The organism is Sphaerimonospora thailandensis, assembly GCF_016863115.1.
Lineage (GTDB): Bacteria > Actinomycetota > Actinomycetes > Streptosporangiales > Streptosporangiaceae > Sphaerimonospora > Sphaerimonospora cavernae.
Window position 1 is genome coordinate 1 of sequence record NZ_BOOG01000039.1, and the last position, 57,671, is coordinate 57,671.

The 57,671-nt window shown below is 68.9% G+C and carries 49 protein-coding genes, 2 tRNA genes, 1 pseudogene and 1 riboswitch (1 of these 53 running past the window's edge); of the genes and pseudogenes, 22 read left to right on the forward strand and 30 right to left on the reverse strand.

Features of this window, described 5'->3' with window-relative positions; genetic code table 11:
• Window positions 1-546: 546 nt before the first annotated feature.
• The 6 genes from Mth01_RS19880 to Mth01_RS19905 all read right to left on the reverse strand — a co-directional run bounded on the left by Mth01_RS19880 (window position 547) and on the right by Mth01_RS19905 (window position 8,783).
• The gene (locus Mth01_RS19880) at window positions 547-3,132 is read right to left on the reverse strand and encodes a valine--tRNA ligase (RefSeq protein ID WP_204017409.1); all 2,586 of its coding nucleotides are present in this window, start codon (window positions 3,130-3,132) and stop codon (window positions 547-549) included.
• Between the two features lie 42 nt (window positions 3,133-3,174).
• Window positions 3,175-4,458, reverse strand: a complete 1,284-nt coding sequence (clpX, locus tag Mth01_RS19885) for an ATP-dependent Clp protease ATP-binding subunit ClpX (RefSeq protein WP_204017410.1) — start codon at window positions 4,456-4,458, stop codon at window positions 3,175-3,177.
• Between the two features lie 191 nt (window positions 4,459-4,649).
• Window positions 4,650-5,297 (reverse strand): ATP-dependent Clp protease proteolytic subunit, encoded by a 648-nt coding sequence (locus tag Mth01_RS19890; protein ID WP_275408989.1) that lies wholly within the window; start codon window positions 5,295-5,297, stop codon window positions 4,650-4,652.
• A gap of 14 nt (window positions 5,298-5,311) precedes the next feature.
• Window positions 5,312-5,956, reverse strand: coding sequence for a ClpP family protease (locus tag Mth01_RS19895; RefSeq protein ID WP_275408990.1), 645 nt, complete (start codon window positions 5,954-5,956; stop codon window positions 5,312-5,314).
• A gap of 361 nt (window positions 5,957-6,317) precedes the next feature.
• Complete coding sequence (gene tig, locus Mth01_RS19900; RefSeq protein ID WP_204017413.1) at window positions 6,318-7,706, reverse strand: trigger factor; 1,389 nt, start codon at window positions 7,704-7,706, stop codon at window positions 6,318-6,320.
• Between the two features lie 210 nt (window positions 7,707-7,916).
• A complete protein-coding gene (locus tag Mth01_RS19905) occupies window positions 7,917-8,783 on the reverse strand; it encodes a helix-turn-helix domain-containing protein (protein WP_308440817.1) in 867 nt (288 codons plus the stop codon).
• 307 nt (window positions 8,784-9,090) lie between these two features.
• On the opposite strand from Mth01_RS19905, the gene Mth01_RS19910 reads away from it, so the two are divergent.
• Complete coding sequence (locus Mth01_RS19910; RefSeq protein ID WP_204017415.1) at window positions 9,091-9,570, forward strand: ATP-binding protein; 480 nt, start codon at window positions 9,091-9,093, stop codon at window positions 9,568-9,570.
• A 185-nt stretch (window positions 9,571-9,755) separates the two neighbouring features.
• On the opposite strand, the gene Mth01_RS19915 is transcribed toward Mth01_RS19910, so the two are convergent.
• Window positions 9,756-9,826, reverse strand: a tRNA-Gly gene (locus tag Mth01_RS19915).
• A gap of 91 nt (window positions 9,827-9,917) precedes the next feature.
• Between Mth01_RS19915 and Mth01_RS19920 the strand changes: the two genes are divergently transcribed.
• Window positions 9,918-9,991: transfer RNA gene (locus Mth01_RS19920), tRNA-Pro, on the forward strand.
• Window positions 9,992-10,088: 97 nt separating this feature from the next.
• Here the strand turns inward: Mth01_RS19920 and Mth01_RS19925 are convergent.
• Window positions 10,089-10,481 carry a VOC family protein gene (locus tag Mth01_RS19925; RefSeq protein WP_204017416.1) on the reverse strand — a complete coding sequence of 131 codons (393 nt, stop codon included), beginning with the start codon at window positions 10,479-10,481 and terminating at the stop codon, window positions 10,089-10,091.
• Window positions 10,482-10,678: 197 nt separating this feature from the next.
• Here Mth01_RS19925 and Mth01_RS19930 point away from each other — a divergent pair, with 197 nt between their 5' ends.
• Together Mth01_RS19930 and Mth01_RS19935 are read left to right on the forward strand one after the other, a co-directional pair.
• The gene (locus Mth01_RS19930) at window positions 10,679-12,040 is read left to right on the forward strand and encodes a TrpB-like pyridoxal phosphate-dependent enzyme (protein WP_204017417.1); all 1,362 of its coding nucleotides are present in this window, start codon (window positions 10,679-10,681) and stop codon (window positions 12,038-12,040) included.
• 109 nt (window positions 12,041-12,149) lie between these two features.
• Window positions 12,150-13,883, forward strand: a complete 1,734-nt coding sequence (locus Mth01_RS19935) for an ATP-binding SpoIIE family protein phosphatase (RefSeq protein WP_239089832.1) — start codon at window positions 12,150-12,152, stop codon at window positions 13,881-13,883.
• A gap of 20 nt (window positions 13,884-13,903) precedes the next feature.
• Here the strand turns inward: Mth01_RS19935 and Mth01_RS30440 are convergent, their stop codons facing one another.
• Window positions 13,904-13,981 (reverse strand): 50S ribosomal protein bL37, encoded by a 78-nt coding sequence (locus Mth01_RS30440; RefSeq protein WP_407695961.1) that lies wholly within the window; start codon window positions 13,979-13,981, stop codon window positions 13,904-13,906.
• Window positions 13,982-14,139: 158 nt separating this feature from the next.
• On the opposite strand from Mth01_RS30440, the gene Mth01_RS19940 reads away from it, so the two are divergent.
• The 4 genes from Mth01_RS19940 (at window position 14,140) to Mth01_RS19955 (ending at window position 17,852) form a co-directional block, all read left to right on the forward strand.
• Window positions 14,140-14,952, forward strand: a complete 813-nt coding sequence (locus tag Mth01_RS19940; protein ID WP_204017418.1) for a DeoR/GlpR family DNA-binding transcription regulator — start codon at window positions 14,140-14,142, stop codon at window positions 14,950-14,952.
• Between the two features lie 117 nt (window positions 14,953-15,069).
• Complete coding sequence (gene galT / locus Mth01_RS19945; RefSeq protein WP_204017459.1) at window positions 15,070-16,182, forward strand: galactose-1-phosphate uridylyltransferase; 1,113 nt, start codon at window positions 15,070-15,072, stop codon at window positions 16,180-16,182.
• A 71-nt stretch (window positions 16,183-16,253) separates the two neighbouring features.
• A riboswitch (cyclic di-AMP (ydaO/yuaA leader) is annotated at window positions 16,254-16,404 on the forward strand.
• A gap of 13 nt (window positions 16,405-16,417) precedes the next feature.
• Entirely contained in the window at window positions 16,418-17,350 is a 933-nt protein-coding gene (locus tag Mth01_RS19950) for a coiled-coil domain-containing protein (protein ID WP_239089833.1), read from the forward strand.
• 40 nt (window positions 17,351-17,390) lie between these two features.
• Window positions 17,391-17,852 (forward strand): hypothetical protein, encoded by a 462-nt coding sequence (locus Mth01_RS19955; protein WP_204017419.1) that lies wholly within the window; start codon window positions 17,391-17,393, stop codon window positions 17,850-17,852.
• Here the strand turns inward: Mth01_RS19955 and Mth01_RS19960 are convergent.
• Window positions 17,785-18,150 carry an MmcQ/YjbR family DNA-binding protein gene (locus Mth01_RS19960; RefSeq protein ID WP_204017420.1) on the reverse strand — a complete coding sequence of 122 codons (366 nt, stop codon included), beginning with the start codon at window positions 18,148-18,150 and terminating at the stop codon, window positions 17,785-17,787. The two genes, Mth01_RS19955 and Mth01_RS19960, sit on opposite strands and share 68 nt — an antisense overlap.
• A gap of 6 nt (window positions 18,151-18,156) precedes the next feature.
• Window positions 18,157-19,461 (reverse strand): M50 family metallopeptidase, encoded by a 1,305-nt coding sequence (locus Mth01_RS19965; protein WP_204017421.1) that lies wholly within the window; start codon window positions 19,459-19,461, stop codon window positions 18,157-18,159.
• A gap of 201 nt (window positions 19,462-19,662) precedes the next feature.
• Here Mth01_RS19965 and Mth01_RS19970 point away from each other — a divergent pair, with 201 nt between their 5' ends.
• Window positions 19,663-20,268: a response regulator transcription factor gene (locus Mth01_RS19970; RefSeq protein ID WP_204017422.1), complete on the forward strand. Its 606-nt coding sequence runs from the start codon at window positions 19,663-19,665 to the stop codon at window positions 20,266-20,268.
• Between the two features lie 9 nt (window positions 20,269-20,277).
• On the opposite strand, the gene Mth01_RS19975 is transcribed toward Mth01_RS19970, so the two are convergent.
• Together Mth01_RS19975 and Mth01_RS19980 are read right to left on the reverse strand one after the other, a co-directional pair.
• On the reverse strand, window positions 20,278-22,155 hold the full coding sequence (locus Mth01_RS19975; protein ID WP_204017423.1) for a protein kinase/lanthionine synthetase C family protein: 1,878 nt from the start codon (window positions 22,153-22,155) through the stop codon (window positions 20,278-20,280).
• A gap of 323 nt (window positions 22,156-22,478) precedes the next feature.
• Window positions 22,479-23,591 (reverse strand): PP2C family protein-serine/threonine phosphatase, encoded by a 1,113-nt coding sequence (locus tag Mth01_RS19980; protein ID WP_204017424.1) that lies wholly within the window; start codon window positions 23,589-23,591, stop codon window positions 22,479-22,481.
• 130 nt (window positions 23,592-23,721) lie between these two features.
• Between Mth01_RS19980 and Mth01_RS19985 the strand changes: the two genes are divergently transcribed.
• Together Mth01_RS19985 and Mth01_RS19990 are read left to right on the forward strand one after the other, a co-directional pair.
• A complete protein-coding gene (locus Mth01_RS19985) occupies window positions 23,722-24,951 on the forward strand; it encodes a GNAT family N-acetyltransferase (protein ID WP_204017425.1) in 1,230 nt (409 codons plus the stop codon).
• A 30-nt stretch (window positions 24,952-24,981) separates the two neighbouring features.
• Window positions 24,982-25,173, forward strand: coding sequence for a hypothetical protein (locus Mth01_RS19990; RefSeq protein WP_204017426.1), 192 nt, complete (start codon window positions 24,982-24,984; stop codon window positions 25,171-25,173).
• Here the strand turns inward: Mth01_RS19990 and Mth01_RS19995 are convergent.
• On the reverse strand, window positions 25,137-25,604 hold the full coding sequence (locus Mth01_RS19995) for a ribose-5-phosphate isomerase (protein WP_204017427.1): 468 nt from the start codon (window positions 25,602-25,604) through the stop codon (window positions 25,137-25,139). The two genes, Mth01_RS19990 and Mth01_RS19995, sit on opposite strands and share 37 nt — an antisense overlap.
• Window positions 25,605-25,773: 169 nt before the next feature.
• Here Mth01_RS19995 and def point away from each other — a divergent pair, with 169 nt between their 5' ends.
• Window positions 25,774-26,262: a peptide deformylase gene (def, locus tag Mth01_RS20000; protein ID WP_204017428.1), complete on the forward strand. Its 489-nt coding sequence runs from the start codon at window positions 25,774-25,776 to the stop codon at window positions 26,260-26,262.
• 6 nt (window positions 26,263-26,268) lie between these two features.
• Here the strand turns inward: def and Mth01_RS20005 are convergent, their stop codons facing one another.
• A complete protein-coding gene (locus tag Mth01_RS20005) occupies window positions 26,269-27,675 on the reverse strand; it encodes an aldehyde dehydrogenase family protein (protein WP_204017461.1) in 1,407 nt (468 codons plus the stop codon).
• A gap of 316 nt (window positions 27,676-27,991) precedes the next feature.
• Between Mth01_RS20005 and pepN the strand changes: the two genes are divergently transcribed.
• Both pepN and Mth01_RS29825 read left to right on the forward strand, forming a co-directional pair.
• A complete protein-coding gene (gene pepN, locus Mth01_RS20010) occupies window positions 27,992-30,556 on the forward strand; it encodes an aminopeptidase N (RefSeq protein ID WP_204017429.1) in 2,565 nt (854 codons plus the stop codon).
• A gap of 180 nt (window positions 30,557-30,736) precedes the next feature.
• Window positions 30,737-31,291, forward strand: a complete 555-nt coding sequence (locus tag Mth01_RS29825; RefSeq protein ID WP_239089834.1) for a hypothetical protein — start codon at window positions 30,737-30,739, stop codon at window positions 31,289-31,291.
• A 31-nt stretch (window positions 31,292-31,322) separates the two neighbouring features.
• On the opposite strand, the pseudogene Mth01_RS30300 reads toward Mth01_RS29825, so the two are convergent.
• Window positions 31,323-31,379, reverse strand: a pseudogene (locus tag Mth01_RS30300) (hypothetical protein); the annotation flags it as partial.
• Window positions 31,380-31,884: 505 nt separating this feature from the next.
• On the opposite strand from Mth01_RS30300, the gene Mth01_RS20020 reads away from it, so the two are divergent.
• From Mth01_RS20020 to Mth01_RS20030, 3 genes are all read left to right on the forward strand, one after another.
• Window positions 31,885-32,556 (forward strand): nuclease-related domain-containing protein, encoded by a 672-nt coding sequence (locus Mth01_RS20020; protein ID WP_204017430.1) that lies wholly within the window; start codon window positions 31,885-31,887, stop codon window positions 32,554-32,556.
• A 129-nt stretch (window positions 32,557-32,685) separates the two neighbouring features.
• Window positions 32,686-34,524, forward strand: a complete 1,839-nt coding sequence (ilvD, locus tag Mth01_RS20025; protein WP_204017431.1) for a dihydroxy-acid dehydratase — start codon at window positions 32,686-32,688, stop codon at window positions 34,522-34,524.
• 138 nt (window positions 34,525-34,662) lie between these two features.
• Window positions 34,663-35,154, forward strand: a complete 492-nt coding sequence (locus Mth01_RS20030) for a helix-turn-helix transcriptional regulator (protein ID WP_204017432.1) — start codon at window positions 34,663-34,665, stop codon at window positions 35,152-35,154.
• Window positions 35,155-35,169: 15 nt separating this feature from the next.
• Here the strand turns inward: Mth01_RS20030 and Mth01_RS20035 are convergent, their stop codons facing one another.
• Genes Mth01_RS20035 through Mth01_RS20045 form a run of 3 tightly spaced genes read right to left on the reverse strand, consistent with a single transcriptional unit; the run spans window position 35,170 to window position 36,768 of the window.
• On the reverse strand, window positions 35,170-35,397 hold the full coding sequence (locus Mth01_RS20035; RefSeq protein WP_204017433.1) for an FmdB family zinc ribbon protein: 228 nt from the start codon (window positions 35,395-35,397) through the stop codon (window positions 35,170-35,172).
• 29 nt (window positions 35,398-35,426) lie between these two features.
• Complete coding sequence (locus Mth01_RS20040) at window positions 35,427-36,245, reverse strand: GNAT family N-acetyltransferase (RefSeq protein WP_204017434.1); 819 nt, start codon at window positions 36,243-36,245, stop codon at window positions 35,427-35,429.
• A 13-nt stretch (window positions 36,246-36,258) separates the two neighbouring features.
• Complete coding sequence (locus Mth01_RS20045; protein WP_204017435.1) at window positions 36,259-36,768, reverse strand: HNH endonuclease; 510 nt, start codon at window positions 36,766-36,768, stop codon at window positions 36,259-36,261.
• A 316-nt stretch (window positions 36,769-37,084) separates the two neighbouring features.
• Between Mth01_RS20045 and Mth01_RS20050 the strand changes: the two genes are divergently transcribed.
• On the forward strand, window positions 37,085-39,163 hold the full coding sequence (locus Mth01_RS20050) for a prolyl oligopeptidase family serine peptidase (RefSeq protein ID WP_204017436.1): 2,079 nt from the start codon (window positions 37,085-37,087) through the stop codon (window positions 39,161-39,163).
• Window positions 39,164-39,182: 19 nt separating this feature from the next.
• Here Mth01_RS20050 and purU read toward each other — a convergent pair whose 3' ends face one another.
• The 4 genes from purU to Mth01_RS20070 form a co-directional block, all read right to left on the reverse strand.
• Window positions 39,183-40,046, reverse strand: coding sequence for a formyltetrahydrofolate deformylase (gene purU / locus Mth01_RS20055; RefSeq protein ID WP_204017437.1), 864 nt, complete (start codon window positions 40,044-40,046; stop codon window positions 39,183-39,185).
• Window positions 40,047-40,156: 110 nt separating this feature from the next.
• Window positions 40,157-42,235 carry a tetratricopeptide repeat protein gene (locus tag Mth01_RS20060; protein ID WP_239089835.1) on the reverse strand — a complete coding sequence of 693 codons (2,079 nt, stop codon included), beginning with the start codon at window positions 42,233-42,235 and terminating at the stop codon, window positions 40,157-40,159.
• 202 nt (window positions 42,236-42,437) lie between these two features.
• Window positions 42,438-42,944 carry a GNAT family N-acetyltransferase gene (locus Mth01_RS20065; RefSeq protein ID WP_204017438.1) on the reverse strand — a complete coding sequence of 169 codons (507 nt, stop codon included), beginning with the start codon at window positions 42,942-42,944 and terminating at the stop codon, window positions 42,438-42,440.
• Window positions 42,941-44,563, reverse strand: a complete 1,623-nt coding sequence (locus Mth01_RS20070; RefSeq protein WP_204017439.1) for a helix-turn-helix transcriptional regulator — start codon at window positions 44,561-44,563, stop codon at window positions 42,941-42,943. The genes Mth01_RS20065 and Mth01_RS20070 overlap by 4 nt, the downstream gene beginning before the upstream one ends.
• Window positions 44,564-44,892: 329 nt before the next feature.
• Between Mth01_RS20070 and Mth01_RS20075 the strand changes: the two genes are divergently transcribed.
• The 4 genes from Mth01_RS20075 to Mth01_RS20090 all read left to right on the forward strand — a co-directional run bounded on the left by Mth01_RS20075 (window position 44,893) and on the right by Mth01_RS20090 (window position 48,657).
• Entirely contained in the window at window positions 44,893-45,153 is a 261-nt protein-coding gene (locus tag Mth01_RS20075; RefSeq protein WP_204017440.1) for a hypothetical protein, read from the forward strand.
• Between the two features lie 483 nt (window positions 45,154-45,636).
• Entirely contained in the window at window positions 45,637-46,680 is a 1,044-nt protein-coding gene (locus Mth01_RS20080) for a mechanosensitive ion channel family protein (protein ID WP_239089836.1), read from the forward strand.
• A gap of 45 nt (window positions 46,681-46,725) precedes the next feature.
• Entirely contained in the window at window positions 46,726-47,109 is a 384-nt protein-coding gene (locus tag Mth01_RS20085; RefSeq protein ID WP_204017441.1) for a globin, read from the forward strand.
• A 30-nt stretch (window positions 47,110-47,139) separates the two neighbouring features.
• Window positions 47,140-48,657, forward strand: a complete 1,518-nt coding sequence (locus tag Mth01_RS20090) for a glycoside hydrolase family 13 protein (RefSeq protein ID WP_204017442.1) — start codon at window positions 47,140-47,142, stop codon at window positions 48,655-48,657.
• A 3-nt stretch (window positions 48,658-48,660) separates the two neighbouring features.
• On the opposite strand, the gene Mth01_RS20095 is transcribed toward Mth01_RS20090, so the two are convergent.
• The 7 genes from Mth01_RS20095 to cobA form a co-directional block, all read right to left on the reverse strand.
• Window positions 48,661-49,137 (reverse strand): acyl-CoA thioesterase, encoded by a 477-nt coding sequence (locus Mth01_RS20095; RefSeq protein ID WP_308440821.1) that lies wholly within the window; start codon window positions 49,135-49,137, stop codon window positions 48,661-48,663.
• Between the two features lie 82 nt (window positions 49,138-49,219).
• Entirely contained in the window at window positions 49,220-50,884 is a 1,665-nt protein-coding gene (gene ettA / locus Mth01_RS20100) for an energy-dependent translational throttle protein EttA (RefSeq protein ID WP_204017443.1), read from the reverse strand.
• A gap of 74 nt (window positions 50,885-50,958) precedes the next feature.
• On the reverse strand, window positions 50,959-52,347 hold the full coding sequence (locus Mth01_RS20105) for a GGDEF domain-containing protein (protein ID WP_204017444.1): 1,389 nt from the start codon (window positions 52,345-52,347) through the stop codon (window positions 50,959-50,961).
• Between the two features lie 141 nt (window positions 52,348-52,488).
• Window positions 52,489-53,157 carry a single-stranded DNA-binding protein gene (locus Mth01_RS20110; protein ID WP_204017445.1) on the reverse strand — a complete coding sequence of 223 codons (669 nt, stop codon included), beginning with the start codon at window positions 53,155-53,157 and terminating at the stop codon, window positions 52,489-52,491.
• A gap of 171 nt (window positions 53,158-53,328) precedes the next feature.
• Window positions 53,329-54,960 carry a GTPase gene (locus Mth01_RS20115; protein ID WP_204017446.1) on the reverse strand — a complete coding sequence of 544 codons (1,632 nt, stop codon included), beginning with the start codon at window positions 54,958-54,960 and terminating at the stop codon, window positions 53,329-53,331.
• 37 nt (window positions 54,961-54,997) lie between these two features.
• Window positions 54,998-57,121 carry a dynamin family protein gene (locus tag Mth01_RS20120; protein WP_239089837.1) on the reverse strand — a complete coding sequence of 708 codons (2,124 nt, stop codon included), beginning with the start codon at window positions 57,119-57,121 and terminating at the stop codon, window positions 54,998-55,000.
• Window positions 57,118-57,671: the final stretch of a uroporphyrinogen-III C-methyltransferase gene (gene cobA, locus Mth01_RS20125; RefSeq protein ID WP_204017447.1), read on the reverse strand. The gene runs 679 nt beyond the window's last position; 554 of the gene's 1,233 nt are visible here — the last part of the coding sequence; the start codon falls outside the window, past its right edge — the gene reads right to left on this strand; it ends in the stop codon at window positions 57,118-57,120. The genes Mth01_RS20120 and cobA overlap by 4 nt, the downstream gene beginning before the upstream one ends.

Consider the following 57,671-nt stretch of genomic DNA (forward strand, 5'->3'; position numbering starts at 1 on the left):
TACCCCTTCCGGGGCAACCCCTCCAACCTACCTGAACTTCGCCGTTCCGTCGAACCGGGCGGAATCTGCCGAAATTCGGTTAAGAAAGAGGGAGACGCGGAGAGCCTAGCAGCCGTTTCCCCCTGAGGGGATCGTGGCGCACCGGGCTACCGCGCTCCAGAAGACTAGCATCCCCGGGCGGGTGCCGTAGCCGACTTTTGTTTCTCCCCCGTGGGGAGGCTCTCCAAACCTAGCTGAGTCGAGAACCTACTCGACCCGCACGAGGCGATCGGCTCCATCAACGCTCGTGGTCGTGAGGTGCGGGGGCGGGCGACTGCTCTGGCCGACATAGGACCGCGCCCGAGACCCCCGCGCCCGAAGAGTCCGGAGGCTCATCGACCCGGCCGCAACTATCACGGTCGGCCGGAGCGGCCGCCCGTTCCCGCGCCGGCCACACCCACCCGACCGCAGCCGTCCACAACGGACCGCCCTGTCCGACAGGTTCACCGTCGCTCAGGTCACCCGCGCTTCCGGACACCTCCGGTGTACCCAGCCCCGATGTTCCCGCTATGAGGGCAGTGCGGCGAGCTGCGCCTCGAGGCGAGAGATGTCCTCCTCCGCCTGAGCTGCACGTTGTCGTACCTTGGCGACGACGTTCTCCGGTGCCTTGGCCATGAACTGCTCGTTGGCCAGTTTGCCGGTGACCTGGGCATGCTCCTTGCGAGCCGCGGCGAGATCTTTCTCCAGTCTCCGCCGCTCGGCGGCAACATCGATGGCACCTGCGGTGTCGATCTCGACCAGGACCGCGCCGACGGTGAGCCGGGCTGTCGCGGTGAAGGCGTCCGAGGGAGTTTCCAGCCGCAGTAGCGAGCGGATGGCCGTCTCGTGCGGGGCTAGCGCCGTACTGGACAGGGACAGCCGCGCGGCCACGCGCTGTCCGGGCTTGAGCCCCTGGTCGGAACGGAACCTGCGCACCTCCGTGACCAGTTCCTGGACCGACGCGATCTCCTGCTCGGCGACCGCGTCGCCGGCCAGCCCGGCAGCGGCGGCAGGCCAGGGCGCGACCACGATCGACTCACCACCGGTCAGAGCCCGCCACAGTTCCTCAGTCACAAACGGGATCAGCGGGTGCAGAAGCCGCAGCAAGGCGTCGAAAACGTGGCCCAGGACGCGCTTGGTGTTCTCGGCGAGCTCGCCCCCGGCGGAGATCTGGACCTTCGCCAGTTCGACGTACCAGTCGCAGACCTCGTCCCAGGCGAAGTGGTAGAGAACGTCAGAGATCTTGGCGAATTCGAAGTCCTCGAAAGCCGTGTCGATCGACGTGATGACAGCCTGCAGGCGGGAGAGGATCCACCGGTCGGCTGCGGTGAGCTGCTGCGAGGGGATGCCGTCCGAGACGGCGCCGTTCATCAGCGCGAACCGCGTCGCATTCCAGATCTTGTTACAGAAGTTACGCGATCCGCCCGCCCAGTCTTCGCTGATCGCCACGTCAGAGCCCGGGTTGGCCCCGCGTAGCAGCGTGAACCGGGTGGCGTCGGCGCCGTAGCGCGCGATCCAGTCGAGCGGGTCGACGACGTTGCCGAACGACTTCGACATCTTCTTGCCGAACTGGTCGCGGACCATGCCATGCAACGCCACGGTGCGGAACGGCGGCTGCCCGTCCATCGCATACAGCCCGAACATCATCATCCGGGCGACCCAGAAGAACAGGATGTCGTATCCGGTGACCAGCACCGTGGTCGGGTAGAAGCGGGCGAGTTCCGGAGTGGCGTCGGGCCAGCCGAGCGTGGAGAACGGCCACAGACCCGAGGAGAACCATGTGTCGAGCACGTCCTGGTCCTGCTCGTACCCAGCCGGCGGCTCCTCGTCCGGGCCCACGCACACCATTTCGCCGTCGGGGCCGTACCACACCGGAATGCGGTGTCCCCACCACAGCTGCCGGGAGATGCACCAGTCGTGCATGTCGTCGACCCAGTCGAAGTAGCGCTTTGCCATCTCCGGCGGGTGGATGCTGGTACGTCCGTCCCGGACGGCGTCGCCCGCCGCCTTGGCCAGCGGCGACACGTTGACGAACCACTGCAGCGACAGCCGCGGCTCCACCACGGTCTTGCATCGGGAGCAGTGACCGACCGAGTGCACGTACGGCCGCTTCTCGGCGACGATCCGGCCCTGCTCGCGCAGCGCGGCGACCACCGCCGGTCGCGCCTCGAACCGGTCGAGCCCCTCGAACGGCCCGTGCGCCGTGATGACCCCCCGCTCATCCATGATCTGGATGGATTCCAGCGCGTGGCGACGCCCGATCTCGAAGTCGTTGGGGTCGTGGGCCGGGGTCACCTTCACCGCGCCGGTGCCGAACGCCGGATCCACATGTTCATCGGCCACGATAGGGATGAGTCGACCGGTCAGCGGCAACTCCACCTGCTTGCCCACCAGATGGGCGTACCGCTCGTCGTTCGGATGGACGGCCACGGCGGAGTCACCCAGCATGGTCTCCGCACGTGTCGTGGCGACCACGATCTCCGTGTCGCCCGAGCCGTACCGGATCGAGACGAGTTCCCCGTCGTCCTCGGTGTGCTCAACCTCAATGTCGGACAGGGCGGTGAGGCAGCGCGGACACCAGTTGATGATCCGCTCAGCGCGGTAGATCAGTCCGTCATCGAAGAGCCGCTTGAAGATCGTTTGAACGGCCCGGGACAGTCCCTCGTCCATGGTGAACCGCTCGCGATTCCAGTCCACGCCGTCGCCGAGCTTCTTCATCTGGCCGAGGATCCGGCCGCCGGACTCCTCCTTCCACTGCCAGACGCGCTCGACGAACGCCTCACGGCCGAGGTCATGGCGGGACAAACCGTCCTTGGCGATCTCGCGCTCGACGACGTTCTGCGTCGCGATACCGGCGTGGTCCATGCCGGGGAGCCACAGGGCCTCGAAGCCCCGCATCCGGGCCCGGCGGGTCAGCGCGTCCTGGATCGAGTGGTCGAGCGCATGCCCGACGTGCAGGGATCCGGTCACGTTCGGCGGAGGAAGCACGATGCTGTACGGCTCACGCCCGCTGCCCGCGTGAGCGGTGAAATACCCCTCGGATACCCAGCGCTCGTAGCTACGGGTCTCGACATCGGCGGGCGCGTACTGGGTAGGCAGCTCAGGCGTTGTCATGATGCCCAATTCTAGGGATGTCAGGCCACCACCCGGGCCAGGCTAGGCGGACTTCTCTCTTGGAGTGCGCTGCTGCTTGGCCTGGAGCTGGTCACGCGGCACCAGGGTCGGGTTCACATGCTCCAGCACGGCTTCGCGGGTGATGACGACCCGGGCCACGTCCTGCCGGGACGGCACCTCGTACATCACGGAGAGGAGGACCTCCTCCATGATGGCGCGCAGTCCGCGGGCTCCGGTGCCGCGCAGGATGGCCTGGTCCGCGATCGCCTCAAGGGCGTCGTCGGTGAACTCCAACTCGACGTTGTCCAGTTCGAACAGGCGGCGGTACTGCTTCACGAGCGCGTTGCGCGGCTCGGTGAGGATCAGGATCAGCGCTTCCCTGTCCAGGTTGTGCACCGACGTGATCACCGGCAGCCGGCCGACGAATTCGGGGATCATGCCGAACTTCAGCAGGTCCTCAGGCATCACCTCCGAGAAGATGTCCGAGGCGTCGATCTCCTCCTTGGACCGGATGATCGCGTTGAAGCCGATGCCCTTCTTGCCGATCCTCGACTCGATGATCTTTTCCAGGCCGGCGAAGGCTCCGCCGCAGATGAACAACACGTTCGTGGTGTCGATCTGGATGAACTCCTGGTGCGGATGCTTGCGGCCGCCCTGGGGCGGAACGCTCGCGGTCGTCCCCTCCAGGATCTTCAGCAGGGCCTGTTGCACGCCCTCGCCGGACACATCCCGGGTGATCGACGGGTTCTCGCTCTTGCGGGCGATCTTGTCGACCTCGTCGATGTAGATGATGCCGGTCTCGGCCTTCTTGACGTCGTAGTCGGCGGCCTGGATCAGCTTGAGGAGGATGTTCTCCACGTCCTCCCCGACGTACCCCGCCTCAGTCAGCGCGGTCGCGTCCGCGATGGCGAACGGCACATTGAGCATCTTGGCGAGGGTCTGCGCGAGCAGGGTCTTGCCGGAGCCGGTCGGGCCGAGCAGCAGGATGTTGGACTTCGCCAACTCCAGGCCGTCGTCACGGCCGCGTTCACCGGACTGGACACGCTTGTAGTGGTTGTACACGGCCACCGACAGCGCCTTCTTCGCCTTGTCCTGGCCGATGACGTACGCGTCGAGGAACTCGAAGATCTCACGCGGCTTGGGAAGGTTGTCCCACTTGAGTTCAGAGGACTCGGAGAGCTCCTCCTCAATGATCTCGTTGCAGAGATCGATGCACTCATCGCAGATGTAGACGCCAGGTCCGGCGATGAGCTTCTTGACCTGCTTCTGGCTCTTGCCGCAGAACGAGCACTTGAGCAGGTCTCCCCCGTCGCCGATGCGTGCCACCCCAGATACTCCTTTGCGTGGGACCGCCCTGCCGCCGCGGTCGCTTCCGTCCGCACTCGGTCTACTCCGGTGCGAAAACGTCATCCCGCTCAGGTTTCGACGTTACCGTCTCCTGGACCCTCAGTGAGCCCCCTGGCGGCGAGTCGCACCGGAACGTGCCCAATTGGGACCCGCTCCGGTGCGGCAACTCCTCAGGAAGCAGCGATCGCCGCCGCGCGCTTCTTCCGCGACGGGATGATGTCGTCAACCAGCCCGTACGCCTTCGCCTCCTCGGCGCTGAGGATCTTGTCGCGCTCGATGTCCCTGCGGACGTCGTCGGGCGCCTTGCCCGAGTGCCGCGCGATGATCTCCTCGAGCAGCGACCTCATACGCAGGATCTCACGAGCCTGGATCTCGATGTCACTCCCCTGGCCACCGCCTTCGGTATAGGGCTGGTGGATCAGGACGCGGGCGTTCGGGAGCGCGAAGCGCTTGCCAGGCGTGCCGCCGGCCAGCAGCACGGCCGCCGCCGAGGCCGCCTGGCCCAGGCAGACCGTCTGGATCTCCGGGCGGACGAACTGCATGGTGTCGTAGATCGCCGTCATGGCCGTGAACGACCCGCCAGGCGAGTTGATGTACATGCTGATGTCGCGGTCCGGGTCCAGCGATTCCAGCGTCAGAAGCTGCGCCATCACGTCGTTCGCCGAGGCGTCGTCGATCTGGACACCGAGGAAGATGATGCGGTCCTCGAACAGCTTGTTGTACGGGTTCATCTCCTTCACGCCGTACGACGTGCGCTCGACGAAGGAGGGAAGGACATAGCGGCCGTTGATATCTCCCGGCCGGATCAGCTCGCTCACTTGGAAAGCTCCAGTCATGAGACGGCGCCCTCGGAGGGCACCTGGCGCGCGCTGCGCACGACATGGTCGATGAAGCCGTAGTCCCTGGCCTCCTCGGCCGTGAACCAGCGGTCGCGGTCGGAGTCACGCTCGATCTGGTCGAGCGACTGCCCCGTGTGGAAGGCGATGCGCTCAGCGAGTGTCTTCTTCACGTACAGCATCTGCTCGGCCTGAATCGCGACGTCCGCCGCGGTTCCGCCGATGCCGCCCGACGGCTGGTGCATCATGATGCGGGCGTGCGGCAGCGCGTACCGCTTCCCGGGCGCGCCCGCGCAGAGCAGGAACTGCCCCATCGAGGCGGCCAGTCCCATCGCGACCGTGCAGACGTCGTTCGGCACATACTCCATCATGTCGTAAATCGCCATGCCGGCCGTCACCGAGCCGCCAGGGGAGTTGATGTACAGCCAGATGTCGCGATCCGGGTCATCGGCGGCGAGGAGCAGGAGTTCGGCACAGAGCCGGTTGGCCACCTCGTCGCCCACCTGGGTGCCGAGCACCACGATGCGCTCACGCAGCAGCCGCTGGTAGAGCTGGTCTTCGAGGCGGGTCGGGCCCTCCTCACGGCCCCGGGCCTCGAAACCGGAGTCTGCGGACGGGAAGAAGGTCGGCGGGCTGGTCACAGCGTCACCTTCCAATGCGTCGTAATCGGTTGGCTTTGCTTGTGACCTTAACGCGCGCCGCCGACAGGTCATGCCTCCTCACCGTGCTGTTCGCTGTCGGCGCAGGTTCACCCTCGCGTCGGCACGGCTCGGTGCTCCCGGCCGCCTTTCCCGTCGCCACGCGGCCACGACACGCCGTACGAAGCCCCAGCTCATCTCGGTACGGCCGAAGAGCCGTGCGACGAGAAATTTACGGGGATTTACCCGGTAATAACCGAGAAACCCCCGGCGCACCGAAGTGCGGCGGGGGTTTTCCCGATCAGCACGGTCGATTGACTTTCCCGAGCCCACGACCATCGAAAAACCGGCGAGAACCGGAAACTCAGCTTTCCGCGGGCTGCTCCGGCTCGCCCTCGGCCTGCTCCGCCCCGACCTGCTCCTGCTCGGGGTTGAGCTCGGCGTAGATGGCCTTGAGGTCGACGGCGTTGCCCGCCTCGTCCTTCACGCTGGCGGCGTCGCCCACGATGGTCTTGGCCTTCTCCCGGACGATCTCCACCATGGCGAGCGGGAGTTGATTGTTGTCGGCGAGGTGCTGGGCCAGCGTGTTCGGGGCGACGCCGACCTGCATGGCCCGGCGCACCACGAAGTCGGTGAGCTCCTGCTCACTGACCCCGATCTCCTCGGCCTTCACAATCTTGTCGAGGACGAAGCCCACCTTCAGCGCCTTAGCCGCGTTCTGCTCGTACTCGGCGAAGCGATCCTCCTCGGTCGTCTGGTGAAGACGGAAGTACGCCTCGCGGCTGAGGCCGCTCTCCGCGATCTCGTGCTCGAGGTTGTGCTTGCGCGCGTCGATCTCGGCGGTGAGCGCGCTCTCCGGGAGCGGAATGTCGATCTTCTCGAGCAGTGCGTCCAGGGCCTTCTCCCGGCTCTCCATGACCTGCTCGATCAGCTTGTTGCGGCGAATCTGGCCGCGCAGCCCGTCCTTGAGCTCGTCAAGCGTGTCGAACTCGCTGGCGAGCTGAGCGAACTCGTCATCCAGTTCGGGCAGCACCTTCTCCTTGACCGACTTGACGTTGATGATCACGTCGGCCTCCTCGCCGGCGTTCTCGCCGCCGACAAGCGTGGTGCGGAAGGTCTTCTCTTCGTCCGCGGCCATGCCCTGGAGCGCGTCATCCAGCCCCTGGAGCACCGAGCCGGCGCCGACCTCGTAGGAGACGTCGGCGGCCTGCTGCTCGTCGAGGTTCCTGCCGTCGATCTCGGCACGCAGGTCCATCACGACGTAATCGCCGTTCTGGGCCTGGCGCTCGACGCCGGTCAGTGTGGCGAAGCGCTGGCGCAGCGCGTTGAGCTGGGTGTCGATGTCCTCGTCGGACACCTCGGACGCGCCGACGACGACCTCGAGACCCGCGTAGTCGGGCACGTCGAAAGCCGGGCGGACGTCCACCTCGGCGGTGAACTCGACCTGCTCACCGTCCTCGAGCTTGGTGACCTCGATCTCCGGCTGGCTGACCGGGAAGACGTCGGTCTCGTCGACGGCCTGGCCGTAGAGCTTGGGCAGAGCGTCGTTCAGGGTCTCCTCAAGAACCACCGCGCGGCCGAAGCGCTGCTCGATGATCCGGGCCGGCACCTTGCCGGGGCGGAACCCGGGCACGCGCACCTGCTGCGCGACCTTCTTGTACGCGGCCTGCAGGCTCGGCTCGAGCTCCTTGAACGGCACCTCGACGGTGAGCTTGACCCGGGTAGGGCTGAGCTCCTCGACAGCGGTCTTCACGGGGTGGTCTCCTTGATCCAGCATCTGGTGATTGCAGGCGCGTAGTGCACGACAACCGCGGCACAGTAAACGCGCGCCGCGCCCACGTGAGAGGCACAGAGACCACCGCCGCCTGGGCGCAACCGCTTAGGCATGCTCGAATGTGGCGGGTGTCCAGCGCCAAGGGCAGTCTAGAACAGACCGACGGCTCGCAGCGACAGCCACGGCCTGTTACAGGTCGGCGATGATTCGCTGGAGCAGGTCAACGGTCTCCGCCGGGGTAGTGCTCACAGCGCACAAACGCTCCATGACCTCGATGTAGCGATCGAGTTCTTCGCGTTTGTCCAGGTAGAGGGCGCTCGCGAGCTGCTCCACGTAAACGATGTCGGGAAGCTCCGGGTCGGCGAACCGCAGGATGCTGAAGGCCCCACCCTCCGCCGCGTGCCCCCCGTAACTGAACGGAATGACCTGGATCGTGACGTTGGGCTGGTTCATCAGATCGATCAGGTGCTGGATCTGGCCGCGCATCACGTCCACGCCACCGATCGGCCGCCGCAGCGCCGCCTCGTCGATCACCGCCCAGAACAACGGGCTGTCCTCGCCGTCAAGAATGCGCTGCCGTTCGAGGCGCAGGTCGACCCGCCTGGCGATCTCCTCGGGCACCGCGCCGACCGCACCCGCCGTGATGACGGCGCGGGCGTACTCCTTGGTCTGCAACAGGCCCGGGACGAACTGCACCTCGTAGGTGCGGATGCGGGTCGCCGCCTCCTCCAACCCGACGTAGGTCTGGAACCAAGCCGGGAGTACGTCACTGAACCGGTGCCACCAGCCGGGTTCGTTGGCCCGCTCGACCAGCCCCATCACCACGGCCCGGGTCTTCTCGTCCTTCACACCGTAAAGGGTGAGCAGGTCGGCGACGTCACGTTCCTTGAAGCTGACCCGGCCCAACTCCATCCGGCTGATCTTGGATTCGGATCCGCGGATGAACCGCCCGGCCTCGTCGCGGCTGACGCCCTTGTCTTCTCTGAGCCTGCGGAGCTGGGCTCCCAGGAGAATGCGGAGAGCCGTCGGGCCCGATCCAGGTTGGATCTGCATCACGACTCCTCCCTCTCGGCTCCGCCCTCTTCATGCCACCCATGCCGCCACGGGTCTCGCACGATCCCAGCCGCTCCAATGGCGCCTATCCCAGCCCACACAGTGTCACCAGTTCCGGCCCGGTTGACAAGGTCTCATCCACGTAACCCCTGCCGCACCCCGAAAGCCGACTCTGTGCATTTGCACACACCGTGTGCACGTGCATTTGGGGCTTGCATGGGGGCGCTGAGTGTTCCATCATGTCTTGGTGCATATTGGGTTACATGTGCACCAAGACATGGAGAACGGGCCAGCGGGAGGTACGGGCAGCATGTCGGAGAAGCCCGGGTCCGCCGGTTCGTTGACCCGTGACGCGGGATTCGGTTGGTTCCTCCGCACCGCCAGCGAGTCCGATACCCGCACGTGTCCTCTGCGGCCCCAGGCCGACTCCGTCGGTCGGGCACGTGAGGTCACCCGCACCACCCTGCGGCAATGGGGCCTTCCCGAACTGAGCGAGGACGCGTCTCTGGTCGTCTCCGAACTGGTGACGAACGCCGTCCGTTACGCTCGGTATCCGGTCGGCGAATGGAGCGATCACCCGATCACACTGGTGCTGCTCCGCATCGCACCACATGTCCTGCTGGCGGTCTCCGACCCCAGCGACCGCATCCCCGCGCCGAAGGAACCCGACTTCATCTCCGAACACGGCCGCGGTCTCTACATCGTCGAGACCTACAGCCAGGCCTGGGGATGGGATCCCCTCGACCACGGCGGCAAGGCCGTGTGGGCACTTCTGCGCAGCTCCGCCTGACACCACTCCAGCCTCGGGCCCTTCACCGATCGCCGACTTCATGACGTTCGAGAACAAGGGGCAGGACATCGCCGCAGCCGACATAAGCCTGGTCCAGGTAAACAATCGGCACCGATCTCGGCGGTTTTCGGGCGATCACGAAGGCCAGGCCTCCCGTGCGGGATGACCTGGCCTTTTGTGTTCGGAGCGGACGACGGGAATCGAACCCGCGTAGCCAGTTTGGAAGACTGGGGCTCTACCATTGAGCTACGTCCGCGCGCGACCGGCTGTCCATCTGGTTTAGACTTCATCCGGTCGTCAGGGCGTAAGCGTACCGGAGTCCCGGAGCGTTCGCGTACCCGGCGAGACGGGGCGTGGCGCAGCTTGGTAGCGCGCTTGCTTTGGGAGCAAGAAGTCGCAGGTTCAAATCCTGTCGCCCCGACTGCTCTGACCAGTCAGAAGGCCGCCGGAGATCGGGAGCGGCCTTCCGCATGACTGATCGGGTGACCATCATCTCCACTGGCCTCAGGTGACAGGCCTCACTCGTCCACGACGTACGGGTGCGTGAGGAACTCGAGGGCGTGACCGTCGGGATCGTCCACGTAGACCCCGCGTCCATGATGCCGGTGGTTGATCTCCTGCGGCTCCTGGTGGTGCGGGCCGCCCCAGTACGGCAGGCCGCGCTCGACGATCCGCCCGTGGATCTGGTCGAACTCCTCCTCCGAGACCAGGAACGCCAGGTGCTGCATGATGATGTGGTCGGAATCGACGATGGAGTCCGCGTAGTCGACGGTCACGCCGTTGGCGAGCGGGACGGTCGCGAACGGTCCGAACTCCTCGGGCTCGGGCGCTCCCAGCAGGGCGGTGAGGAACCGGGCCGAGGCGAACCGGTCGGTGCTGTGCATGATCGTGTGATCCAGTTGTGCGGGCACGGGACCTCCAGGCGGTCGGATCCGGTGTGACCCTTTCCTTCCGAGGCTACAAACCGTGTTCTCGGCCCTGCCAGGCACGGGTTCGCACCGATCTGGCCCGCGTCCTTCCGCGGAGCCGTGCGTACTCGCAGACTGGTGTTCACGCCAGATCGGTCGCCCGGCAGCGCCGGGAGTCATACGGGAGAGGAGTGGATGACGTGGCGAACGAGCCGACAAAGGTGCTACTCGAGGAGTCACAAATCCCACGGAACTGGTACAACATTCTTCCTGACCTTCCGAAGCCTCCCCCACCGCCGCTCCACCCGGCGACCCTGCAGCCCATCGGCCCGGACGATCTGCTGCCGTTGTTCCCCGCGGACCTGATCGCGCAGGAGGTGACCCGGGACCGTCACGTCCCCATCCCGGAGGACGTCCTCGACGTCTACCGCCTCTGGCGTCCCACCCCTCTGATCCGCGCCCGCCGACTCGAAAAGAGCCTGAGCACCCCGGCCAGGATCTACTACAAGTACGAGGGCGGCAGCCCCTCGGGATCCCACAAGCCCAACACCGCGGTCCCGCAGGCCTACTACAACGCGCGACAGGGCGTGCGCAGGCTGACCACGGAGACCGGCGCCGGCCAGTGGGGCTCGGCGCTCGCGTTCGCCTGTGCCCAGTACGGCCTGGCCTGTGAGATCTGGATGGTACGGGCCTCCTATGACCAGAAGCCCTACCGCAGGTCGCTGATGCGGGCATATGGCGGCACCGTTCATCCGAGCCCCTCAGCGGTGACGACGACGGGCAGCAGGATCCTCGCCGAAGACCCCGGCTGTCCCGGCTCTCTCGGCATCGCGATCAGCGAGGCCGTGGAGGTCGCCGGCGGCCACGACGACACCCGGTACGCACTCGGCTCCGTGCTCAACCACGTGCTCATGCATCAGACCGTCATCGGGGAGGAGGCACTGGAGCAACTCGCCATGCTGGGTGAGACACCCGACCTGATCATCGGCTGCGCCGGTGGCGGCTCCAACTTCGCCGGCCTGGTCTTCCCGTTCCTGCGGGAGAAGCTGGCCGGGCGGATGGCCCCCGTGCTGCGCGCGGTCGAACCGGCCGCCTGCCCCTCACTGACGAGGGGCGTCTACGCGTACGACTACGGAGACAGCGCGGGGTTCACTCCGCTGCTGAAGATGCACACGCTCGGGCACACGTTCGTGCCGGACCCGATCCACGCGGGCGGCCTGCGCTATCACGGCATGGCCCCGCTGCTGTCGCACATCTACGAGCTCGGCATGGTGGAGGCGGTGGCCAAGAACCAGTCCGAGTGCTTCAAGGCCGGCCTGCGGTTCGCCCGGACCGAGGGCATCGTGCCCGCCCCCGAGCCCACGCACGCTCTCGCCGAGACGATCGCGGAGGCGCTGCGCTGCGCCGAGACGGGCGAGCCAAAGGTGATCGTGACCGCGGTGTGCGGACACGGCCATTTCGACCTGCCCGCCTACGAGGGCCACCTGGCCGGCCATCTGGAGGACGTGCCGCTCCCCCAGGAACGGATCGACACGGCGCTCGCGCAGCTACCCGCGGCGTGACCATACCGAGATGAACCGATTTGGATCATTCATCGCAAGTAGCTGAAATGCACGGTAGTGATTCATACGATTCTCAGGCATCCCACCGTCCCTCTCCGGAGTAGCCGATTTGGACCGGAACTGCGTCATCAAGGACCCCGTCCCCCGAGACCGGGCGGAGTGGCGCCGCGGCAGCGCCGCGGCCGCGCACGAGCGGCTGGCCTTTCTCAACGAGGCGAGCCATCGGATCGGCACCACCCTGGACCTGGCGGAGACGAGCAGGGAGCTCGCCGACGTGGCGGTCCCGCGCTTCGCCGACACGGCGGCCGTCCTGGTCCAGGATCGGTTGTTGATCGACGGGGAGCTTCCCTCCCGCCAGATCGACGGCAGCTCACTCGTCCGCCGGGTCGCGGTGGCCGTGGCGATGGAGGACCCGCAGCCGTGGCTCAACGCCTTCCCCGTCGGCGAGGTGACGGTCTTCTCCGCGATGCTGCCGCACACGCAGAGCATGGTCAGCGGCAAGCCGCTGATGTACCCCGTCCTCGACAAGGAGAGCGCCCGGGTGATCGGCGCCGGCGTAGACCGTGAGGACGCGATCGTGGAGCTCCTCACCGACTCCTCCTTCCTCACCGTGCCCCTGCGCGCGCGAGGGCGGGTGCTCGGCTGCGCGGTCTTCAGCAGGCGGCCGGGCGGCCGGCCGTTCGAGGAGACGGATGTCGCCGTGGCCGAGGAGCTCGCGGCGCGGACCGCCGTGTGCATCGACAATGCCCGGCTCTACACCCGCGAGCACCGGACCGCCCTGACCCTGCAGAGCAGCCTGCTTCCCGCCGAGCTGCCGCAACCGCTGGGCATGGACATCGCCTCGCGCTATCTGCCGGCCAGTGATCTCATGGGCGTCGGCGGCGACTGGTACGACGTGATCCCCCTGCCGGGATGCCGGTCCGCGCTGGTTGTGGGCGATGTGATGGGCCACGGCACCCGGGCCGCCGCGACCATGGGGCAGCTCCGTACGGCCGCGCGCACGCTGGCGAGCCTGGACCTGCCGCCTGACGAGGTGCTCTTCCGACTCAACCTGATGAGCCAGGACCTCGATCCCACACAGATCGCCACGTGCATCTACGCCGTCTACGACCCGGTGACCCGCGGGTGCGCGCTGTCCAGAGCGGGTCACGTACCGCCCGTGCTGCTGCACCCGGATCGCTCGACCGAGATCATCGATCTGCCCCCGGGGCTCCCGCTCGGCATCGGCACCGACCCGCTCGAGACGCGGGAGCTGACCCTTCCGGCGGGCAGTGTGCTGGCCCTCTACACCGACGGCCTGGTGGAGAGCCGTGAGCGGGACATCGACGCGGGCATCATGACGCTGCGCCGTCTGCTCGCCGGCGCCGTCGACGATCTAGAGGACATGTGCGACGTGACGATCAGCGGCCAGCGGTCCGGCCACGATCGCGACGACATCGCGCTGCTGGTGGCCCGGGTGCGAGACCTCGACCCGGACGAGATCGCCTCCTGCCCGCTGCCCGCCGACCCGAGGTTCGTGGCGCACGCCCGCCGGTTCGTCCGCGACACCCTGGCCGCCTGGGGGCTCGGCGGGATGGCGGACAGCACTCAGTTGATCGTGAGCGAGTTGGTCACCAACGCGCTCAAGCACGGCTGGCCGCCGATCGAGCTGCGGCTGCTCCGCGGCCGGACGCTGGTATGCGAGGTCGTCGACGGCTCGGCGACCACCCCTGCCCCGCGTATGCCCGCGCCCGATGAGGACACCGGCCGGGGCCTCCAGCTCATCAAGCGGTTCGCCTACCGCTGGGGCACCCGGCCGACGCCGTACGGAAAAATCGTCTGGGTGGAGCAGAACCTCCCCTGACGACCCTGAGTCCCCGTGCTCTAGCGGCCGGTCGGGCGCTTACCGTGGTTGGCCTTCTTCTTCTTGCGTGCCTTGGACTTGCGTGCGCGCTTTGCCATGTGCCCACCTTTCTCGTCCGGCTTTTCCTCACTGTCCCCCGCCTGGCGGTGCCGTACAAGGGGGAAGAGCCGATCCATGCATCCTCGTCACCATGAATCAACATTCCTGCTGCTGCTATCTGGCATAGTTTGTTGAAACGCGTTGATAGGAGCGATGGATGCTGGCCCAGCAACGGCGGCAGGCGATCCTGGAGCGAGTCCGGAGGACGGGCGGTGCGCGCGTCGCGGAACTCGTACGCGACCTCGGGGTCTCGGACATGACCATCCGACGCGACCTGGAGGTCCTGGCGAACCGCGGACTGATCGAGAAGGTTCACGGCGGGGCCACCGCCACCGGAGCCGGATCCACCGAGGAGCCCGGTTTCGCCGCCAAGTCGATGCGCCAGCAGACGGAGAAGGACGCGATCGCCCGGCACGCGGCCCGGCTCGTCCAGCCCGGCGGCGCCGTGGCACTGTCGGCCGGCACCACGACATGGGCCCTCGCTCACCATCTGGTCGAGGTGCCCGAGCTGACCGTCATCACGAACTCCGTGCAGGTGGCTGACGTTTTCCACCGGGCGGGACGGAGCGATCAGACCGTGGTGCTGGTCGGCGGCGTACGCACGCCGTCGGACGCGCTCGTCGGGCCGGTGGCGGTCGCCGCCATCCGGTCCCTGAACGTCGACACGCTCATGCTCGGCATCCACGGGATGAGCCCCCGAGCCGGCTTCACGACCCCGAACCTCCTCGAAGCCGAGACAGACCGGGAGTTGGTCGCCGCCGCGCGGCAGCTCGTCGTGCTGGCCGATCACACCAAGTGGGGCATTGTCGGCATCAGCACCATCGCCCGCCTCGATCAGGCTCATGTCGTCGTCAGCGACACGGGACTGCCCGATGAAGCACGGGCCGAGCTGTCCGAGCACATCGGCGAGTTGATCCTCGCCGATCCGGCCAGGGACCGCGAGCCCGGGCGCCGGATACCGGCGCCGTGAACGGCGACACAGGCGACACAGGCGACACAGGCGACACCCGGCATCGCGCGTGACCCGACAGGAGACAGCACGAGCGACGACGTGACCGACGACATGAACGGCAGTGTGAACGACAACGTGAAGCGCACGATCACCCATCTCACCGACGGCCGTGAGCTCATCTACTACGATCGGCGGGACGACGTGGACCACAGCGCCGCCGACGCCCGCGACCTGCCGCCGCGCTCCCCGGCTTCGGAGATGCGCTACGACCCGCTGCTGGACGAGTGGGTGGCGATCGCCGGACACCGCCAGACCCGCACCCATCTCCCCTCCGCGAAAGAGTGTCCCCTCTGCCCCGCCCGGCCTGGATCAGAGATCCCCTCCCCCTACGAGGTGGCGGTCTTCGAGAACCGCTTCCCGTCCTTCAGCTTCAACCCGGGCGACCGGGACCTCGACCGCCACGGGCATGTGGGAGGGCACGGGGATGTGGGCGAGCATGGGGATGTGGGAGGGCTCAGCGAAATACGGCCGGGCATCGGGCGCTGCGAGGTCGTCTGCTTCACCGCCGACCACGACGCTTCCTTCGCCTCCCTCACAGACGATCAGGTCGGACTCGTGATGGAGACGTGGGCCGACCGTACGGCGGAGTTGTCCGCCCTGCCGGGCGTGGAGCAGGTCTTCTGCTTCGAGAACCGGGGTGCCGAGATCGGCATCACGCTGCCGCATCCCCACGGGCAGATCTACGCCTACCCCTACGTGACCCCGCGCACCCGGCGGATGTTGGACACGGCCGCCCGCCACGCCGCCGGAAACCTGTTCGCCGACGTCCTGGCCGCCGAGCGGCGGGGTCCCCGGGTGGTCGCCGCCAACGAGCACTGGAGCGCCTTCGTGCCGGCGGCCGCGCGCTACCCGTTCGAAGTGCACGTTTATCCGCACCGTCGGGTGCCCGACATCCCGGCGCTCGCGGCCGAGGAACGCGCGGCCTTCGGGCCGCTCTACACCGAGGTGCTGCGCCGCCTGGACGGTCTGTTCGGGGTCGCCATGCCGTACGTCGCTGCCTGGCACCAGGCCCCGGTCTCCTACCGGCGCGATCTCGCCTATCTGCACCTGCAGCTGTTCAGCATCCGACGAGCCCCGAACAAGCTCAAATACCTCGCGGGCTCTGAGTCCGCGATGGGCGCCTTCGTCAACGACGTGCTGCCCGAGGAGGCGGCCCAGATGCTGCGCCAAGTCGAGATCACGGTCTGATCTCTGAATGATTGCGACTCGGGGTGGCATCCGGCGTTTCCGTACCACTAGTATCCATCGCATCGTCTGACTCAGCCGATGCGCCTAATCCCGGGTGCCTCACTCGGGAGCCGGGGACCCACGGAACGTGGGGTGAAGGCACGACGTTCGTGTTCAACGCAGTGCCCGGGCGCCTCCAGCCCGAACCCGTCAGCTAACTCGGCAGGCATATGGAGAGGAGTGGGCACTGCCCCGCGTGTTACCTCTGGCAGCCGGTGTGCTCGCGGCCACCGCGCTCGTGTTCGGTACGGCCACGGCGGGCCAGGCCGATCCAAAACCCAGCAGGAGCAGTCTCAAGAAGCAGCTCGCCGGCCTGGAGAAGAAGGTCGACCGGCTGATCGCCGACTACAACGCCAAACGGGTCGAGCTCACGAAGGCACGTACGGCGGAGCAGGCCGCGCGCGACCGGCTCACCCGGGCCGAAGCGGACTACGACGCCATGAAGCGATCTGTCGAAGACTTCGCCTCACGGCAGTACCAGATGAGCGGCCCGATGCCGGTCCCCGACCTGACGACCTCGGCGCTCGTCTACCAGATGCAGCAGGAGCAGTCGCTCAGGCTGAGCCGCTTCGACGAGGCGCGCACGGAACGTCAGCGCGCCGCGGAGGCGGCGAAGGATCTGACCGACCGGCTGAAGTCGCAGGCCTCCGTCGTGGACGATCAGCGCGAGCAGGCCGAGAAGCTGATCGACGAGATCAAGGACAAGCTCGACAAGTTGGTCCCGGTCGCCCCCGGCAAACGGCCGGGCGGATCCTGGGCTCCGGAGCTGCCCACCGGCGCCGACAACATCACTCCTCGCACCCTGCTGATGCGCACGGAGGTGGCCGAGAACTTCGACCTGCGTTTCCCGGTCGGCTGTTACCGCTCGGAGTCGAGCGGTGAGCATCCCCTCGGCCGCGCCTGCGACTTCATGATGAGCTCGGGCGGCTCGATGCCGACGCCGGAGATGAAGGCTCTCGGCGACGCCGTCGCCGCCTGGGCGATCAAGAACGGCTCGAAACTGGGGGTGAAATATGTGATCTGGCGGCAGCAGATCTACAACCTCGGCTGGCCGGGCTGGCGCACGATGGCCGACCGCGGCGGGATCACCGCGAACCACTACGACCACGTGCACATATCGATGTACTAAGACCACGAACTGTGGAAACGTTCTGCGCGAAGGAGGACGTGTGACAGTGGCACGAGTACTGGTGGTCGGTCTCGATCCCGTCAAGATCCAGGGCTGGGACCCGGAGCCGGTCCAGGCGGCGATAGCACGTGGTCAGGCGCGATTCGACGATCATGGTATCGAGGCCGACTGGTGTCTGGTGGCACTCGACGAGAGCCCCGAAGGGATGATCGTGGAGGCGCTGACCCGCGAAGACTACGTCTGCGTGGTGATCGGGGGCGGCATCCGCAAGCACGAGCCGTTGCTCGAATTCTTCGAGAAGGTGGTCAACCTGGTCCGGCAGCACGCGCCCGACGCGGCCATCGCCTTCAACAGCAGCCCCGAGGACTGCGCCGACGCGGCTCTGCGGTGGCTGCACCGGCCCGGCAGGGCAGGCGGCCCTGACAGGGCACTGATCACACCTCAGGGGCCGGCACCCGCGTGGCGAGAGTCTTCGGCGCCACATGGCGGAAGGCTTCGGTGACGATCTGCCTGATCTCGTCCCAGTCCACCGGGACGTCCAGGTAGACGCCGAGCCAGCCCCGGTGTCCCACATAGGGGGGCCGAAAGAACCGGTCGGGCTCTGTCTCGACCAGTTCCTCCTGGACTCCCGGTGGGGCGGCGCACCAGAACGCGAGCCGGTCGTCGTGGTGATGGTCGGCGAACATGACGAAGGTCTTCTTGCCCCGCACGAACCAGGTCGGCTCGCCGTGGCTGAGCCGTTCGGTCGTCTCGGGCAGCGCGAGGCACAGCGCCCGCAGCCTCTCCAGTTCTTCGTCCATCGGCGGTCAGCCGGAGATGCGGACGGGGTTGACCAGATCGGCGTAGATCAGCAGGCCGCCCATGACGACGAGCAGCACGGCCATCACGTACGTCAGCGGCAGCGCCTTGGCGACGTCCACGTACGCGGGCATCGGCCGTCGCCGGATCCGCGCGATGCCGCGCTTGAGACCCTCCCACAGACCGCCCGCGATGTGGCCGCCGTCCAGCGGAAGCAGCGGGATCAGGTTGAACATGCCGACCGCGAGGTTGAGCCCGCCGAGCAGGGTGATGAAGATATTGATCTTGCTCTCGACGGGGATGTCCGAAGCGGCGATCTCACCGCCGATGCGGCCCGCGCCGACGATGCCGATCGGCCCGTTGGGATCGCGCTTCTCCCCGGAGAACGCCGCCTGCCAGACGCCGACCATCTTCTTCGGAATGTTGAGCATCGCGACCGCGGTGCGTTCGGTCATGTCCCACATCTGACCCAGCACGTATCCGGGCCCCTGCCGCTCGACCACCAGCGTGGGCGACACGCCGAGGAAGCCCACGTTCTTCTCCACCTTGCCGGGATCGTCGAGCAACGGCATGTCCTGGGAGATCAGGTCGACGGTGAGGGTCATGCCCCTGCCCGCCCGGTCGATGCCGATGGTCGCGGCGCCGGCGCCGTGCGCCCGGATGAAGCGGGTGGCGTCCTCCCACGACGCGACCGGCTTTCCCGCCACCGAGGTGATCCGGTCGCCGGGCAGCAGTCCCGCCTTGGCCGCGGGTGTCGCCGGGTCGGAGTCCCGGCAGTCCCGCTTGGCTGCCTCCGCTGCGGGAATCACGCACTTGGACACCGAGGACACGGTCGGCTTGGTCACCGTCACGCCGAACCCCATCATCACGATGGCGAACAGCACGAAGGCGAGCACGAAGTTCATCGCCGGGCCGCCGAACATGACGATGACCTTCTGCCACCACGGCTTGCGGTAGAAGACACGGTTCTCGTCGCCCGGAACGATCTCCTCGGAGGCGACGGCTCGGGCGTTCTCGATCAGACCCTGCCATGGGCCGGTCGAGACGCTCCGCAGTTTGTTGGGATCGTCCGACGGCCGGGGCGGCAGCATGCCGACCATGCGGATGTAGCCCCCGAGCGGAATCCACTTGATCCCGTACTCGGTCTCACCTCGCCTTCGGGACCACATGGTGGGCCCGAAACCGACCATGTACTGGGTGACCCGGACGTTGAACAGCTTGGCCGGGACGAGATGGCCGATCTCATGCAGCCCGATGGAGAGCAGCAACCCGACGAAGATGACCACGAATCCGGCTACGGAGAGCCAGTACATCAGCGCGTACCCCCGCGTCGGAGAAGCCGCCTTGCCATGCGTCGCACTCTTCGAGGGTAGCCGACGGAGGCGTAAGGGGAGCGTGTGCCGACGTGTTTGGGGTACCCGTCCCTCGACCTCCGCTTGACCAAATGGAGACACTTCGTTGACACTGCGGAGCCGTTCGATCACCCTTTGATAAACCACCCAGAGGGGAGCGTCTTGATCCGGATCCTGGTTGCCGAGCACCTTCCGTTGGTACGGCGCGGCCTGGTGGCCTCGCTCGACGGCGAGAGCGACCTCGCCGTGGTCGCCGACGTCGGTTCGGCGGAGGACATCGTCCCCGCCGCCCTCGACGTCCGACCCGACGCCGCGGTCATCGACGTCGACCTGCCCGGCGTGGGCGGGCTCGACATCGCCGCCCGGCTCGGCGAGAAGGTTCCCGACTGCCGGGTGCTGATCCTTTCGGCCCAGCCCAACCCCGGCCACGTGAAGCGGGCGTTCGCCGCCGGAGTCCTCGGCTACATGAGCATCGAGATCGGGCCGGACCAACTCGCCGACGGCATCCGCCAGATGATCTCCGGGCGCCGGGTGCTCGACACCGATCTCGCCGTCGCCGCGCTCGAGGCGGCGGAGAATCCGCTGACCCCTCGCGAGCTCGACGTGCTCCGGATCGCCGCCGGAGGCGCTCGGTCCAAGGAAATCGCCGAGCAGCTGTGTCTGTCGGTCGGCACGGTGCGCAACCACCTCTCCCGCATCCTCTACAAGACGGGCGCACGCAACCGGGTGGACGCCGTACGCATCGCCGGCGACGCCGGCTGGCTCTGATTCGTCGCCCTACCAGGACCTCTCGGACGCAGCCACGACCCGCAGGCCGGACGGCCGGCTCCTCTCCCGCCGGGCGGGCGGGGCGCCCCCCAGGAACGGCAACCCCACCGGCTCGTCGTGCAGCGCCGCACCGACCGACAGCAGAACGCCCGCCGTACCCGTGGCGAGGTCCATCGAGAGCCGCAGCAGCCGCTCGCCGGGGAACGCGAGGTGTCCTCGGAAACCGACCGCGTGCCAGGAAAGGGCGGCGAGCTGACGGCCGGTCTCCTCATCCTCACGGCCCCAGCCGCCCGCGCGGTCGCGGCACAGGTACGCGATGATCCCGGCCCGGCCGCCGAACAGCCCGGGCTGGAAGTACAGGTGCGCCCTGGCGGCCCGGTCGAGGCGCGCCCGCGCCGCCGCGAGCTCCGGATCCGGCCGGTAGTGCAGGAACTCCCCCAGCACCCAGGCCACGCCCACGCTGCCCCGGTCGAGATGCGGCGTGGCCCTCCGGTCCCCCTCCCGACCTCCCGCATCGACCCGCAACGACCCGTCGGCCTGAGCCACGCAACGACGCAGATCTCGGCGAAGCGCCAGCTCCGCCTGAGTGAGCCACTGGACGTCCCCCGTCCGCTCGAACATCCGGACGAACAGCAGGGCCGGGCCGGTTGTTCCGTACATCAGTCCCGGGCAGCCGTCGGACGCCTCATCGTTCAACCGGTCGGCCACGATGGCGGCGGTGCGCAGCGCCCCGTCGAGATCGCCGAGATACGCCTGGCTGAGCGCGATGCCGGACAGTCCCCCGTACAGATCGACGCCGAGCGGCCGGCGGCGCCCTGTCCCGGCCATGTCGAGCACCTCCTGTGCCTCCTCGTGCCGGCCCAGGTGGGCCAGCGCGTGGGCGACACCGTGCAGCCCGTCGTAGAACCCCGGCCCGAGCCGAGGTCCGCGCCCACGGACCCGGTCGATCAGCCACTGCTCGTGCTCGGGAAACCGGCCGGCTCCGGTGGCGTGCAGGGCGTAGAGCACCCCGGCCGCGCCATGTGCCAGGCCGAGGCCGCCGCCGTCACCGTCGAACTGTGCGACGTCACCGGGGAACAGCCGGTCATCGCGGCCGGGCGTGGCCGACGCCAGGATGGCCCGCCTCATCGAGTCACGCATCCGCCGCCAGCCTGCTGTGGGCGGCTTCGTCGCAAATCTCGTGCCGCATCCGGCGATCCTCACCGCCGGGCGCAGGAAGCTCTCACGGATGGGGAACAGCTCACCGATCACTTCGGCCAGTTCCGCGGGCTTCCCCCGGTCCAAAGCGAACAGTTCGGTGAGCGGAAGGAAGAGTGCGAGCCGCAGGCAGGCCAGCGCGTACCGGTCGGCGTCGAGGCCGCCTGCTCCCGGCGGCACGATCCCCGACGGCGACGCGAACGCGGGATCGTCCTGTCCGCTCCCGGCCGACTCCGTGATGGGCCGGGCCGCCCCGAAGCCGACCAGCGTGACGCCACCGTCCGGCCGGACGATGACGTCCGCCGGGCTCAGCCCGCCGTGCACCAACTCGTGCGCATGAACCTTCCCGACGACGTCCTCGACCTTCGCGCAAACAGCCGTCGCCCACTCCACGTACTCCGCCAGACGGCCCTCTGCGTCCCTCTCAGAGTCGCTCGTCCCCGCGGCGGTCAGTGGATGGCGCGCGGCGAGAGCCGCGCCCAGCGACTCTCCTGGGACGTGTTCCAGCACGAGGAACCGGCGTCCGCCGGCGGACAGGCGCCCCTTCAGCTCTGGGGCCACGCCCAGCCCGGCGAGCCGTGCGAGCGCCTCGCCCTCGCGCTCCCGCCCGACCTCCTTCAACACCATCCGCTCCCCCGTGTCCGGGTGGACGGCCAGGTAGACGCCTCCGCCGTCACTCTCGCGCAGCACCGCGTCGATTCGGTACGGCAGGCCTTCCGGCGGCCTGCTCCCTGACCGCGGACAAGAGGTCAGGCGGGGAGGACATGGCGTAGGAGAGTCGTAGAAGACGGGATCTGTACGGCAGTAGAGCTCGTATCGGTTCTCCACGTTCTCGCCTCCCGGACGCCTGCGAAAGCCTTACTCCGCGAGGATGTCAAGCAGGCGCGCCCGGGACCAGTGACCATTGGACACGGAAAGAACATGACTCGCTACAGTGAGTGTCCATTGAACTCGTCATGGGTCTCCTCCGGACCGGTAGGGGCTCCGGCATACGGGGAGATTCGCCGGAAGAATTACGGGCGCCAGATCAGCACGAGAGCGCAGTCGTCGTTGTGGCCGGAGGTCATCGACTGCACCAGATGCCGCGCGCGGTCGCGGAACCCCGAGGGCAGCAGCCGCTCGGCCTCGCCCAGCAGCCGGTCCAGCCCGGAGTCGATGTCCCGGCCCGGCTGCTCGATGAGCCCGTCGGTGAACAGCATGAGGGCGTCCCCCTTGCGCAACACCCCGCTGTCGGGCTCGCAGTGCAGGTCGGGGACGACGCCGAGCACGACGCCCTTGGCCGTCGACACCCGCCAGGTGCCCGATCCCGAGTCGAACTTCACCACCGGCGGATGGCCCGCCGAGGTGATCGTGTATCCGCCGGTGGACAGGTCCAGCGTGAGGTGGACGGCGGTGACGAATCCCTCATCCCCGAGCTGGCGGTGCAGGTAGGTGTTGCAGGCGCCCAGGAAGTCGTCGACCGAACCGAGCAGGCCGCCGAAGGCGCCGGAGAGCATGAGCGCACGCGTTCCCGCGTCCACACCCTTGCCGGAGACGTCGACGAGCGCCATCTCGACGCGATCGCCGTCACGGGTGGAGACGATGAAGTCTCCGCCGAAGGACGACCCGCCGGCCTGCTTGAGCACCACCTTGCCGTCCCAGTCCTTGGGCAGCGACGGCAGGTCGCTCTGCCGCTTGAGCCGGTCGCGCAGCTCCAGCAGCATGGCGTCGCCACGCAGCCCCTGCACGCCGAGCTTGCCGCGGGTGCGGGCCATCAGCCAGGCCAGCACGGCCGTGAAACCCATCGTGATCAGCAGGCCCGCGCCCACGTTCCCCGGTCCCCGGACCGACCATACGTAGGCCAGGGAGACGACGACGGAGCACAGCAGGATGGCCAGGCTGCGCAGCCGCAGTTGGAGGCCGCCGATGAGCGTGATCAGGATGAGCAGCGACGGGGAGAACCAGTAGGAGGAGACCTCGGCGTCGAGCACGCCGATGACCAGGGTGATCGCGCTCAGGGCGATGAGTAGGTTCCGGTCCTTGGACGAACTCTTCCTGACAAAACGGACCAACGGCACCAAGAGCGGCACTCGTACGAGAAGTGCGCGAAGCCGCGGAGGGATCAGCGGCGCCGGTCGGGAACTCATGATGGCCTCGACTGTATCCCCCCGGCCCAGGTGAGGGCACCCCTTTGACCAACAGCTTGATCGTTGAGTATGGGATGCCGGGATGGATATTGTGTGGCACTCCGCCGCCGACCACTCCTACTGTGCTCTGGTGACTGTCACCGTTCGTCCCATCGGCGAAGCCGAATGGCCCGATTTCACGGCCCTGCACCTCGAGGCGTTCAACGCCTCCTCCCCTCCCGAGGCCGTCGAGCGCTGGCGGGGGCTCTTCGAGTTCGACCGGTCCCTGGCGGCCTTCGACGGCGACCTGATGGTCGGCGGCGCCGCCGCGCTGTCGTTCACGATGACCGTCCCCGGCGGGCCGGTCCCGGTCGCGGGAGTCACCGCCGTCGAAGTGCTCCCCTCACACCGCCGCCGCGGCGTGCTGTCGGCCCTGATGGCCCGGCAGCTCCACGACATCCACGAACAGGGACGCGAGGCCGTCGCGGCGCTGTACGCGAGCGAGGCCGCCATCTACGGCCGCTTCGGGTACGGCAGGGCCGCCGACAGCCTCTTCTTCCGGATCCCCACGCACCGCTCGGCCTTCGTCCCGGACGCTCCGGTCGACCCCGCGCTGCGACTGCGCGTGGCCCGGCCCGCCGACGCCCTCGACGACCTGCGGCGGGTCTTCGAGACCGTACGGCCGGAGCGGCCCGGGCTGTACGAGCGGTCGGAGGCCCGATGGCGGTACGACGTCATCGCCGACGAGGAGTACGACCGCCGCGGGGCAGGCCCGCTGCGCTGCATGATCGCGGAAGACGCGGCAGGGCCGCGCGGCTACGCCCTCTTCCGCGTCGCGGGAAAGTTCACCGACCATGACGTGCCGGACGGCGAGGTACGGCTCGCCGAGCTGTTCGCCACCGACCCGGCGGCGTACGCGCTGGTCTGGCGGAGCGTGCTCGACCGGGACCTGTGCTCCCGGGTCCACGCCTGGAGCCGGCCGGCGGACGACCCGATCGTTCACCTCCTGGCCGAGCCGCGGCACCTCAACGCGGGATGGCTGGACGATCTGTGGATCCGCCTCGTCGACGTGGACCGGGCGCTCGCGTCCCGCGCCTACGCCGCCCCCGCCGACCTCGTGATCGAGGTCGCCGACGAGCTGTGCCCGTGGAACGCGGGTCGCCGGCGGCTGATCACCGCGAAAGGCTCGTGCGAGCGGACCGGCGATCCCGCCGACCTCACACTGCCGGTCTCCGCGCTGGGCGCCGCCTACCTGGGCGGCCGGCCGCTCACGCCGCTCGCCGCCGCCGGGCTGGTACGGGAACACCGCGAGGGCGCACTGCGTGAACTGTCCACGGCGATGTCGTGGGAGCCCGAACCGTGGGGTGGTCTGGTCTTCTGACGTCGGAATCTTCCGGGTAGGGTTCGGGACATGGCACTGCAGAGCTTGCAGATCACGGCGCTCACCGCGATGCGGGCCCGGGACGTGTCCCGACCGAAACCGGAGGAGCAGAAGGCGGCCGACGACCGCCCCCTGCGGGACGAGACGTCCCGGCGGGACTTCCGCCGGGACGCCAGGAGCACGGCCTATGGAAGGGGCGGGATCTCGCCCGTCGTCTCGTAGCCGGAGAGCTGCCCGATCCTGCGGGCATGCCGCTGCGCACCCGAGAACGGCGTCGTCAGAAAGATCTCCACGAAGCGGACCGCCTCCTCCGGCGTGTGCATGCGCGCGCCGAGACTGATGACATTGGCGTCGTTGTGCTCCCTGGCGAGCTTCGCGGTGTCCTCGTTCCAGGCGAGGGCCGCCCGGATGCCGCGCACCTTGTTCGCGGCGATCTGCTCACCGTTCCCCGAGCCGCCGATCACGACGCCGAGGCTGCCCGGATCGTCGGCGACGCCGCGGGCGGCGCGCAGCACGAACGGCGGGTAGTCGTCCTCCGCGTCGTAGACGGACGGACCGCAGTCCTCCACCTCGTGGCCCTGCTGCTTCAGCCAGTCGGCCAGGTGGTTCTTCAGTTCGTAGCCGGCATGGTCGGCACCGATGTAGACACGCACAGCCCAAGTTTCGCAGTCTCCGCGTGCGCGTGGGACGCCGGGCCCGGACTAGAGTAAGCGGCGAGAACGGCATCCGGTCCTTACGACCGGCGGCGCACCGCCCCAGCCAACGAGCCCGGCCAACGGAACCGGCCAACGTCCGGTGAAGGCTCAGCCGAACAGGAGCATCATGCGCGAGATCCGCAGCGTCGGCGATCCGGTCCTGCGCACCCCGGCCGAGCCGGTCACGGACTTCGACCGGGAGCTTCGGCGCCTCATCGACGAGATGTTCTCGGTGATGTACGCGGCCGAAGGGGTGGGCCTGGCCGGTCCGCAGATCGGCGTGGGCAGGCGGCTGTTCGTCTACGACATCACGAATCGCAAGGGCCACCTGATCAATCCCGAGCTCACGATCGACGATCCGGAGCAGATCGTCGAGGAGGAGGGCTGCCTGTCGGTGCCGAGCAGGCAGACGGGCAAGCCGCTGTACGCGCCGACGGCCCGCGCGGCCGGAGTCACGGTCCGCGGCCTCGACAGGCTCGGCCGTCCCGTCACCGTCAGGGCCAGGGGCATGCTCGCCCGGTGCTTCCAGCACGAGTACGACCATCTCGAGGGGACCCTGTACGTCGACAGGCTCACCAAGGAGGAGCGCAGGAAGATCCTCCTCCAGGCGCCCTGACTCCCCTCACATCTGGATGGCCTTCGCCTCCAGATACTCCTCCAGTCCGAGCTCGCCCAACTCGCGGCCGACCCCGGAGTGCTTGTAGCCCCCGAACGGCGCGAGCGGGTTGAACCTGCCGCCGTTGATCGCGACCTGACCGGTGCGCAGCCTGCGCGCCACGGCGAGCGCCTTCTCCTCGGTTTCCGCCCACACCGCGCCGGACAGTCCGTACGGCGTGCCGTTGGCGATCTCGACGGCCTCGTCCTCGGTGCCGAACGGGATGATCGACAGGACCGGACCGAAGATCTCCTCCTGCTCGATCGACATGCCCGGGGAGACGCCGGCGAACACGGCGGGCTCGACGTAGAAGCCCCGTTCCATCGGACTGTCCGTACCACCCAGCACCAGCCGGGCGCCCTCCTCCTGGCCGAGGTTGAGATAGCGGATCACCCGATCGCGCTGCGCGGCGGAGACCAGCGGTCCCAGACGGGTGCCCTCGGCGAAGGGATCACCCGGGGTGTACTTCCCGGCGAAGCCCACGGCCAGCCGCACCGCCTCGTCGTAGGAGTCCCAGTGCACGAGCATGCGGCTCAGGGCCGAACAGGTCTGGCCGGAGTTGACATAGGCGCCCGCGACGCCCACCTTCACGGCGGTCTCCAGATCGGCGCCGGGCAGGATCACATTGGCCGACTTGCCGCCGAGTTCCAGTGCGACCCGCTTGACCGTGTCGGCGGCCAGGGCGGCGACGCGGCGGCCCGCCCGGGTCGAGCCGGTGAACGACACCATGTCCACGCCGGGGTGGCCGGCGATCGCCTCGCCGACGACCGGCCCGCGCCCGCTGACCATGTTGAACACGCCGGGCGGCAGACCCACCTCGTGCAGGATGTCCGCGAGGGCGTACGCCGCCAGCGGCGCCACCTCACTCGGCTTGAGCACGACGGTGCAGCCCGCGGCGATCGCCGGGGCCACCTTGCAGATGATCTGGTGGAGCGGGTAGTTCCACGGCGTGATCGCGCCCACCACGCCCACGGGCTCGCGGACGATCAGCGAATTGCCCACCCGGCCCGCGTCGAAGGCGTACCGCCCGGCGAGCTCCGCGTACGACTCCAGGACGCCGACCGGCATCAGGGTCTGCACCTTCAGCGCGAGCGCGAGCGGCGCGCCCATGTCGGTGGCGATCGTCGCGGCGATGTCGTCGGCTCGCTCACGCAGCAGGCCCGCCGCCGCCGACAGGAACCGGGCCCGCTCGGCCGGAGCGGCCGACGACCACCACGGGAAGGCCGCACGGGCTGCGGAGACCGCGGCCTCGACGTCGCCGGGTGAGCCCGCCGGCACCCGGTCGACGACCTCCTCGGTGGTGGGATTCACGACGTCGACACTCTCGCCGGAGGCGGACGGCACCCAGGCTCCGTTCAGGTAAAGGTGGCGCACGATCTCATCCTTGCGCGGCTGCCGCCGGAACGCGAGTACGGCGCCGCTCTCCGGCGGTTTCGATCTCATATCACCGAACGAACACCATCAATTTGGACACGGTCGATTTCGAGACCATTCCCCGCGCTGGCCGGAATGTGGTTGCATCGATCACCACCCGGGTTGTCAGCCCCGCTGTCAGCCCGGCCGGTTTCTCCATTACCCGGTAGGAGAGGTCGTGAATGCTGCCTTGTCGGTGCGGCGTGGCAAGATTCTGGCCATCCCTTTCGCGATGTGCGGCTGGGTCGGGGGCGTTGATATGCGATGAGGAGCAGGTGTGGCAGGCAATCTGACTCGTGACGAGGCGCGGGAGCGGGCCCGGCTGTTGAACGTCCAGTCCTATCAGGTCGAACTCGACCTGACCGAGGGCGAGGAGCGGTTCGAGAGCATCACGACGGTCAACTTCACCTCCAGCCGTTCGGGGGCGGAAACTTTCATCGATCTGCACGGGGCTCACGTGCGCAGAGTCGTGCTCAACGGAAAAGATCTCGACGTCCGCGCCTACGACGCCGAGAAGGGCCGCTTCCCGCTGCCGGACCTGGCAGAGGAGAACGAGCTGCGCATCGACGCCGACGCCTCCTACATGCGCACCGGGGAGGGTCTGCACCGGTTCGTCGACCCGGTCGACCAGCAGATCTACCTGCACAGCCAGTTCGAGACGGCGGACGCCCACCGGATGTACGCCTGCTTCGACCAGCCCGACCTCAAGGCGACCTTCGAGCTGACCGTGCTCGCGCCCGCCCACTGGGAGGTGGTCTCCAACGCCGCCCCCGACTCCGTCGAGAAGCTGGAGGAGCACCGGGGCAAGCACGGCACGCTCCAGGCGTCCAAGCGCTGGCACTTCCCGCCCACACCGCGCATCTCGACGTACATCACGGCGCTGGTCGCAGGGGCGTACGCCGTCGTGCGGGACGAACACGACGGGATCCCACTGGGCATCTACGTGCGGCGGTCGCTGGCCGAGCACCTGGACCCGGAGAACATCTTCGAGGTCACCAAGCAGGGCTTCGACTTCTTCCACCGCGTCTTCAGCGTGCGCTACCCCTTCGGGAAGTACGACCAGCTCTTCGTGCCGGAGTTCAACGCCGGCGCCATGGAGAACGCGGGCGCGGTGACATTCCTCGAGGACTACGTCTTCCGGTCGCGCGTCACCGACGCGATGGTGGAGCGCCGCGCCGAGACCATCCTGCACGAGATGGCGCACATGTGGTTCGGCGACCTGGTCACCATGCGGTGGTGGGACGACCTGTGGCTGAACGAGTCGTTCGCCACGTTCATGTCCGTCCTGTGCCAGGCCGAGGCCACTCGCTGGGGCCAGGGCGCGTGGACCACGTTCGCCAACATCGAGAAGGCCTGGGCCTACCGGCAGGACCAGCTCCCCTCGACTCACCCGATCGCCGCCGACATCCCGGACATGCAGGCCGTGGAGGTCAACTTCGACGGGATCACGTACGCCAAGGGCGCCTCGGTGCTCAAGCAGCTCGTCGCCTACGTCGGCCTCGACAACTTCCTCGCCGGGGTCCGCGACTACTTCGGTGAGCACGCCTGGGGCAACACGAGCCTGCAGGACCTGCTCTCCGCACTTGAGCGCACCTCGGGCCGCGACCTGTCGGCGTGGTCGAAGGAGTGGCTGGAGACCTCGGGGGTCAACACGCTGCGCCCGTCGTTCACCCTCGACGGCGAGGGTAGGTTCGCCTCCTTCGACGTGCTGCAGGAGGCGACCTCCGAACACCCCACCCTGCGTTCCCACCGGATCGCGATCGGCCTGTACTCGATGGACGGTGGCGTGCTGACCAGGACCAAGCGGGTGGAGCTCGACGTCGTCGGCGCCCGCACGGCCGTCCCGGAGCTGGTGGGCGAGCCCCGGCCTGACCTGGTGCTGGTCAACGACGACGACCTCACCTACGCCAAGATCCGGCTCGACGATCGGTCGCTGGAGACCCTGGTGGGCGGCGCCATCACCGCGTTCCGGGACTCCCTGCCCCGCGCCCTGTGCTGGTCGGCCGCGTGGGACATGACGCGCGACGCGGAGATGGCCACCCGTGACTACGTGAAGCTGGTGGTCTCAGGGGTCGACTCGGTGCGCGACATCACGGTGGTGCAGGCCGTGCTGCGCCAGGCCCGCCAGGCCGTGCAGCAGTACGCCGACCCGGCGTGGCGGCCGACCGGCATCGCCGAGCTGGCCGCGGCGCTGCGCCGCCTGATCGCGGCGGCCGAGCCCGGCTCCGACCACCAGCTCGCGTACGTCAACGCGTTCACCGCGGTCGCCACCTCCGCCGAGGATCTGGCGTTCGTCAAGGGCATCCTCGAGGGCACCGCCGTACCCGACGGGCTGACCGTCGACGCCGACCTCCGCTGGACGCTCACGCACTCGCTGGTCGTCGGCGGCGTGCTCGACGCCGAGGACATCGACGCGGAGCTGGTGCGTGATGCCACCGCGACGGGCGAGCGCTCGGCCGCGATGTGCCGGGCTGCGCTCCCGACGCCCGAGGCCAAGGAGCAGGCCTGGGCGTCGATCACCGTCGGCACGCTGAGCGGGGCGCTGCTGCGCTCCACGATCCTCGGCTTCATGGACCCGCACCACGTCGACCTGCTGGAGCCGTACGGCGAGAGGTACTTCGACGAGGTCGGGCGCATCTGGAGCACGTGGACGTCCGACATGGCGCAGAACTTCGCGATCGGCTGCTACCCGGCCCTGCTGATCCGGCCCGAGACCGTGACCATGACGCAGGACCGCATCAGCGCGGCGCAGCCGCCGCACGCGCTGCGCCGGCTGCTGCTGGAGGGCGCCGACGGCGTCAGCCGGGCCCTGCGGGCCCAGGCGAGGGACGCCTCGGCCTGACCCGCGCCCGGCGCAGAGTCCCGCACAGGCACAGACGGGCCCCGGCACCCCTGCCGGGGCCCGTTCCGAGGGCGAAAGCGGGGCGCAAGGGGGATGCAAGCGGCCGACGATGGGATGGAGGGGACCGGGCCGCCACGCCGTACACCCGGGTCTACCGTTCCTTCCAGGAGGCCCCCTCCGATGATCCCCGCAGACGACAGCGCCCAGCACCTGACCGACGCGCCGCCACGCCGGGGCGACGTCAAGGTCTTCCCCGCACCCCCACGAAGCTCATCCTCCGGAACCTCGCCTTTCCGGCTGATCGAGGACGGGCCGCGGCCCGCCGATCTGGTCACTCCGGAAGATCTCAAGCGCGTTCTCGGCATAGACGTGGGGCCCCCGGCGGCCTTCGACGCCGACCTTCCGGCGCCCTCCTGGCTGAGCGTGCGGTCCTGCAGCTACCGGTCCGGCGACGGCGTGCGGGTCGACGTACACGCGGCCGCGGGCATGCACTCCCGCTATCTGATGGTGCTCGGCCACATCGTGACCAGGGTCCAGGGGCGGCCGATCCAGGGGATCGGCGGCGGCGCGATGCTCTATCCGGGGCTGGTGGCCGCCCGGTCGGGCCGGGGCACGTTCGTGATCAGCGTCTCCGCTCTCACCGGGCCGCCGCCGTCCGATCCGCTGATCGACCTCGCCCGTACGGCGGCCGCACGGCTCGCCGAGACCCGCTCGACCCGCCCGCGGACCGTGTGAGGTCCCAGGGCGTACGGGCGGGCTCGCCGACGTAGGTCTCCGTGTGACACGGCATACCGAACTCAGGAGTGCCGGCCTTGCCCGCCATGATCCTCCCGATCGCGAGGTTCAGGTCCTTGATCTCGACGGGGACAGTTCCCGGGAACGTACGGCGGCCGCCTGCTCAAGAGCGGTAAGATCATGAATGTCTGCCACGTACCGAACGGTAGGCCTCTCGTACGGAGATATCTAGAGAAGATACCCACAGGAGTGCGCCGTGAACCGGTTCAAGCAGGCCACAAAAGTATGAACCAACCAACACTAGGCAGCCCGTTGACAGCTCGACTACCGTGAGTGATGTGGATACCGGTCCAGCGCCCGAAAACGGTCACGATACGTCACCCATTTGGGTGAGCGACCCCCCGTCGGAGCCGTCCCAGTCGTCGCCGACCGCATCGGGAACCCCAGCGGCACCACCCGCCGCGCAGGCGACGGCCCGGACGGCCGCACCGCCACCGCAGCCGCCGCCCGACGCTCCCCCGAAGGCGCACATCCATGCCCCTACACCGGCCCTGCGGAAGTCGCCGTTCGAGCGGGCGTCGATCGGTTTCCTGATGCGTGACCCGAGATACCGTCACCTGCGTCTGCGCGCGCTGATCGGGTTCGCGGCCGGCATCGTGGCCGGAATCCTCTTCGCGAACTGGCGGATCGGCCTCACCGCCGCGATCCTCGCGGTCATAGTCGACACCGTGTATCGGGCGCGGACCGTCTCGTCGATCCCGGCGTGGCGGCGCACCTCGGCCGCGGAACGCCGTACGGAAGGCCAACTCAAGAAGCTCGAGCGCAGCGGGTACCGGACGCTGCACGCCCGGGCCATCCCCGGCAGCGAGGCGCAGATCGATCATCTGGTGGTCGGCCCCACCGGGGTCTACGCGGTGGACTCGGAGAAGTGGGACCGGCGCCTTCCCGTGCGGGTGCAGTCGCACCGCAAGCTGTTCCACGGGCCGTTCAATCGGAAGCCGAGGCTCGACGAGGCCCGCTGGGAGGCCGCCCAGGCCAGCGAGCTGATCAGTGAGGCGCTGGGCCGCGAGATCACCATCGTGCCGTCCCTGGCGATCTACGGCCCGGCGATTCCGTGGCGGATCCTCAACATCCGCGAGGTGGACGTGTTCTCCGGCGGTCTCGTCCGCAAATGGATCACCAAGCGGGAGAGGTCGCTCACCTCCGAGGAGATCGACGCCATCTACCGTGCTGCCGGGCGGGTCCTGCCGCCTCGCTACGAGTAGCGCGGCCCGCCGCCGGTCGGCTCCGTCGCCAGGCGCGACACGGCGTCCGAGCCGTGGACACGCGGTCTCGACAGCCGGGCGGTAGCCGTACCATTTGAGGACCCGTAGTCTTCGGATGGGAGTCCGCCCATGCCCGCGCTCAGATCACGTACGGTCACGCACGGCAGGAACATGGTCGGTGCCCGGGCGCTGCTCAGGGCCACGGGAGTGGCGGGCAGCGACTTCGGCAAGCCGATCGTCGCGGTTGCCAACAGCTTCACCCAGTTCGTCCCCGGCCACGTGCATCTGCGCGAGGTCGGCGACGTGGTCGCCGCAGCGGTCCGGGAGGCCGGCGCCATCCCGCGCGAATTCAACACGATCGCGGTCGACGACGGCATCGCGATGGGTCATGGCGGCATGCTCTACTCGCTGCCGTCCCGGGAGCTCATCGCCGACGCGGTCGAGTACATGGTGAACGCCCACTGCGCCGACGCGCTGGTCTGCGTCTCCAACTGCGACAAGATCACACCGGGGATGCTGCTCGCGGCCTTCCGGCTCAACATCCCGACGGTCTTCGTGTCCGGCGGCCCGATGGAGGCGGGGAAGACCCCCGGCCGCAAGCTCGACCTGATCGACCCGATGATCGCCGCCGCCGACGACAGCGTCTCCGACGACGAACTGCTCGCGATGGAGGAGAGCGCCTGTCCGACCTGCGGCTCCTGCAGCGGCATGTTCACCGCCAACTCGATGAACTGCCTGGCCGAGGCGATCGGCCTGGCGCTGCCCGGCAACGGCACGACGCTCGCCACTCACGCGGCGCGCAAGACGCTGTTCGAGAAGGCCGGCCGCGCCGTGGTGGAGATCGCCCGGCGCTACTACGAGCAGGACGACGAGACGGTCCTGCCGCGGAGCATCGCCGGCCGTGACGCGTTCGAGAACGCGATGGCACTCGATGTGGCCATGGGCGGTTCGACCAACACGATCCTGCACCTGCTCGCCGCGGCCCGGGAGGCCGGAGTCGACTTCGGGCTCAAGGAGATCAACGAGGTGTCGCTGCGGGTGCCGTGCCTGTGCAAGGTCGCCCCGGCGACTTCCAAGTACCACGTCGAGGACGTCCACCGCGCCGGCGGCATCCCCGGCATCCTCGGGGAGCTCGACCGGGCCGGTCTGCTCCACCGCGACGTGCCCACCATCCACTCGGCGTCCCTGGCGGACTGTCTGGCCGAGTGGGACCCGAAGTCGCCCGGGGTCACCGACGAGGCGATCGAGTTGTGGCACGCCGCCCCCGGCAACGTCCGCACGGTCCGGCCCTTCTCTCAGGAGGCCCGATGGGAGACGCTCGACCTCGACCGCGCCGAGGGCTGCATCCGTGACAGGGAACACGCCTACACCCAGGACGGCGGCCTCGCCGTGCTGTACGGCAACCTGGCCCAGGACGGCTGCGTGGTGAAGACGGCAGGCGTCGACGAGTCGATCTGGCGGTTCTCCGGTCCGGCCGTGGTGTTCGAGTCCCAGGAGGAGGCGGTCGAAGGCATCCTGGGGAACAGGGTCAAGCCCGGCGACGTGGTCGTCATCCGCTACGAGGGCCCCAAGGGCGGCCCCGGCATGCAGGAGATGCTCTACCCGACGAGCTTCCTCAAGGGCAAGGGCCTCGGCAAGGCGTGCGCGCTCGTCACCGACGGCCGGTTCTCCGGCGGGACGTCGGGCCTGTCCATCGGGCACGCGTCGCCCGAAGCGGCCGAGGGCGGCATCATGGCCCTCGTGGCCGACGGCGACATCATCGAAATCGACATCCCGGGCCGATCGATCGAACTCAGGGTGCCGGAGGAGGAACTGGCCACCCGACGGGAGCGGCTGCTCGCGGACCTCGGCGGCTACCGCGCCCGTGACCGGCACAGGCCGGTCTCCGCCGCGCTGCAGGCGTACGCGGCGTTGACCACCTCGGCCTCAACTGGAGCCTCCCGCGACCTGTCCCAGCTCTCCCGTTGACCACCCAACCCGTGATCTTGCAGTTGATTCGCAAGATCACGGTGGGGTGTGGCCGTGGGGTTAGAAGTCGATTACGTGTTCGGAAAAGCCCGATAGCGTGTTCGGAAAAATGTCAGTGCTCGCCGTTATCGTCAAGGTATGGCCAACGTCACAAGGCATTCGCTGACAGCGGCGGAGATCGCCGCACTCGCCCTGTCACTCGCCCATCTCGGGGCAGGCCCGCAGTCCGTCACCGCCCGCCGCGGGCTGCGTCACGCATTCGACCACCTCGACCTCGACGACGACGTCATCGCCACCACCCTGGCCACGCTGACCACACCGCTTCCGCCCGATGTGGCCAGGCGGGCGAGGCTGATGGCGAACGCCGTCACCGCCCGGCTGGTGATCCGCCTCCAGTATCTCGACGCTGCGGGCCATCTCACGATCCGCGACGTCGAGCCGGTGACCTGCCTGGTCCATCGCGAGTTCTGGTACCTGGTCGGCTGGTGCCGCCTCCGCCGCGGGATCAGGGCATTTCGATTCGACCGGATAGTCGCGGTCGAGCCCACCGATCTCCCGGCCCGGCCGCACCTGCCCGAGCGCTATCTCCCCTTCCAGCGCCGTACGGCCAAACGCCGCAAAGCGGCCTGACCGGTCACCCGGAGATCACCCGCAGCAGCCACCGCCGCAGCAGCCACCGCCACCGCCACCGCCACCGGAGGGGCGCGGAGCGGGGGCTGCGGCGGCCCGCCCGGTCACCGCGACCATGGACAGCAACTTCACGGTGTCGTCGTGGCCTGCCGGGCAGGCGGCCGGGGCGTTCGCCTCTGCCATCGGCCGGTTGAGTTCGAAGGTGGATCCGCACGCACGGCAACGGTAGTCATAGCGAGGCATGCTCACAGGGTACGGCGTTCGCCGGGTCTCTAGGTGAAATGGATCGTGGCGTGGTCGGCGACCGGGAGGAAGCCCAGCTTCCGGTAGACGGAGTTCGACGTGGGGTTGGCGAGATCGGCGAACAGCAGCACCTCGGCGGCCCCCTCGTCCATCACCTTCCGGCTGGCCGCGTGGGTCACGGCACTGCCGTACCCACGGCGGCGGAACTCGGGAGGTGTGTAGACGGGCCCGATCCTCGACATGCCCGCGATGGGGGTGGAGGCGGCTGCCAGCGCCACGCACCGGCCGCCGTCCTCCCACCAGAGCAGCTCCGCACGATTGATCTTCGCCGAGGCGACCGGGGTGGGATCGGCGCCGACGTCCACATCGGCCTCCGCCTGGAACTCGCGGAACCACTGGGCGGCCTCGTCCAGCTCGCCGATGGTGGCCGTACGGGCCTTGCCAGGGACGGCGCACGGCGCGAGCGCGCCGAGCCGGTAGAGGCGTTCGACACTGCGGTGCCGTTCGGGCCGCCACCAGTCCCGCGCGAACGCCTCCGCCGCGTTCAGCGGGCCGCCGACCGCGCCGACCACCCGTTCCCTCTCGATCAGCTCCCGGACCAGCAGAGACAGTGCGGGCGAGGGCACGTCACCGATCCGCAACGGGTAGGGCGGCGTGTGAACGACCACACCGGCCACCGACCCGTCGTCGTCTTCGAACCAGCCCATCAGCGGGTCCTCCGCGTACTGGCCTGCACGCAAACCGCGTAACACGGTCAGCGAGACCGTGTTACGGACCGGGTCGCGCAGCAGCCACGGCTCGACCACCGCCGCGAACTCCTCGACATCCCTGGTGAACGTCCACCTCATGACGACCGGCCTATCATGCCGCCGGCCGGGCGAGGTAGGGCGCCCACTGGGGATCGCCGTCGAACTGCGCGCCGATGAGCCGCCAGTGCACTCCGCGTGGCGCCGCGGGCGTCACGTGCAGGGTCCACCCCAGCTCTTCCAGCAGCTTGTCCGCCTTGTGGTGGTTGCACGGCATGCACGAGGCGACGCAGTTCTCCCACGTGTGGGGGCCGCCCTTGGACCTGGGTATCACATGGTCGATCGTCTCGGCCCGCTGCCCGCAGTAGGCGCAGCGGAAGTTGTCCCGGCGCATCAGCGCGGCCCGCGTGAGCGGGATGCGCGTGCGATAGGGGATGCGCACGTAGCGACGCAGCCGGATCACCGAGGGGACGTCGAACGTGCAGGTGGCCGAGCGCAACACCGCGCCGTGCCCGTCGTGGTGCACGACGTCCGCCTTCTCCCTCAGCAGCAGGACGACCGCCCGGTGCAGGGAGAGCGTGGTCAGCGGTTCGTAGGTCGCGTTGAGCAGCAGAACTTGGCGCATCAGCCGGCCTCCCCGACAATTCCGGCTGTGCGCCTTGGTTGTTGGGGCCCCGCCTTTTGGGACCCGGATGCTTCCGTCACAGGGACCTCCGCCGGACGGCCCAGCGGATCGTCACCACGGCACCGCCCTTTCCCCAAGAGTGTGGCCTGCACGGCGTCCGCTCCGCCACCCCATAAACGCACCACGGGGTTGACGACCGGGACGCCTGCTGCTTCTTATTCCCAGCCGATCATCCATTTACGCCCGGCTTGGCCGGGTTCGGACGGCGGCCGCACCAACCACGACCCGGGCGCCGCAACTGTTCTAAAGTTCCAGCATGACGCGACTGCCGTACCCGCCCGCCCGCCGCGACGACATCGTCGACGACCTGCACGGGACACCGGTGCCCGACCCGTACCGCTGGCTGGAGGATCCGGACGATCCGGCGACCAAGGAGTGGCTGGACGCACAGGACGTGCTGATGCGCGCGGCGGCTCTGCCGGGCCGCGAGCGCTTCCGTGACCGCGTCGCCGAGTTGCTGCGCTCGGGATCGGTCGGCACGCCCGCGTGGCGTGGTGAGCGCCGGTTCTTCACTCGCCGCACGCCCGACCAGGAGCATCCCGTCCTCTACGTGGGCGAAGGGGACGCCGAGCGGGTGCTGCTCGACCCGATGGCCCTCGATCCCACCGGGCTGACCACACTCGACTCCTATCAGCCCGACAAGGAGGGCAGCCGGCTGGCGTACCAGATCTCGGTGGGCGGCGACGAGGAGTCGCGCCTGTTCGTGATCGACGTGGCGACCGGCGAGGTCGTCGAAGGGCCGATCGACCGGTGCCGCTACTCCCCCGTCGCGTGGCTGCCCGGCGGCGAGGCCTTCTACTACGTACGCAGGCTGGCGCCCACCGAGGTCCCGGCCGGCGAGGAGCAGTTCCACCGCCGGGTCTACCTGCATCGCGTCGGGACCTCCACGGACGACGACGTGATGATCTTCGGGCAGGGCCTGGAGAAGACCAACTACTACGGCGTCTCGGTCTCCCGCGACGGCCGCTGGCTGTCGATCTCCGCCTCGCGCGGTACGGCCCCCCGCAACGACCTGTGGGTGGCCGACCTGTCGGCCTCACCGGTCGACACGCCGGAACTGGTCACCGTGCAGCAGGACGTGGACGCCCAGACCGGGCTGCACTTCGGCCGCGACGGGCGGCTCTACGTCTTCACCGACCTGGACGCTCCGCGCGGGCGGGTCTGCGTGACCTCGCCGGAGACGCCTACCCGGGAGCACTGGCGTGACCTGATCCCCGAAGACGCGGAGGCCGTGCTCACCAGTTTCGCGATCCTGGATGACAGCGCCGAGGTCGACGCCGCGGACCATGTCCTGCTCGTCGGATGGACCCGGCACGCGATCTCCGAGGTCACGATCCACGCCATGGACAACGGCGAGCGGATCGGCGAGGTCCCGCTGCCCGGACTCGGCTCGGTCGGCGCGCTGATCGAGCGTCCGGAGGGCGGCCATGAGGTCTGGTTCAGCTACACCGACAACATCACGCCGACGACCGTCCACCGATTCGACTCGAAGACCGGCGAGACCACGCTGTGGGAGGCCCCGCCGGGCGCGGTCGAGGTGCCCGAGGCCCACACCGAGCAGGTCGTCTACCGGTCAAAGGACGGCACCGAGGTCCGGATGCTCGTCGTCTCCCGCCAGGGGGACTCCGGTCCCAGGCCCACGATCCTGTACGGCTACGGCGGCTTCGGCATCTCGATGAACCCCGGCTTCTCGGCCTCCGCGCTGGCCTGGGTCGAGGCCGGCGGCGTCTACGCGGTCGCCCAGCTGCGCGGCGGCGGCGAGGAGGGCGAGCAATGGCACCGTGACGGGATGCTCGCCCACAAGCAGAACGTTTTCGATGATTTCCACGCCGCGGCCGAGCATCTGGTCACCGCCGGCGTGACGACTCCGGATCGTCTCGCCGTCTCCGGCGGCTCGAACGGCGGTCTCCTGGTCGGGGCGGCGCTCACCCAGCGACCCGATCTGTACGCGGCCGCGGTCTGCTCGGCGCCCCTGCTCGACATGATCCGATATGAGCGCTTCGGTCTCGGGGCGACCTGGAACGTCGAGTACGGCTCCGCCGAGATCGCGGAGGAGTTCGGCTGGCTGTGGGGCTACTCGCCCTACCACCACGTCCGTGAGGGGGTGACCTATCCCGCCACGATGTTCACGGTCTTCGCCTCCGACACGCGGGTGCATCCGCTGCATGCCTGGAAGATGGCGGCGGCGCTCCAGCACGCCCAGTCCGGCGACCGCCCGATCCTGCTGCGCAACGAGGCCGAGGTCGGCCACGGCGCACGGGCGGTGAGCAGGTCCGTCGACCTCATGGCCGACCAGCTCGCGTTCATCGCGGGCCACACGGGCCTGGACGTGTAGGTCCCGTCCCCGCCAGCGGTCAGCGGGGGAAGGTGATGGTCTTGTGGCCGTCCAGCAGCACGCGGTGCTCCGCGTGCCAGCGGACGGCCCGGGCCAGCGCCTGGCACTCGAGGTCACGGCCGATCGCGGCGAGGTCCTCCGGTGAGTGGGTGTGGTTCACCCGAGCCACCTCCTGCTCGATGATCGGACCCTCGTCGAGATCCGGGGTGACGTAGTGCGCGGTGGCCCCGATCAGCTTGACACCCCGCGAGTACGCCTGGTGGTACGGCTTGGCGCCCTTGAACGACGGCAGGAACGAGTGATGGATATTGATCATTCGACCGGCCAGCTTGGCGCACATGTCCTCCGACAGCACCTGCATATACCGGGCGAGCACCACCATGTCGGCCCGGTAGTGGCCGACCAGCGTCAGCAACTCGGCCTCCTGCCGGGCCTTGGTCTCCGCCGTGACCGGCAGGTGGTGGTAGTCGATCCCGTACGACTGGGTGAGCGGCCGCAGGTCGGGATGGTTGGAGGCGACGGCCACGATCTCGATGGGCAGCAGGCCCGAGCGCACCCGGTAGAGCAGGTCGTTGAGGCAGTGGCCGAGCTTGCTCACGAGCACCAGCGCCCTGGGTTTGACAGCGAGGTCGAAGATCTCGAACTCCATGCCGAATTCGGTGCCCAGCTCCGGGCCGAGCGCGGCGAAGGCCGTACGGAGCTCGTCGATGATGCCCGGTCGGCCCGCGAACTGGATCCGCATGAAGAACCGCTCCGCCACCGGGTCGCCGAACTGCTGGCTCTCGATGATGTTGCAGTCGTGGCGGGCCAGCAGTCCCGAGACCGCCGCGACCACTCCGGGGCGGTCCGGGCAGGACAGGGTCAGCACGTATTCAGCGCTCATGCTTCGATCCTCAACGACTTCGATCCTCGGCTGCGGGGTGCGGCTTCCGTCCGTCCAAGGGTAGAGCCACCAGTCGCCTCGCCCGCCCGGTGGTGCTTCCCGCCCCGCGTTCACCCCGCCTTTTCGTGGCGTTCCAGCGCGAGCCGAATGTCCGGGTCGTCCGGCGCGAGGGCGTGCGCCCGGCGGAAGTCCCGTCCGGCCTCGTCCACCCGCCCCAGGTCCATCAGCGCCGTGCCCCGATTGAAGTAGAGCGCCGCGCCGTCCTCTTCAGACCGCCCGAGCGCGATGGCCCGGGTCAGATCCTCCACCGCGCCCGCCGCGTCGCCGGTCTCGTAGCGCAGGATCGCCCGGTTCGCCCAGGCCGAGGCGAGCCGCGGATCCGCCCTCAGAGCGGCGTCGTAGGCGGACCGCGCCTCGGTGAACCGTCCCGTCACGGCCTCCAGCTGACCGAGCACACCGTGCAGGTGGGCGTTGCCGGGATCGAGAGCCAGCCCCGCGGCCACGTCGCGCCTGGCCGCCTCGTGCTCGCCGAGCATCTCCAGCAGCCCGGCCCGGTTGACGTACGCGTCGAGATATCCCGGATCCAGCTCCAGCACGTGGTCGAGGTCGGCCCTGGCCCGTTCCAGCTCTCCGGCGGCCAACCGGACCTCGGCGCGGTTGTAGTACGCCTCCGGCAGCGGCGGGCTCATCCGCATCGCCGTCTCGTAGTCGGCCACGGCGTCATCCACCCGGCCCAGCTCGAACAGCAGGTTCCCCCGGTCCAGATAGTGATCGGGGAAGGCGGGATCGATGGCGACGGCCCGGTCGAAGTCGTCCAGAGCCTCGGTGGTCCGTCCCATCCGCGCGAGAAGTTGGGCCCGGTTGGCGTACAGCACCATCCGGTGCACGGGATGGGCGCCTGGGGGAAGCTCCCGCCGCGCGAGGTCGAGTGCCGACTCCACCAGGCTGAGAGCGGCCTCGGCTCTCCCCTGCCGCAGTTCGATCAGTGCCCGGCCGTTCCGGTCGAACCCGAGCTTGAAGGCCCGCTCCCGGTGGTCGGGCAGCAGCGTGGAGATCGCGATGGCCTCGTTGATCCAGCCGGTGGCCCGGCCCAGATCACGCTGTCGCGGGTCGGGGTGGCGGGCGTCCAGCATGGCCGTGCCGTACGCGGCGGCGGCATGCACGGCGGGCTCCTCGCTCCCCCTCCTGGCCTGGTCCCACAGCTCCAGCGCGCGGTCCCGCCGACCCAGCCCGGCGAGTGCGGTGGCGGTTCGCTGCGTGAAGCGCCACCACAGATCGGAGCCGGGCGTGGCGAGCGCCAGGCCGCGCTCGCCCAACTCGGCTACGGCGTCGAGGAAACCCTCCCTGACGCAATGGTCCACCGCCGCCCACAGCACGCCGAGCGCCGCGTCCCGGTCGCCACCGCGCTCGAGATGGTACGGCAGGGCGCCCAGCGCGAACACCGGCACCTGTTCGGGATCGGCCCCCAGCCCGGCGGCCTCCAGTTCGGCGGCGCGCCGGTCGTGCCGGCGTGCCCGTTCATCGGCGGGCAGCGCGAGATACGCCTCGTACGCCGCTGGATCGTCGCAGGTGCCGTCGGACTCGATGTACTCGGCGGCGCGATCACCGGCGCGATCACAGGTGTGGTCCTCGCTGTGATCTCCGGTGTGGCCGTCGGGCTTCCTGCTGCCGGCATCCACCTCGACCAGCTCCGGTGTCGATCCAAATGCCGGAGATCCCAATGCCGGAGATCTCGGTGCCGGAGACCCCAGTGCCAGAGTTAGATCCTCCACCCGCCGGGCCAGCACCCGCAGCAGCTCGAGGTCGGTCGGGTCGGCCTGGTGCACGTTGTCGGCTGCCAGCGTCCAGGTGCCCGGAAGGCATTCGCGCAGGCATCCCGCGACGAACTCCGCGATCCCGTTGGCGATGCGCAGCGTCCGCCGTGGTGCGGGGACCAGGATCCGCTCGGCTTCCGGAACACGTGCCTCGATGGTCTCCCTTCGAGCGGGCACCAGCGGGCGCAGATCCGGAGCGGCCGCGCGGATCTCGATGTCGTGCGCGGCGACGAGCCCGGGAGAACGCGCCAAGGCGATCGGCACCAGCGCGCGAAGGACGACACCGCCGATCGTGTACGGACCACACAGCCGACGGTGCCCGTTGACGACGGGCATCACAAGGGGTGGCAGCTCCAGGGATCGGAGTGCCTGCACACGGTCATGGGAAAGGACTCCCCTGACCCAGACATGGTGGCGGCGGCCCTTCACCCCTTGTGGATTACGCTCGACGTGCCGGTGAGCTTCACCGTTCCGGGCTTGCGGATGATGATCTTCTTCATCGTGCCTCTCTCCTACAGGATCGGAACCAAGGCACAAGTATCGATAACCATCCGCAATTCGCCAAGAAGGGGAAGCATTATCTATCTATAGAAAACGGTGCAACCACGACATTCAACTGTTTTTCGCCATATACCACGACCGTGTCTCCGCGGATCTCGCGGTGCAACTCGCGCCATCCCGATTTCCGGTACAGCTCGACCGCCGCCACCTGACGCAGCGTGGTATCGCCGCGCAGCACCGAGTAGCCCAGTCGGCGGGCGCGGTTCTCGAGCGCCTCGGCCATCTGCGAGCCGTAGCCGCGCCGCTGATGATCGGGGTGAACCCGGAGGCGACACATTTCAGCGGTCTCGTCATCGATGCGGCGTAGCCCGCCCATGGCGATGATCCCCGAACCGATCACCTCTCCGACCAGGAACTCGCCCCGGTCGGCCAGGTATATCTCGGTGATCCGCGGAAAGTCGTCGTCGTAATAGACGCCGTCGCCCGGCATGAGACCGACCTGCGCGAGGCCGATCTGGTGCAGGGCCCAGACCGCGTCGAGGTCCGACCACCGGTACCGGCGGATCCTGAGCCGGGGCGTCATGCCCCGCTCGCGGTACGCCTGACGACCTTGCGGGAGTTGACCAGGTCACGGAAGTCATTGAGCAGGGGGCTGTCGCCGTACTTGGAATGGACGGCCTTGATGAGGTCGTGTGCCGGGCGGAGCATCAGGTCGGTGCAGTAGTCGGGTTCGATCGCCTCGATCGCCTCCCGCCCCATCTTCAGTGCCGCCTCCATGTCACCCTCCAGGTGCCGGCACAGGGCTCGGTCGAAGCGGATGAGGGTCTGGTCGAGCAGGTCTTCTCCGGTGTATTTGCCGAGCGCCTGCTCCAGCATGACGTCGGCTTCCAGCGTCTGGCCCAACTGCACCAGGACGTCCCCCTGATAGAAGTAGAGCTGCCGCTCGGTGTAACCGAAGGCCGGGTCCTCCTGATCGCTCGCGTTCATCTGGGAGAACGCGGCCCGGGCCCGGTGCAGCGCCCGCTTGGCCTGCTCCACCACCTCATGTCGGGGGCCGGAGGCGCTCGTCATCTTGGCCAGGGCCCTGGCCTCGACGACCGGCGCCATCGTCCTGGCGGCACAGGGCGTCTGTCCGGCCAGATCACGGCTCTTCCTGGCCAGGCTCAGTGCCTCGCGCGGATCTCCGTAGTAGAGCGGGACCAGAGCCTCCCGGGCGGTGACCCACGCACGCAGCGCGCGGTCACCGGTCTCGTCGGCGGCGATCCGGCCGGTACGGAAGAACGACCGGGCCTGGCGATGATCACCCAGATCGATCATGATCATCCCGGACAAGCCGGCGAGCTGGGCGGCCATCTTGCACAACCGCTCCTGCATCTCGATGGGCTGACGACTCTCCAGCACCCTGCGCACCGCCGAGAACTCCAGCAGCACGTCGCAGAGCAGCCGCAGCGGCTGGGTGTTCATGTACTGCCGGCCGAAGCCGTTCGTGGTCTGCTCCCAGTGATCGAGCATCGCCGGCGAGACGGTGGAACTCACAATCGTCTGGTCCATCCGCCGCCGAAGGCTCTCCACCGCACCGAGCACCTCGCTGTCCGGCGCGGGCGCGGGGTCGACGCCCCCACCGCCCCCGACAGCCCCACCTGCGCCGACGGCGCCGACACCGCCGACGAGGAGCTGCAGCAGCGTCCTCCGTAGCACGTTCTCGTCCTCCTCACCCCCGTTCGCGGAGGAGTCACCGCCGTCTGACGGAACCCGCGTCTCACGCGCACCGGAGGAATGGTCAAGTCGTTCGTCTTGTGAGCCCCCGCTACCCGCGGCCTCCGTGATCATGTGGCCGTGACCGCATATGCATGGGCCCTCGAACCCGAGGGCGAGCGGTTCGACCCGGTAGACCGAGCACAGGTAGTGGAGATATTCCGGGCCAGGGCGCTTCATGCCCGACTCGTATGCGGACAGTAGCGTCTCGCCGATCCCGGGGACGGGTTTTCGGTCTCTTTCGAAGAGGGCGCGCACCTGCTCGATGACGTCCGCCAGGGCGATGCCGTTCGAGAGGCGATGAGCTTTGATCCTCGTCGTCCCGAACTGCGGCTCGCACCCCTCGTAGATCTCCTGGGCGATCACGGCCGGAACACGGCCCGCGGCGAGGCCGCGCGCTCGGATCCGACGCGCGATCTCCGTCTCCTTGTGTTGCCTGCCGGACATTCCGGCCCCTCTCTCACGGCCGGGCCGCGTTCGCAGCCCAACGTTTCCCGACCGGTCTCTGCTCGTGACGCTGAGTAGCGACTCCATCGCACTCTGCCCACACAATAATGATGGACCAAACTTGGCGCGGCCAAGTCTCCACTTTGGACGAGCTGACTAAGGATCGTCTCCCCACTGGGGGTTTCTTTCAACCGAGTTGGGGATTCCCTTCACCTCAGCGGCTCTGGGGCCCGTTGACCCGTTCCGTTTGGTGAGTCATCTTGGGCAGGCCGAAGATGCAGAGCGGCGATCACAAACCGGTCGTCAGCCGAAATGAAGGAGGACTTCAGGTGGGAGAGGATGATTTCCGGCGATTGGAACATCTGGTCTCCGAACTGGACGCCCGGGGCCTGATCGCCCGCGTCGTGCGCACCCCGGCGGGTCGCGCCTACGTCCGAGTCATCAATCCGGAAGCGACCAGCCTCACCGAGAACGTCGTCTGCCAGGCGACCGACTACTGGTGGTCGTGGGGCGAGCGGATGCACCGGGCGGACGACCCCGCCGGAGCGGCCACGAAGGTCGCCCGAGTGCTGGCCGCGGTGGGCGAGTAAGGAGTGTCCAAGGATGCTCTCCGCGCATGCGGGGATGCGTCCGCGCAGCCACACGGACACGCCGCCACCACCGCGGCTCCCGGGGCCGGCGAGACGCCCGGTGCGGAGCGTTCCCAGGCCGTTCCACCACGTCCTGGCGGGGAACGTTGCGGCGTCACGCCGGCCCCGTACACCCATGAACCACCGGTACGGCCTGCCGTACCGGACGGACCGCCGTCCGAGCCGGCCCGGGGAGTCACCGGGACGCGGGGCGGACGGCCATCGGGGGGATCCCCCTCTCGGAGAACGGCGACGGACGCGCTTCCGGGTGCGCGTCCCAGCTCTGCCATCCGTCACCGAAGCACGCCCGCTGTCCGGGTCGTCCCGGGCGGCGAGCGCGCTTCCGTCTCCCCGGCGATGTGACGGGGGCCGGTCCGGTCGGCACTATGGGGAAGGCTTACCTTCCTGTTGCCTGTCCGTACCGATCCGAGGGGGATCCGCTCCGTGCTCTTCCCGTTGACGTCGTTCCCGCTGACGTCGTTCCCGCTGACGTCTCTGACGCCCAGCCCCGACCCGAACGACATCGGCAATGCCGGTGAGACGATGAAGACCGTGACGGCGGCCTGCGAGAAGGGCCAGGGGATCTTCTGCGCGATCCTCAAGACCTCGTTCCCCGGCCAGCGATTCCCGGCCTGGGTGCAGCTCGTGGCCGGCTTCACCGACACTCTGATCGCCCTGACCCTGATCCTGATCGGGGCGCTGATCGTACGGAACATCGTCCACCGGTTGATCACTCGGGTTACCCTCCGGGCGAGCACCGGCGTGCTGCCCGAGCGGCTGCGCAACCGCGCTCTGCTGGTCTCGGACGCGAGCGCGGCCATCCTGAGCGAGCGCCGCAGGGCGCGGGCCGAGGCGATGGGTTCCGTGCTGCGCAGCGTGTCGTCGGTGCTGATCCTCGGCACGGCCGCGCTCATGATGCTCGGCAAACTGAATGTGGCGCTCGCCCCGCTGCTGACCAGCGTCGGCATCCTCGGCGTCGCCGTCGGCTTCGGCGCGCAGGAGCTGGTCAAGGACTTCATCGCGGGCATGTTCATGCTGCTGGAGGACCAGTACGGCGTGGGCGACGTGATCGACACCGGCTCGGCCATCGGCACGGTCGAGGCCGTCACCCTGCGGATCACCCGCCTCCGCGACGCCGACGGAAAGGTCTGGTACGTGCGCAACGGCACGATCAGCCGGGTCGGCAACGAGTCCCAGGGCTGGTCGAGGGCGCTGGTCGACGTGCCCGTGCCGTACGACTCGGATCTGGGCGCGGTGCGCGACCTGCTGAAAGGCATCGCGACCGGGCTGTGGGAGGACCCCGACTTCCACCAGAAGCTGATCATCGAGGAGCCGGAGGTCTTCGGGCTGGAGCAGCTCTCCGCCTCGACCGTGATCTTCCGGGTCACCGCCAAGACCGCCCCGGTACGGCACGAGGAGGTCACCCGCGAGCTGCGGCTGCGCGTCAAGCGGGCCTTCGACGAGAGGGCCCTGGCCTTCGCCGGCTGACGGCGCGTTTAACCTACCAGTCGGTAGCTGACCTAGGCTGAGACCGTGACGAGCGAGCAGACCGAGTCCTTCTATGACGCCGTCGGAGGCGAGGAGACCTTCCGGCGGCTCGTCCACCGGTTCTATGAGGGCATCGCGACCGATCCGTTGCTGCGCCCGATGTACCCCGAGGATGACCTCGACGGGGCCGAGGAGCGGCTGCGGTTGTTCCTGATCCAGTACTGGGGCGGCCCGAACACCTACAGCGAGCGCCGTGGCCATCCGCGGCTGCGCATGCGGCACGTCCCGTTCGTCATCGGGGAGCGTGAGCGCGACGCCTGGCTGGGGCACATGCAGGACGCGATTCATTCGCTGGAGCTGCCGCCGGAGCGGGCGGAGCAGCTCTGGAAGTACCTCGTCTACGCCGCCTACAGCCTGGTGAACGCATAATCCACTCGAGTGCCGGGCAGCCACTCGAACATGGAAGAGACCCCCTGGTGGCGCGACGCCGTCGTCTATGAGATCTACGTACGCAGCTTCGCCGACGCCTCGGGTGACGGTGTGGGCGACCTGGCCGGCATCCGGGCTCGCCTGCCGTACCTCGCGGACCTCGGCGTCGACGCGATCTGGCTGACCCCCTTCTATCCCTCCCCGATGGCCGACGGCGGGTACGACGTGGCCGATTATCGCGACGTGGATCCGCTGTTCGGGTCGCTCGCCGACTTCGACGCCCTCGTCGCCGACGTCCACGCGCACGGCCTGCGGCTGATGGTGGACGTCGTGCCCAACCACAGCTCCTCGGCCCATCCGTGGTTCCAGAAGGCTCTGGCGGCCCCCAGGGGCTCCCAGGAGCGCGACCGGTACATGTTCCGGGACGAGCCGAACAACTGGCTGTCCACGTTCGGCGGACCGGCGTGGACCCGGGTGCCGGACGGACAGTGGTACCTGCACCTGTTCGCGCCCGAGCAGCCCGACTTCAACTGGCGCAATCCGGAGGTGCGCGCGGAGTTCCTCGACATCCTGCGCTTCTGGCTCGACCGCGGGGTGGACGGCTTCCGCATCGATGTGGCGATGGGGTTGATCAAGGCGGAGGGGCTGCCGGACACCGGTCCCGGCTTCCGCTCCGGATCGCCGATGTGGAGCAGGCCCGGGGTACACGACATCTATCGGGAGTGGCGCCGCGTCCTCGACTCCTACCCGGGCACACGGGTCGCCGTCGGCGAGGTCTGGACCGACTCCGCCGACGACCTCGCGCTCTACGTCCGCCCCGACGAGCTGCACCAGAGCTTCAACTTCGCCTGGTTGGAGGCCCCGTGGTCGGCCACGGCGTTCCGGAAGGTCATCGACGACACGCTGCGCGCGATGGCGGCGCCGACCTGGGTGCTGTCCAACCACGATGTCGTACGGCACCGCACCCGCTACGGCGAGGGGTCACTCGACCCGTCGGCGGGGCTCGACCGGGCCAGGGCCGCGCTGCTGAGCATGCTCGCCCTCCCCGGGTCCGCCTACCTCTACCAGGGGGAGGAACTCGGCCTGCCCGAGGTGACCGACCTGCCGCCGCAGGCCCGCCAGGATCCGATCTTCAAGCGTTCGAAGGGCGAACTACCGGGCCGGGACGGCTGCCGGGTGCCGCTCCCGTGGTCCGGGACGGCCCCGCCGTACGGCTTCGGCGGCGGCGGGTCCTGGCTGCCGCAGCCGGACGACTGGGCCGAGTCGACGGTGGAACGGCAGATCGCCGATGCCTCGTCGACGCTGTCGTTCTACCGGCGGGCCCTGGCGGTCCGCCGGGACCTGAGAGGCACGCTGCCGGACGCGATCGAGTGGCTCCCCGCTCCCGGCGACGCGTTGTTCCTCCGGCGCGGCCGGCTGACCTGCGCCATCAACTGCGGGGAGGATCCCGTACGGCTCCCGCCGCACGAGCACGTGCTGATCTCCAGCGGTCCCCTCGACGGAATGGACCTGCCGGCGGACACCGCGGCCTGGTTGACCGGCCGCTGACCCTCAGGGCGCGGTGAGGAACCGCTTCAGGTGGACGAGCTCGTCCTCGTCTAGTCTGCGAGGGCGGGCCTCCGCCACGTCGAAGGCGACCATCACGCTGCGCGCTTCGACGTAGAGTGCGTCGTCGTCTCGGATTTCGTAGGCCAGGTTGAACCGTACCGGGGTGATCTCGGTCACCCAGACCTCCACCCGGACCGGCTCGATCCTGAAGTCGAGGGCCCGCCGGTAGTCGATCTCGTGCCGGGCGACCACGAGGCCCAGTCGCGCGCCGCCGTTCTCCCGCCGCAGCGGGTGGAGCATGGCGACCCGCGCGTCCTCGAGGTAGTCGAAGAAGCGGACGTTGTTGACATGACCCAGGCTGTCGATGTCGCCGAAGCGCACCGAGCGCTCGAAGACGAATCGGCTCGTACTCTCGGCGTCGCCGGGCGGTTGGGGCGTCGTGGGGCCGTGGAACGTCGTGGGGTGGTGCGAGTCGGTCACGGCAGAAACGTAGACCACCCGCGACCCCCGGCCGGTGGCCGGGGGTGCGGGTGGGTCACGGTCAGGCGCGGATGACCTCGCGTCAGTCGCGGGTGAGCTTGCGGTAGGTGACCCGGTGCGGGCGGGCCGCCTCGGCTCCCAGCCGCGCGACCTTGTTCTTCTCGTAGTCGGCGAAGTTGCCCTCGAACCAGAACCAGTTCGAGCCCTCTTCCCAGGCCAGGATGTGGGTGGCGATGCGGTCGAGGAACCACCTGTCGTGCGAGGTGATCACCGCGCAGCCCGGGAAGTCGAGCAGTGCGTTCTCCAGGCTGGACAGCGTCTCGGTGTCGAGGTCGTTGGTGGGCTCGTCGAGCAGCAGCACGTTGCCGCCCTGCTTGAGGGTCAGCGCCAGGTTGAGCCGGTTGCGCTCGCCACCGGACAGGACGCCGGCGGGCTTCTGCTGGTCCGGCCCCTTGAACCCGAACGCCGCGACGTACGCGCGCGAAGGCATCTCCACGTGGCCGACCTTGATGTGGTCGAGCCCGTCGGAGACGACCTCCCAGACGTTCTTCTTCGGGTCGATCCCGCCGCGGCTCTGGTCCACGTACGAGATCTTGACGGTATCACCGATCTTGATCGAGCCCTCGCCCGGAGTCTCATCGCCGATGATCATGCGGAACAGCGTGGTCTTGCCCACGCCGTTGGGGCCGATGATGCCCACGATGCCGTTGCGGGGAAGGTCGAAGGAGAGCCCGTCCATCAGCAGGCGGTCGCCGAAGCCCTTCGTGAGGTTCTCGGCCCGGATGACCGTGGTGCCCAGACGCGGGCCCGGCGGAATCTGGATCTCCTCGAAGTCGAGCTTGCGATACTTGTCGGCCTCGGCCGCCATCTCCTCATAGCGCTCGAGGCGGGCCCGGCTCTTGGTCTGACGGGCTCGGGCGTTGGAGCGCACCCACTCCAGCTCCTCCTCCAGGCGCTTCTTGCGCTTGGCGTCCTTCTGGCCCTCGATCTTGAGGCGGGCGGCCTTGGCCTCAAGGTAGGTGGAGTAGTTGCCCTCGTAGGGAAAGCAGCGGCCCCGGTCGAGCTCCAGGATCCAGCCCGCGACGTTGTCGAGGAAGTAGCGGTCGTGGGTGACGGCCAGGACGGTGCCCGGATACTTCTCCAGGTGCTGCTCCAGCCACAGGACGCTTTCGGCGTCGAGGTGGTTGGTGGGCTCGTCGAGCAGCAGCAGGTCCGGCTGCTCCAGCAGCAGCTTGCACAGGGCCACCCTGCGGCGCTCACCGCCGGACAGCTTGGAGACGTCCGCGTCGGGCGGCGGGCAGCGCAGTGCGTCCATCGCCTGCTCGAGTTGACTGTCCAGGTCCCAGGCGTTGCGGTGGTCGAGGGCGTCCTGGAGCTTACCCATCTCCGCCAGAAGTTCGTCGCTGTAGTCGGTGGCCATCTGCTCGGCGATCTCGTTGAAGCGGTCGAGCATGGCCTTGGTCTCGGCGACGCCCTCCTCGACGTTGCCGAGGACGGTCTTGGACTCGTTCAGCGCCGGCTCCTGCAGGAGGATGCCGACCGTGAAACCGGGCATCAGACGGGCCTCGCCGTTGGACGGCTGCTCCAGCCCGGCCATCATCTTGAGCAGCGTCGACTTGCCCGTGCCGTTCGGGCCCAGGACTCCGATCTTGGCCCCCGGGAGGAACGACAGCGTGACGTCGTCGAGGACCACCTTGTCGCCGTGCGCCTTACGCACGCGCTGCAACGTGTAGATGTACTCCGGCATGCCACCAGCCTAGTGCCCCGCTCTCCAAGCTTCGCCCCATCGCGTCGCCCGGGCAAATCTTGTCGGTCGCGGCACTAGGGGATGCCGCCGGTGGTGCTGTCCGGTCTGCGCGGGGGCGGAGCGATCGGGGTGGCCGGCAGGCAGATGCGGTCCCTGCCCAGTTCCTTGGCCCGGTACAGCGCGAGATCCGCTGCGGCGAGCAACTCGATCAGGTCGGCGCCGTGCAGGTTCATGATGGCGACGCCGGCCGATACCGTCACCGTGACCATCGCCTGCTCGGCGGCCACCGCCATCCGGCCCACCCGGGTACGCAACCGCTCGGCCACCCGCCGCGCCTCGCTCACGTCAGTGCCGGGCAGCAGCACGACGAACTCCTCACCGCCGAACCGGCCCACCACGTCGTATTCGCGGAGCTGACTGCGCAGGGTGGCGGCCACCTGGATCAGCACCTGATCGCCCACGAGGTGACCGTAGGTGTCGTTGACCTTCTTGAAGTGATCGATGTCCACCAGGATCAGTGCGAGCGGGCTGCCCAGGCGCTGCGCCCGGCCGATCTCCGTGTCGGCCTCACGCTGCCAGGCCGCCGCGTTGAGCAGCCCCGTTTTGGGATCGGTGCGGGCCGCGGCCTGGAGTTGGGCGTGCAGCAGGCTGCGCTGGAGCAACACGACAGGTGGCAACAGGAGCAGCAGCAGTGCGAGGTTGAGCCCGCAGAGCACGGCCACCATCACGCCGAGGCACAGCTCCACCGCGTCGAGCAGGAACCGCTCGCGATCCCATAGGACCTCTCCCCACCGGCCTTCCGGATCGGCCGCGTGGGCTGCGACGGCGATGAGCGCGATGTTGAGAACCGTGAAGACGACGGCGCACACCACCGCGACGCCGATGGCCTGTCCGCCGCCTGTGGACAGGTCGGCCGCCACCGGTCCGGCATCCCCCGCCGCTCCGACCCGCCCGGATGACACCGCGTCGCCGGGCGGCCCCACTGACCTGAACAGCCCCACGCCGTCGCCGATCCACGAATGGAACAGCACCGACGCGGCACCCGCGGCCAGCCCGATGGCGGCCGAGGTGAAGACCCTCCGGTGGAGAACCGTCGCCCGCACCCTGAGTTGGAGCAGGATCTGCAGCGGAACGGGCGCCAGCAGCGCGTAAACCGGCGGCAGCAGGAACGCCACTGGCAGCCACCATGCCGACAGCAGGTCACGCGACACTCCGGCCGGCATGCCGAGACGACGGGTCGCCTCGATGCACACGGCTCCGCAAGCGGTGAGCGCGGCGAACGTCGCGAGGTCGGCGAGCCGGAATTCCGTCGATCTCGTCAGGACACCGATCAAGACCAGATCGAGCGTGACGATCGCGCACAGGTAGGCCACGAGCGCACGCGACTGGGCCAGCAGGGGCCACCGGCCCGGCGAGCAGACGGAGTCTCGCGGTTTCGCGGATGCCCGACCCGTTGCCGTCATGCCACCCCCCAACGCACCCCAAAACAGCATCTCACGATGTGTAACACAATAGTTGCGGAGGGTGCGGAACGCGATGGGAACCACTACCTTGGCACGTCACGATCTGTCACCAGGGGTCCGATTTGAGGCGCCGGGTCGCGATCAGGCGGCCAGCCGCTGTTCCGGCCAGCCGGGCTCGTCGCCCTCGCCGTCGCCCTCGCCGCCGTCGACGTCACCGTCAGCGTCACCGACGACCTCGATCTCGGCCTGCGCCCCGTCGCCCGCCCTGCCACTCGGCACGCTGTCGGCGTCGGTGTCGGCCAGGGGGTGCGGCATGGCGCTCCCCCGCGCCTCCGGCAGGGACTCCGGCAGGGACTCCAACAGAGCCGCCGCCGGGGCCCGGGCGGCCTCAGGAGCCCGAGTGGCCTCCTCCAAAGACCGCCGCTCCGCTTCCCTCGGCGCACCGCCGGCGTAGCCAGGTCGCTCGAACGCGGCGATGCCGTACTTCAGGTCGTGGCCCACCGAGCTGGCCTCTATCTCGACCCAGTACCGCTGCTCGCCGTTGCGCTCGTACTGCCGGACCCGCAGCCTGCCGTACACGACGACCGGCTGGCCTCTCCGGACAGACTGCTGGACGTTGTCGCCGAGCCTGCGAAAGCAGCGGACCGTGTAGAAGGTGGTGTCCCGGTTCTGCCAGGAGTTGGTCTGCGGGTCGAGGAAACGCCGATTGACGGCCATCCGCATGGTCGTGACGCGTGAGCCGTCCGGCAACTGGAACTGTTCGGGGTCTTTGGTGACGTTCCCGCTCAGCGTGACGTAGATGTCGCTCATGAAATGCCTCCCACGGGCCCGGACGCTCGCCAGGCCCGCAGCCCACCTTGGCGCTCGCCGTCCGGGCTCCGCGTCACCGAACGGCGTTCTGTGGAGAACCGCCGCGGCCCTCCCGCCGTCACGCGGGTTCAGTCACACGGGTTCAGTCACACGGGTTCAGTCACGCGGGGATCAGCGGTTGGCAGTGGCCATCGCGTCGAAGAACTCGTTGTAGCGGCGCATCTCCCGCTCCACCGGTTCGATGACCATGTCCTTTGTGATCGCGCCGACTCGGCGCCGCATGTCGCGCTCGAGGCGGTCGCGTTCCCTGCCCGCCCCCAGCAGTACGGAATTCCGGCCGGCCACCCCGGACAGGAGACCGAGCCCCAGCACACTGATCACCATCAGCCCCAGCCAGGGCAGGACCGCGACATCGCCGAGCAACTGGGCGGGCGGCCTGCCGAGCTTGAAGACTCCGAACGCGAGGATCGAGCCGCCCCAGGCCAGGCCGGCCACGGACATCACCACCAGCAGGTACTGCCAGATCTTCAGCAGCCACCACCAGGCGGGCACCCGGTCGAGCGGCGGCGCGACCTGAGCCAGTTCACGCGACAGCGCCTCGGTAAGCCGCCCCGGCCCCGACCGGGCGGCCTCACGCACGCCGCGCTGCCATACCTCGGGCATGTCCGCGGACAGCCCGTTCGCCAGCGACAGCACGGCGTTGTCCACCTCGGCGGGCTGGGCACTGACGGTGCTGCCGACGAGGCCGCGGATTTCCTCCTTCACCCCGCCGAGCCGCAGGGTGCCGGCGGGATCGGGACGCAGCTTCGCGGCCCAACGGGCGTACGGCCAGCCGACCCAGTCGATCGAACGCACGCCGTACACGTTCTCCATCGCCTCACCGAGCGCGGAGACGCCCACGGCATCGCACAGCGCGCCGGTCAGTCCCGCCCTGCGGACGCCGTCGACGGTCGGCTCGACGTGCCGGATCTCCGGCAGGTCCGCGGCGATCCGCAGCATCAGCCGGTCGAGGTCGGCTTCCAGCCGCTGGTGTGCGGCCCTGCGGGCCGCGACGGCCTCGGCCAGGACGGCCTTGAGATCGTCGATCCCCTTGCCTGTGGTGGCCGAAGTCGCGACCACCTGGGGATCGGCGACGCCCTCGCGCCTGAGCAGGTCCGCCAGGTCGGCGACGCACTCCGCCTCCTCCTCCGGCGCCAGGCGGTCGCACTGGTTCAGCACGAAGACGGTCACCGCGTCGTGCCCGGCCAGGTCGGTGACATAGCGCCGGTGAACGGACGCGTCCGCGTACTTCTGCGGGTCGAGCACCCAGACGATCAGATCGGCGGCTTGAATCAGCCGGTGGGCCTCGGGGTCGGTGAGCGCCCGGATCGAGTCGTGGTCGGGCAGGTCGAGCAGGATGAGCCCGTGGAGGCGGCTCTCGCCCTTGTCGAGGGCACTGGCCCGGGCGAAACGGTGCCGCCACTGGATCTGCAGCCAGTCGAGCAGCGGGCCGGCGCCGTCGAGTCCCCACACGCAGGCATGGGTACGCGCAGTGGTCGGCCGCCTCACCCCGATGGGTGAGAGCTCCAGTCCGGAGACGGCATTGAACAGGGACGACTTGCCGCTGCCGGTGCCACCGGCGAGGGCCACCACGGTGTGATCCGGTGACAGCTTCATCCGGTCACCGGCTCGCAGCAGCAGTTGCGCGGCCTCGGTCAGCAGGGCCGGCTCGACCCTCGCCTGACCGAGTTCGACGATCCGGGAGAGGGCAGCGAGCCGGGTTCCAAGCCCGTATTGCCTCTCCGCCATGCTGACAGCGCTCATCCGCTCCTCACCGTCGTACCGGAGGCGCGGCGCTCGGTCATCGCGCCACCTCGAGGTTGTAGGTCGCCTGGTACATCCGGGTAGCGGCGGCCTCGTCGGGAATTCCGGCGTTGTCCAGAACGTCCACGTAACGGAGCATCTCCTCGTCGAAGAGCAGGCCGATCCGCGCACGTAGATCGCTACGAGCCTTCGCGCCGATGCCGCGCAGCGACTCCGCGCCGAGCAGCCCACGCAGCAGCCGCTGCGGCAGCGAACTGGTGCCGGCGCCGGCCGCCGTCATGTCGGTGGCGCCGTACCCCAGCAGGCCGACCGTGAAGATCAACGCGAGTGACTCCACGTCGAACGAGATGATCTTCGCTACCGATCGCTTGGTCACGCCCTCGGTCCGGATCAGCTCGGTCACGTGGTCCTGCCAGGCGCTGATCGCGCCGGCCGTCCTCCGTACCAGTTCCTCGGAGTGACGGCCGAGCCCGGGAGTGGCGGCCAGACGGTCACCCGCCCCGGCGCGCTGCCGCCAGCGGGCGACGACGTCTTCGGCCGCCCGCTGGGCAGCCGAAGTAATCATGGATTCGAGTGCGGTGCGCAGGGCCGATCTGAGTGGCGGCACCCGCTCGGGGCCCTGCTGCCGGCTCTTGCCGCCGCGGCGCAACTGGAGCGTGCGCATGAGGTCACCGGAGCCGGCGAAGTCCTGCCAGCGGGCCAGCACCTCGCCGCGCAGCAGCGAGCCGTTGCGGGTGGTCTCGTCGATCTCGGTGAGCACGCCCGCATAGGCGGCGTCGACGTCCGAGCGCAGGTCGGCCCGGAGTGCCACCTGGGTTTCCAGGTGACGGGCGAGGGCGGGGAGCCGGATCCGGAAGCTGTTCAGCACACCGTTCAACGTCGCCCGTACGGCGGCCGCGCGCCGCTGGTCGTCGACGGACAGCTCGGCCAGCCACATCCGCAACTCGGCGATCTCCACCTCCGGCAGCCGCCCGTCTCGGACCACCGTCTCATTGATCACAAAGCGCTCGACCTCGCCCAGGCCGTACTCGTCGAGCATCCGGCCGAAGTGCTTGACGATGACGTCCCGGGACTTCGCCGGCACCCGGGAGAGCACGATGACCAGTCGCGCTCCGCGCTCCTTCGCCCGGCGCAGCAGACCCCAGGAGGGGGCGTCGGCGTACCGGGCCGCGGTGGTCACGAACATCCACAGGTCCGCCACGTCGAGCATCCGATGGGCGCTCTCGTGGTGCTCCTCCACCACCGAGTCGATGTCGGGAGTGTCCAGGAGGGCCACATCCTGGGGCAGCCGCGGAGTCGGGACCAGCAGGAAGCCGTCCGGACCGGTGGCGCCGCCCGTCGTCGCGTCGCCGTCCGTTCCCCCGCGGTCGAGCCTGGCCAGGCCGCCCAGCAGGTCGCCCATGGCGTACCACTCGTAGTCGTCGGGGTGGCAGGCGAGGACGGGCGTCGCGGTGGTGGGACGGCGCACTCCGGTAGCCGTGACCTTCTGCGCGGCGAGCGTGTTGACCAGGGTCGACTTGCCCGCGCCGGTCGAGCCCGCCACGACGATCAGGGCGGGCGCCGTGCTCATGTGCACGCGCGGGATGACGTAGTCGTCGAGCTGGGCCAAGACGGCGGCCTGCGCCCTGCGTGCCTCGTCCGATCCCGGCACGTCGAGCCCGAAGTGCAGCCCCTTGACCGCCACGCGCAGCTGGTTGAGCGCCTCGGTCAGCGCCGCCGACACCGGCTCCGGCAGCGGCAGCTCCCGGCGACGCCGACCGGCCGGGGTCTCCCGCGGCCCGTCCTCCCGGGTCCCGTCTCCCTCAGGATCGCCGCCCCCGGGCTCATCGGCCTCGGATGCGTCGGTTTCGGATGCGTCGGTCTCAGATGCGTCGGCCTCGGGCTCGTCCGCTTCAGAGGAGGCCGCTTCGGGTGCCGCCGCAGGCTCGTCCGTCTCGGTGTCGACCCCGTCCGGTACGGCCTCGGCCTCCGGCTCGCCGACGTCCGGGGGATGGGGGCCGGGATCATCGCCTTGGATGGCACGGAACACGATCGTCTGCTCGGCCGGAGTCTCCGCCGACTCCGGCGTCCCGGAGTGCTCGTCAATGGCCGACTCCTCGGGCACGGCGTCACCGTCCCCGTTCGCGGAACTGTCGGGCGTCTGCCTGGCTGCGGATTTCACGGGATCCGCTCCGCTCGCACCATTTCGATCTCCTGGCCGACTCTGACGACCTCGCCGATGATCGCGATCGCCGGTGGCCGTACCCCGACCGCGGCCACCCGTTCCGCCACAGTCGACAGTGTGGCGGAGACGGCTCGCTGCGTCGGAAGCGTACCGTCCTGTACCACCATTGCGGGAGTTTCCGGTGAACGTCCCTCTCTGAGCAGGGTCTCGGATATCTCGGTGATCCGCTCGACGGCCATCAGGAGGACCAGCGTCCCTCGCGATCGCGCCAGAGCCGGCCAGTCGACCGTGGATCGGGGGTCACCCGGCGGGACGTGCACCGAGACCACGTGGAACTCCTGGCTGACGCCGCGATGGGTGACGGGGACGCCGGCCGAGGCCGGGACCGCGACCGCGCTGCTGACACCGGGCACGACGGTCACCGGGATGCCCGCACGCGCACAGGCGATGGCCTCCTCACCGCCGCGGCCGAAGACGAACGGGTCGCCTCCCTTCAGCCTGACCACGAACTTGCCCTCGCGGGCGCGTTCGACGAGCAGCTCGTTGA

What these genes read in the sequence shown, in the direction of transcription:
- Mth01_RS30440 (WP_407695961.1), bottom strand. Translation starts at nt 13,981, where the DNA reads ATGGCAAAGCGCGCACGCAAGTCCAAGGCACGCAAGAAGAAGAAGGCC.
- Mth01_RS19880 (WP_204017409.1), bottom strand. Translation starts at nt 3,132, where the DNA reads ATGACAACGCCTGAGCTGCCTACCCAGTACGCGCCCGCCGATGTCGAG.
- Mth01_RS19940 (WP_204017418.1), top strand. Translation starts at nt 14,140, where the DNA reads ATGCTGGCCCAGCAACGGCGGCAGGCGATCCTGGAGCGAGTCCGGAGG.
- Mth01_RS29825 (WP_239089834.1), top strand. Translation starts at nt 30,737, where the DNA reads ATGATCCCCGCAGACGACAGCGCCCAGCACCTGACCGACGCGCCGCCA.
- Mth01_RS19980 (WP_204017424.1), bottom strand. Translation starts at nt 23,591, where the DNA reads ATGAGTTCCCGACCGGCGCCGCTGATCCCTCCGCGGCTTCGCGCACTT.
- Mth01_RS20045 (WP_204017435.1), bottom strand. Translation starts at nt 36,768, where the DNA reads ATGCGCCAAGTTCTGCTGCTCAACGCGACCTACGAACCGCTGACCACG.
- Mth01_RS20040 (WP_204017434.1), bottom strand. Translation starts at nt 36,245, where the DNA reads ATGAGGTGGACGTTCACCAGGGATGTCGAGGAGTTCGCGGCGGTGGTC.
- Mth01_RS20090 (WP_204017442.1), top strand. Translation starts at nt 47,140, where the DNA reads ATGGAAGAGACCCCCTGGTGGCGCGACGCCGTCGTCTATGAGATCTAC.
- Mth01_RS20115 (WP_204017446.1), bottom strand. Translation starts at nt 54,960, where the DNA reads ATGAGCGCTGTCAGCATGGCGGAGAGGCAATACGGGCTTGGAACCCGG.
- Mth01_RS19965 (WP_204017421.1), bottom strand. Translation starts at nt 19,461, where the DNA reads ATGTACTGGCTCTCCGTAGCCGGATTCGTGGTCATCTTCGTCGGGTTG.
- Mth01_RS20065 (WP_204017438.1), bottom strand. Translation starts at nt 42,944, where the DNA reads ATGACGCCCCGGCTCAGGATCCGCCGGTACCGGTGGTCGGACCTCGAC.
- Mth01_RS20105 (WP_204017444.1), bottom strand. Translation starts at nt 52,347, where the DNA reads ATGACGGCAACGGGTCGGGCATCCGCGAAACCGCGAGACTCCGTCTGC.
- Mth01_RS20020 (WP_204017430.1), top strand. Translation starts at nt 31,885, where the DNA reads ATGCGTGACCCGAGATACCGTCACCTGCGTCTGCGCGCGCTGATCGGG.
- Mth01_RS20070 (WP_204017439.1), bottom strand. Translation starts at nt 44,563, where the DNA reads ATGTCCGGCAGGCAACACAAGGAGACGGAGATCGCGCGTCGGATCCGA.
- def (WP_204017428.1), top strand. Translation starts at nt 25,774, where the DNA reads ATGCGCGAGATCCGCAGCGTCGGCGATCCGGTCCTGCGCACCCCGGCC.
- ettA (WP_204017443.1), bottom strand. Translation starts at nt 50,884, where the DNA reads ATGCCGGAGTACATCTACACGTTGCAGCGCGTGCGTAAGGCGCACGGC.
- ilvD (WP_204017431.1), top strand. Translation starts at nt 32,686, where the DNA reads ATGCCCGCGCTCAGATCACGTACGGTCACGCACGGCAGGAACATGGTC.
- Mth01_RS19990 (WP_204017426.1), top strand. Translation starts at nt 24,982, where the DNA reads ATGGCACTGCAGAGCTTGCAGATCACGGCGCTCACCGCGATGCGGGCC.
- Mth01_RS20035 (WP_204017433.1), bottom strand. Translation starts at nt 35,397, where the DNA reads ATGCCTCGCTATGACTACCGTTGCCGTGCGTGCGGATCCACCTTCGAA.
- Mth01_RS19910 (WP_204017415.1), top strand. Translation starts at nt 9,091, where the DNA reads ATGTCGGAGAAGCCCGGGTCCGCCGGTTCGTTGACCCGTGACGCGGGA.
- Mth01_RS19960 (WP_204017420.1), bottom strand. Translation starts at nt 18,150, where the DNA reads ATGGACGAAGAACTGGAGAGGCTGCGGGCGCTGTGCCTCGCGCTGCCC.
- Mth01_RS20110 (WP_204017445.1), bottom strand. Translation starts at nt 53,157, where the DNA reads ATGAGCGACATCTACGTCACGCTGAGCGGGAACGTCACCAAAGACCCC.
- purU (WP_204017437.1), bottom strand. Translation starts at nt 40,046, where the DNA reads ATGAGCGCTGAATACGTGCTGACCCTGTCCTGCCCGGACCGCCCCGGA.
- Mth01_RS20050 (WP_204017436.1), top strand. Translation starts at nt 37,085, where the DNA reads ATGACGCGACTGCCGTACCCGCCCGCCCGCCGCGACGACATCGTCGAC.
- Mth01_RS20030 (WP_204017432.1), top strand. Translation starts at nt 34,663, where the DNA reads ATGGCCAACGTCACAAGGCATTCGCTGACAGCGGCGGAGATCGCCGCA.